This is a genomic window from Janthinobacterium sp. PLB04, from assembly GCF_021165895.1.
GTDB classification, from domain to species: domain Bacteria; phylum Pseudomonadota; class Gammaproteobacteria; order Burkholderiales; family Burkholderiaceae_D; genus Janthinobacterium; species Janthinobacterium lividum.
Window position 1 is genome coordinate 5994062 of record NZ_CP088968.1, and the last position, 57671, is coordinate 6051732.

The following is a 57671-nucleotide window of genomic DNA, read 5'->3' on the forward strand; positions in this document are numbered from 1 at the left end:
GCACCATGCCCGTCACCATCAACAACGGCTACGTGATGCGCGCCTGGTACGACATCCTCGTGAGCGACCTCGTCCGCCGCGAAGATGAAGGCGGCTTGCGCGCCTCGCAGGCACAGGTCGAAGTGCTGATCGCGCGCGAAAAGGCGCGCGGCATTCCCGCCAGCCGCATCATCCTGGCCGGCTTCTCGCAAGGTTGCGCCATGACCTTGCAAACGGGCTTGCGCCACGCGGAACCGCTGGCCGGCCTGATGTGCCTGTCCGGCTATCTGCCGCTGGCCGACAAGACGGCGGCCGAACGCACGCCGGCAAGCCTGCAGACGCCGATCTTCATGGTTCACGGCACGGCCGATCCCGTGGTGCCGATCGCCCGCGCGCAGCAGTCGCGCGACTTGCTGACCGGCATGGGTTACAAGGTGGAATGGCACGAGTACATGATGCAGCACTCGCTGTGCCAGGAAGAGATCGACGCCATCGGTGCGTGGCTGAAAAAAGTGCTGGCATAAAACAAAACAGGCGCGGTATGCGCCGCGCCTGTTGTCTTGCCAAACGCCGGGAACGATCAGTTCGCCGGCGTTTTTTCATTCCAGATTTTCAGCATGTCGGGCGAGGCTTCCGAGCGGATGCCGTTATCCGTCAGTATCGATTCCGTCGCTGCCAGCATGTCCTTGCGGGGCACGACGACCAATTCCGCATCGCGCTGCTGGAAACGGAACGTCAGCAACTCATCCGTCTGGTCGCGCAGCAAGGCCACAAGGTGCGCCAGGCTGCGCACGCGCACGCCATTGACGGAATCGACGACCGAGAAGAAACGGGTGCTGTAGCCATTCATCAGCTTGTGCGGGAAGAACGGCGCGGCGATCACCACCAGCTCTTCGCGCTCGCTATCGGGCGCATCGCCGCGCCGCGTGGCCAGCGGATTGCCGGCAAACGCCATGCCGCCCAAAATCGTTGGGTTGCCATTCGGCGCCGCCATGAATTCCGTGGTGGCGCGCGAAAACACCATGGGACCGAAGATGAAATAGGATGGGTAATTGCCCTGCAGGCCGGCAATGAGCATCGGGTGCGCGGCAGAGACGGGCACCTTGATTTTCAGGGGCGCGCCCTGGCGCACCACCGTCAACGGCAGTTCGCCATCTTTCGCCAGCTGCTGCACCCGGTACTGGAAACGCACGCGGCTGTTGGCATTCAGCTTGACCATGCCCTGGTTATCGATGGGAAAATCGCCGATATGCGTGATGACATCCCACTCCTTGAGCGGATAGGCGGCATCCTTGCTGGCCGGCGACATCACGACGGCACCCTCGACGCCCTTGGCCAGCTTCAGGTAGGTGCGCAGCGCCGGATTTTCCAGCGTTTGCGTCACGTCACGCATGGCCGGCTTGCCCTTGGGCGCGCCACTGTCCTGGTCGCGCAGGAACAGCTCGATTTCCTCGTTGGGGATGATGTAGCCGATGTTTTGCGCATTGAGCATGCCGGCAAAGGCCAGGCCGATCATCTTGTCGCCGGCAATCACGGGGCCGCCGCTATTGCCCGGGTTGATGGCCGCATCGATCTGGATGCGCAGGCCGGAGACAGGAAAGTTGTAGCGCACGAATTCGATACGCGAGACGATGCCCTTGGTGATCGACAAGGACGTGCCGCCCGTCGGATAGCCATACGCCAGCACGGCATCGCGCACGTCCGGCAAGACATTCGCGCGCGGCACCGCTTTGTGGCTGGCGAAAAAACTGTCGTCATCGATTTTCAGCAAGGCCAGGTCCATGCCGCGCGAGATGGCCAGCACGGTCGCCGGGATCTTGTCGCCCGCGCCATTCGCCTGGATCTGCACCTGGCTGGCATAGCCGACCACATGCGCATTGGTGAGGATGCGGCGGCCTTCGATGACGACGCCGGAGCCCGTCACTTCTTGCGGCGCCGCCTTGCTCCACGGTTTATACGGATCGGGCCCGCGCAGGGTGGAAAACACCTTGACGACGGAATTTTCCAGGGCGGAAGCGCTGGCGCTGGCGGCCGTCTCGGCGGCAAGCGCACGCACCGTCATCAAGGGGCAAAAAGAAAGGGCCAGCGCCAGGAAGGCGCGGCCCATCAGGGTAAAGCACGGACGAGTTTTCATTGAGCTTGTTGGCAATGGAAAGGAAGTAAAATTATATATTGAATAATTGCAACTTCATTACACTTTGTCCATCTTTCCCAGAAAAACTCCTCTCATCAGGCGGGCATGGGCGGCACGCCCAATGCCGGCACGGCCGTCTGCGCGCCATTCATCACCATGGCCAGGAAGGTGTAGTAGCCATTGATACCCATCAAGTCGACCACGCCGTGCTCGCCAAACAGCGCCAGCGCCCGCGCATACGTGGCATCGCTGACGCGCTTGTTCTGCTGCAACTCGACGCAGAAGTCGTGCACGGCTTGCTCATCTTCTTTCAGGGCAAGCGGCATGCGCCGCGCGGCAATGGCGTCCACGGCCGCTTGCGCGATGCCGTTCTGCACGGCCAGCGGCGCGTGGATGGCCCATTCGACTTGCTGGTCCCACTGGCGCGCCGTCACCAGGATCGCCAGTTCCGACAGCCGCGTGCCGATGGCGCTGCGGTAGCGCAAATATTCGCCCATGCGCTGCGCCATTTCCATCAGTTCGGGACTGCGGATCAGCGGCACGAAAGGGCCGTACAGCGCACCGCGCGGACCATCGATGATGGCTTGCGCGGCCGCGCGCTGCTGGGCGTCGAGCTGGTTCAGCGGCAGCGGCGGCAAACGGTCGATATCGCTACCGGCCATCAGGCAGTCCAGGCGACCACGTCCTGTTGCTGTTCGCCGAGGCCGGCGATACCCAGGCGCATGCTGTCGCCCTTCTTCAGGAAGCGCTGCGGCTTGCGGCCCTGGCCCACGCCCGGCGGCGTACCCGTGGCGATGACGTCGCCCGGTTCCAGGGTCATGAATTGCGACAGGTAGCTGACGATCTGCGCCACCGTGAAGATCATGGTTTGCGTATTGCCAGTCTGCATGCGCTTGCCGTTGACTTCCAGGTACAGGTCCAGATCTTGCTCGTCGATGACTTCATCGCGCGTCACCAGCCACGGGCCGACGGGGCCGAAGGTGTCGCAGCCCTTGCCCTTGTCCCACTGGCCGCCCCGCTCCAGCTGGAATGAGCGCTCGGAAATGTCGTTGACGACGCAGTAACCGGCCACGTATTTCAGGGCATCCTCTTCGCTCACGTATTGCGCGCGCGTGCCGATGATCACGCCCAGCTCCACTTCCCAATCCGTCTTTTTCGAGCCTTTTGGCAGCACGACATTGTCATCCGGGCCATTCAGGCAAGTAATGGCCTTCATGAAGACGATGGGCTCGGCCGGGATAGCCATGCCGGACTCGGCCGCGTGATCCGCGTAATTGAGGCCGATGCCGATGAACTTGCCGACTTTCGCCAGCGGCACGCCGAAGCGTGGATTGCCGCGCACCAGGGGCAGCGTCTTTTCGTCCAGCTTGGCCAGCTTGCGCAGTGCCTTGTCGGACAGTTGCGCGCCGTCAATATCGGCAATCACGCCGGACAGGTCGCGCAGTTTGCCTTCTTCATCGATCAGGCCCGGTTTTTCCTTGCCTGGACGTCCATAACGAACGAGTTTCATAGTCTTCCTTGGAGTTGATCATTGCCGCTGTGCAGGCTGCCATTTTACCGGATGGTCCGGCACGCCAGCAGCGGTGAATGAAAAACATCGCAAGTCCCGGCAGTTGCAAGGCCGCCAGCACGCCAAACGCCGCCTGGTAAGCCTGCGGCGGATACTGCTGCTGGCTGTTCAGTGGCCAGCAGCCGAGGATCAAGCCAAAGCCCGCCTGCACCAGGAAGGCGCCAGTGAAAATGAGCAGATTGAGACAAGTGGCCGCCCTGCCCGTCAAGCTGGCCGGCATGCTTTGCGCGACGATCGCATACTCGAGCCCTGTCACCGTACCCAGCAAGGTAAACAGCACGGATAGCAAAGGCAGGCTGGGCAGCACATTGCATGCCATCGCCACTTGCACGGCGACAAACAGGACGATACCCACGCCCGCCACCTGCATGGGTGCAATACCGCGCCGCCCCGCCCACTCCGTCAGCATGCCCATGCCGATGGCGCCGAAGATGACGGCCGCCATGCCGAGGTACAACAGATATGCCACGCTGTCATCGGACATGCCGCCCACGTCGGCCAGCCAGCGCCCCACCCACAAGCCTTGCACGCCAAAGAACACCGTGTGCGGCAACAGGATCAGCGCGATGGTGCGGCGAAAGGCCCGGTCACGGTAGACACTCCACACGCTGACCTTGTTCATGGCCGCGGCAGGCAGGGGCATGGCCGGCGACAGCAGGCGGATCAGCAAGCCGATGGCCAGCGCCGCCAGCGCCAGGCCCAGGAACACGCCGCGCCAGTCCGTGTAGTGCAGGGCCAGCTTGACGGGCATGGTGGCCGTGGCCGCGCCCAAGCCACCCACGGCGATCAGGTAGCCATGCACGGAAGGCAGACGCGATGGCGCGATGGCGCACGAGATCGCCTTCACGGCCGCCATGAAACAGCCGCCCAGGCCCGCCCCCATCAGGGCGCGCGCCCACATCAGCTCGGTAAAGCTATGGCCCCGGCTGAACAGCCACACGCCCAGGGCGGCCAGCGCCAGCAGCCACAGTTGCACCGTGCGGGGGCCGTAGCGGTCGAGCGCCATGCCAATTGGCAATTGCACCAGAGCAAAGGCGAGAAAGAAGGCGCTGGTCAGCAGGCCCAGCTGGGCTGGCGTCAGGGCGATGGCGCCCAGTAATTCCGCCGTCAACACGGCATTGACGCCGCGCAACAGGCACGACAGGTAATGCCCGAGCGCGAACGGCAGGAACACGAGGCAAAACACGGCTACGCCGGAACGGGAAGAGCCGCCGGCGCCGTGCATGCTCAGGCGGCCTGCGCCAGGCGGATGATTTTATGCGGCACGTGCGGCACGGGTTCATCCGTTTCAAAGAAGAATTTTTCCTGGCCAAAGGCTGGCTTCAAATCGTCCATCCACGTCGCTTCCGCATCGAACTTGGCATAAAACGGCCGGCGCACCCAGTCCGGGTTGCGCGCCTGCAAAAATTGCAGGGCAAACAGTTTTTCGCCATGGATGGTGACGATGCCGTCGATGACGATCTTGCCGGGAAACGCGCTCATGGACGGTCCGCGCACCGTGCGCGACAGGCCGGACACCATCTGGTAGGCGGCCTGGAAAATCTCGTGCGCCTTCGCCAGGGGCAACTCGAAATAGGCGCGCGGGCCCGTGTCCCGTTCGACAAACATGTAATACGGAATCGCCCCCAGGCGCGTGCCCGTCTGCCACAACTCGGCCCAGCTTGCCGGGTCTTCATTGATGTGGCGAATCAGCGGCCCCTGCATGCGCAAGGTGGCCCCCGTGGAGACGATGCGTTTCACGGCTTGCTGGGCGATGTCCTGGCGCAACTCGACGGCATGGCTGTAATGGCCCATCACGGCCAGGTTCTTGCCCGCCTTGACGATGCGCTCGAACAGGCGCATCAAGTCGTCCGCATCGCGGTCCGAGACAAAGCGCTGCGGCCAATACGCCACCGCCTTGGTGCCGATGCGGATGTTCTGGATATGTTCCAGGCCCGGCGCCAGCAGCGGCTCCAGGTAGGCAGCCAGTTGCCGCGTATTCATGATCATCGGGTCGCCGCCCGTGATCAGCACGTCCGTCACTTCCGGATGCAGTTGCAGGTAGGCGGCCAGCTCATGCGACTCGTGCGCATCAAACTTCATGTCGTCCATGCCGACGAACTGGGGCCAGCGGAAGCAGAAGGTGCAATACGCGTGGCAGGTCTGCCCCGCGCTGGGAAAAAACAGCACCGTTTGCGCATATTTATGCTGCAAGCCGCGCACGGGCGCATCGTTGACCCGGGGCACGTTGTGCGTCATCTGGCCGGCCGGATGGGGATTCATGCCCAGGCGCAAGCCATGCACATAGGCGTCGATGGCCGCCTTGTCGCGCTGCACCAGCACCAGCTCGCGCAAGTGCGCGTACTGCTCGGGCGGCAGCATGTCGCGGTGCGGGAAGACGAGGCGGTAGATGGGGTCGTCCGGGATGTTGTTCCAGTCGATCAACTGATCGAGCACATAGGCATTGGTGCGAAATGGCAAGACGTGCGACACCACTTGCACGGCTTCGCGCTGCTCTTCCGGCAGCCATTCCCACTGCCGCGCCTGTTGAATGGTGTGCCGCGTATACGGCTTGAACTTGGGTGAAAACGGCTCGGTAATGGGTGCGGACACGATCTGCTCCTTGCCTGTAAATAGCGATAACTTTCATGAAACCAGCTCCATATCGGCCAATTCCGGCCTCTTCCCCCATGCCAGGCCAGCTCGGCATGCTGTGAAAGTCATCATAGTTCTTGCTGCTTGGAACCAAATTGCTACATATCAACAAGCAGTCGATACGTTGCATGCTGCCTACAAGCAACACTGTAGTTTGTTCCATCGCAATTTGATGGGACCGCCGGCGACGTAAATTACGACTTGGCAACACATCCCTCGATACCACAAGGAGCTTTCATGAAACGCTTATTCACGGGTAGCCTGCTGTGCCTGGCATTTGCCGGCGGCAGCGTCAGCGCCGCGGTTGAACCAACGGAAAAAGACGCCATCGCCATGGCCGAACGGGGTGCCGCCTTCATGAAGGCGCATGGCAAGGAAGAAATGATGAAGAAAATCACGGCGAAAGACCCGGACTTCGTGCAGGGCTCGCTGTATGTGGACATGCGCGACATCAAGACGGGCATCGTGCTGGCCCACCCCATCAATCCTTCCATCGTGGGCAAGGATTTGACGGATGTCCCTGACGCGAATGGCAAGAAATATCGCCGTGAAATCATCGAGCTGGCGCAAAAGCAGGGCAAGGGCTGGGTCGATTACCAGTACAAGAACCCAACCAGCGGCAAGATCGAACCGAAGACCACGTACATCCTGCGCGTCAACGATGTGGTGCTGGAAGCGGGGATCTACAAGAAATAGGGCAAGGGCGGCGCGCACGAACGCCGCGCGCCGCCTGCGGTTGAAACAGCCATAGCCAGGAGTCAAGCATGCTCAATCGATTACGCATCGGACCAAAATTATTGCTGGCGCCCACCCTGGTCCTGCTGCTGCTGATACTCAGCTCGACCGGCGCCTGGTATGGCATGGTGCGACAAAATGCCTCGCTGGAAAACATGGTACGGGTACGCATCACGCATTTGAAGGCGGCCGCCGACGTACTAGGCGAGGCCAGGCATGTGCACGGCAATATGTACCAGTTGCTGTCGTGGACGAATGGCAGCTTCGCCAAGGCCCGCCTCGATACGCTGGAGCAACAGATCAAGGCGCGCCATGCGGCCATCGGCACCCAGCTGGCCACGCTGCGCGCCACGGCCACGGGCGCCGAACGCACCCTGGTCGATGCGGCCATCACGGCCCTGGCCGGCTATCGCAAGGCGGTGCTGGAAACCATGGAAATGGCGCAGATGGACCAGTCGATCGCCACCAATTCCATGCTCAAGGCGGAAACCCAATTCGTCCAGTTCAATACGCAGCTGACACAACTGTCCGCCCTGGAAACGACGCTCAGCAGCCAGGCCCATGCGACGGCCAGCGCCGAATTCCGCACCTTGGGCTGGAGCCTGCTGTTGACGGTGCTGCTGTCGATCCTCGTCTCCATCGTGGTGACCATGCTGGTGCGGCGCGCCATGCTGGTGGAAATCCGCGGCATTGCCGACGCCGTGCAAGACCTGGCGGCGGGCAAGCTGATGGCCGGCGCGCCCAAGCAAGGCAATGACGAAATCGCCGCCACGTCGCGCGTGCTGGACCAGACCATCGCCCACCTGAACCAGACCTTGCGCACCATCATGGGCGCCGTGCAATCGATCGACACGGCGTCGCGCGAAATTGCCACCGGCAATCTGGATCTGTCGGCGCGCACGGAAATGCAGGCCAGTTCGCTGGAAGAAACGTCGAGCGCCATGGAAACGCTGACGCAAGCCGTGAATGACAACGCCGACAACGCCCAGCTGGCCTGCGAGCTGGCGGGGCAAGCATCGACCCTGGCCGTGCAAGGGGGCGAGTCGATGCAGCAAGCCGTGACGACGATGGCGACAATACGGGCCAATTCGCGCCAGATCGTGGACATTATCGGCGTGATCGATAGTATTTCCTTCCAGACCAATATCCTCGCGCTGAATGCGGCAGTGGAAGCGGCGCGCGCGGGCGAACAGGGCCGCGGCTTTGCCGTAGTGGCGTCCGAAGTACGCACCCTGGCGCAGCGCTCGGCCCAGGCGGCCAAGGAAATCAAGACCCTGATCGCCACCTCGGTCACTACCATCGATGGCGGCAGCGTGGCCGTGCAGCAGGCGGGCGACAGCATGGACGCCATCGTTGCCTCGGTGCAGCAAGTCAACGAGATCATCCAGCGCGTGAAACAGGCCAGCGCGGAACAGGCCTCGGGCATCACGGAAGTGAATCAGGCCGTCGCGCAAATGGATGACGTCACCCAGCAAAATGCGGCCCTGGTGGAACAGGCGGCGGCGGCAGCGGCCAGTTTGCAGGACCAGGCCGTCAAATTGTCGGCGGCCGTGGCCGTGTTCACCCTGGACGAGCTGCCCGCCGCGCCGACAGGCCACACCGAAGACGAGGCATTCCGGCATCCGGCCAGCCCCGTCGCGGGAACGGACCGGCGCGCGCCGCGCAGCCCGCTACGCGGCATACCCGGCCGGCCTGGCGCCAAGGATGCCTCGCGGCGCCAGCGCAGCTAGATGGCGGGCACGCGCATCGGTTTACTCAGATAGCGCGAACCGGCCAGCACGAAACGCCACGGCGTGTCCATCGCCTTGGAAATGCCGATGCGCGAGCCCGCCTGCACCGTCACCTCTTCCTCGCGGGCCAGCAGCATGAACGGCGGGGCATCGAGCGCCAGGCGGTTTTGCAGATGGCTCACGCCGAGCGCCTGGCACACCTTGCCCGGCCCCGAGCACAGCAGCCGCGCATCCTCGACGCCGCGCCGTTCGCGCATGGCATCGAGTCCCGCCACGGGTTCGATGGCGCGGATCAGCACGCCCGCGCCATGCCCCGCTTCGCGGCACACAAAGTTCAGGCACCAGTGGATACCGTATGAGCGGTAGACATAGGCGTGCGCAGGCGGGCCGAACATGGCCGCATTGCGCGGCGTCATGCCCCCATACGTGTGCGAAGCGGGGTCCAGCCGGTCATACGCTTCCGTTTCCACGATACGCCCGCCGATGCCGTCGACCAGCACGGTCACGCCGATCAGCTGGCGCGCCACGCTGCTGGAATCGTCCGCAAAATCGATACCCGCAAGGATTTTTTTCATCCGGCAATTGTACTGCCGCACATCCCGCCGCACGCCTTGCCCCACCTTGAAAACAAATACAACTTGATCTTTTCATCATGAATATCAGGATGGGCAGCGTCGTAAAATGACGAAAATGGCGGCGAGTCCAGGCCAAAACGGGAATTTTTGCGACAATATATTGCAGATATGAACTATTGCCATGCATAAACAGCGATAATCGTCGGGCACTGCGCCAGACGCTCATGAAGCAGGCAGCGGCAGCGCACGACAGAATAAGCACCGGGCACAAAAATGATGATGAAAGCGTGATGATGAGAGCGGCAGCGCAAAAGCAGGTAGAGCAGGAAGATCCGGTTGACGCCTTGATGCGTTCCATCCGCATCCCGCCGCGTCCCAGCCTGCTGGTCGACTTGCAGCGCGAACTGGCGGAGCAAGACCCGTCGCCGCGCCGCATCGCGCGCATCATCGCCGACGATGTCGGCATGTCCGGCGCCCTGCTGAAACTGGCCAATTCGCCCTTCTATGGCGCCGCGCGCAAGGCCAAGTCCGTCGAGCAAGGTATCAACTTTCTCGGCATCAACCAGTGCAGCGCCATGATGACGGGCTTGCTGGCACGCCAGGCGCTGGAAGCGGAAGGCGTGGAACTGACCAACTTCTGGGATGTGTCGGCCAAGCGCGCGCGCGCGCTGGTATTTACCTCGCGCAAGCTGCGCATCGCCCCGCCCGACATCGCCCATACCTTCGGTCTGTTCTGCGATATCGGCGTGCCCCTGCTGATGAACCGCTTCCCCGACTACGTCAACACCTACGCGGCGGCCGCCAACGATGCGCACAATTGTTTTACGACCCTGGAAGACGCGCGCCACCAGACCAACCACGCGGCCATCGGCTGCTTGCTGGCACGCAACTGGGGCTTGTCCTCGGACGTCTCGTGGGCCATCCTGCACCACCACGACTACGCGGTGCTGGCCGACCCGTCCACGGACGATGCCATCCGCTCGCTCGTCGCCCTGTCGCTGCTGGCCGAAAAGGGCATTCAGCGCTACCATGGCAACAGTACCTCGCTGGAGTGGGACAAGGGCGGAGAACTTGCCTGCCAGCATCTCGGCCTGTCGCAGGAAGAAGCCGCCGACCTGCTCGACGAACTGCACGAGATGTTCGATACCGACCATTGATGTATCGGGCGGCCGCGGCCGCCTGTATGATCCGTTCCGGCGCCCGGCAAAGCCCTGGCGCCCGTTTCCGTTTGCCTGACCCGTATTTATTAACCTGTTGATCGCCATGCCCAAAAATAAGCGCCCTGTCCCCCGTAAATCCGCCAACACGCCTGAAGACAAGGACGAGTCCGTCACGCGCATGCTGTGCACGATGGCCCTGAACCTGGCGGAGCAGGAAGACAGCGAATCGCAAGGCACGGTGCTGGCCGAGCAAGCCGTCGAGTTCGGCCGCCTGATCCGCAAGGCCTTGAATCAAAAGAAGGATGAAATCCTGTATGACGCCATCGAGCGCGCCAAGTACGAAGACGTGGGCGCCTACCAGTACCTGCGCAGCCATATCGAAGAAGCGGCGTCCATTTCCGTGATCCGCCGCGAGAATGCCCCGGCCATGGAAATCAACGCCTTTGTCGTGCCCCTGCTGGTGCAAAGCACGGGCGGTTTGAAGGAAGCGGACAGCTTCCAGGACCAGGACGCTTTCGAAGCGCTGGTGAAGAGTTTCCAGCAGGCAGAACTGGAAAGCGCCAAGGCCAAGGTCGTCTTGATGAGCCATGCCTACGACCTCGATGAAATCGACCGCATCACCTATAGCCATTTGCACGAGATGGTGCGCGACGCCTACGCGTCGATGACAGACAAGAAGATCGTCGCCACGCCGGGCCTGGAAAGCAGCATCGTCGGCTGGAGCGAGACGGCCTTCGGCCCGCAGGACACGGCCGTCGAGCTGCGCTTCCTGCTGGGCTTTGCCTTGAAACGCGTGGACGACCCGTTCTATGCGGAACCGAAGGACGAAGCGGCGCTCGATGCCTGGTTCGATGCGCGCATGGCCCGCTACCAGCAATGGACGACGGAAGTGGGTGATCTGGTAAAACGCTGCCTGGCGCCGGCCGGCAACGCCCTGGAAGTGAGTTTCCTCTATCAGGATCTGTTCCACGGCGGCAAGGAACAAGGCATGAGCGAGTATGCGATGCTGCAGATGATGTCCGGCATCAACCATGCATTGGCGGAAAACAACGTCGATGCCGGCGACGTCTCGGTGGTCGTCGGCCCGGCCGATGAACACGGCGAAATGCTATTGCGCGTCAACGTCAGCACGGCGGGCGGCGAGCTGCTGCACAGCGCCGACAAGCCGCTGGACCTGGCCGCCGACCTGCAGGATGAAGTCGACGACATCTGCGACGCGCTGGCCACCATCGGCGTGACCCGCTTGTCCGTGGCGCTGAAATTCGACGCCAAGGGACAGCCGCTGGAAGCGCAGCCGTACGCGCCGGCGTAAGTCCCGTCGCCTCCTCCGTCGCCTGCCATCTTGGCAAGCGGCAATTATCAAGATACCATCTCCGCGAGCGCGCGCCAGCCTGGCGCACCTTCCGGAGATGCGCATGCCCCAGCCGCAACTGATCAATATTGTCACCCATGTGCTGGCCGGCAGCGCCGCCATCGGCCTGGGCCTGCTCCTGCTGACCACGGCCAAGGGCACGCCGCAGCACCGCCGCCGCGGCAGGCTGTTCGCGTGGCTGACCTTGCTGGTCTGCGCCACGGCCGCCATAGGCAATCTGCTGTTTGACTATCGCCCCGTCTTTGCCGTGCTGACGGTGCTGGTGCTGTACCAGCTGCTGAGCGGTTGGCGCGCCGTGTACACGCGCGATGCCGGTCCGCAAGCCGTCGATGGCGCGATGACGGCAGCCGCGCTGGCGGCGGGCGGGATGATCCTGTTGCGCCTGCAGCACGATGCTTCCGGACAGCAAACCATCGTCGTGCTGTCCTCGCTGGGCGGCCTGGCCACCATCCTCGTCTACGACGCCGCGCGCTGGCTCTTTCCCCGCCGCTGGCATGGCATGTTGTGGCGCTATGAACATATCTACAAGCTGCTCGCCTCGCTGTTCGCCATGCTTTCGGCCGCCGCGGGCAACCTGCTGCGCATGGGCCAGCCCTGGACGCAGCTGGCGCCATCCCTGCTGGGTTTGATCTGCATCGCCTGGTTCTGGCGGCGCCAGTACCGGCAGGAACAGGCGCAGCGCCTCATGCACAGGCTTGCCGCCTGACATGCCATCTCACCGGCGCAAAGCCAGCCACGCCTGCAATTTGTGCGCATACGCCAGGGTGTAGGCGGGACTGCTCGACGGCAAGCTGACGATGCGGTAGCGCTGCGCGTGCTCGCCCAGCACCTTGATGCCCAGCTTGGCTGCCGTGCCGCCGTTGAAGGCGATCGTGTCCAATTGCGGCAGGCTGGCGGCCAGGGCCACCAGGTCGTTGTCGTCGCGGGCGCGGATATTGCTATCCAGGCTGCCCGTACGCTGCGCCTGCGCCACCACGTCCCACAGGCCCACGCCGTGCGCCAATAAGGTACTCAAGCGAACTGCGTAAGGCAGGCTGGTCAGATCCACGCCCAGCACCTCGCCCAGCAGCATCCAGAACTTGTTTTGCGGATGCGCATAGTATTGGCTGTGCGCCAGCGATTTTTCTCCGGGCAGGCTGCCCAGTATCAGCAAGCGCGTATCGGCGTCGACGACGGGATCGAAACAGCGCTTGCGCGGGTCGGCGACCACGTCTGGCAAGAAGGCTGGGCTATTCAAATGAGCGGTCCGGAAGGGGAAATGAAGGGCCATTTTACCCGGCCACGCGACGGTGTAGAATTCCCGGACAACTATCCCTAAACAAGAGACCGCCCATGCGCACCATCGACACCCTGCTGGCCCAGTATGGCGAAAGCCACCGCAACCATGTCAATGAATGGGTGCACATCGTGTGCGTGCCGCTGATCGTTTTCAGCCTGCTGGGGCTGCTGTGGAGCATACATCCCAGCGTGGCGCTGCTCGGCAGTATTCTGGCCTTATACTATTATTACAAGCTGTCACGTCCGTTTGCTGCGGGCATGCTGGCGATGCTGGCCGCCATGCTGGGCCTGCTGCTGCTCATGCCGGCGCTGACCATCCTGCCCGTGTCGCTGGCGCTGTTCGTGCTGGCCTGGATAGGCCAGTTCATCGGCCACCAGATCGAAGGCAAGAAACCGTCGTTTCTGGACGACTTGCGCTTTTTACTGGTGGGGCCGCTGTTCGTGCTGGGATTTTTGTACCGGCGCCTGCGGCTGGCGTATTGAGCGGCAAGTGCTCATGTAGTCATGTGGTTACGCTGGGCCGGTAACAGATTTTTACTATTCGCAACTAGTTATCTGAGGCAAGTGTCCTTATGATAAGTCATCATCTGCCGGTCGACGCAATCGGCAACCAACTTTTGTCCAAGGGAGTCCCATATGAAAGCACCAATTATTGCAGTGGCATTGCTCGCCACCCTGGCCGGCTGCGCCGTACAACCGAACTCGGCAAATGTCTACAATGCGCGCCAGGCGCAGAACGAACAATCGGTTCGCATGGGCACGGTTGAATCCGTGCGCCAGGTAACCATCGACAAGGGTGAAACGGGCACGGGCGTGCTGGCCGGCGCGGCGCTGGGCGGCGTGGCTGGCTCGACCGTCGGTGGCGGCAAGGGCGCCATCGCGGCCAGCATCCTCGGCGCTGTCGCGGGCGGCATGGCCGGCAAGAGCATCGAAGCGAATGCCTCGAACAAACCCGGCCTGGAAATCACCGTGCGCCTGGACAATGGCGACATGCGCGCCATCGTGCAAGATGCCGACGAACTGTTCCGCCCGGGCGAGCGCGTGCGCCTGCTGTCCGATGGCCGCAAGACCCGCGTCACGCATTGATCTGCTTGCCGGCGCATGCGCTCAGCCGAATGCGCCGGCAGCGAGCAAGGCGGAAGGGTGCAGCCAGATGGCAAGCACAGCGGTCACGACGACATACACAAGCACGCTCCATATTTTGATCTGCAGTGAGGCTGGCATGGCGTCTCCCCTTTAAAGATGCAATTCAGAAAATATTTACTTGATATTAATGTAAGTATTTTCATAAATTCAACATTTTCCAGAAGCACTGCGCTGGCTCAATCCCGGGTGTCTCCTGACGGCACATTGGGCAAGCTCGGCCGGGACTCGCCATCCCCGCGCGATATCCGTATACTTGCGCGATGTCCTCTCCTCTCCTGTTCATCATTGCCTGCCTGATCTGGGGCTCCACCTTCTGGGCCATCACCTTGCAGCTGGGCGATGTCGCCCCCGCCGTTTCCGTGGTCTACCGCTTCGGCCTCGCGTCCGCCACCCTGTTTGCCTGGTGCGCCTTGCGCGGCGACCGCTTGCGCCTGCCCTGGCGCGCGCAGCAATGGATGCTGCTGCAGGGACTGGCCTCGTTTGCCCTCAGCTATGTGTGCACGTACAGCTCGGAGCAATACCTGGTGTCGGCCCTCGTCAGCGTGCTGTTTGCCCTGATGGTCTTCTGGACGCCATTGCTCAACCGCATCGCCTTCGGCACGCCCATCACCTGGAGTACCTGCTGCGCGGCATTTGTCGCCATCTGCGGCATCGTGCTGCTGTTTTACCAGTCCATCGGCGCGGCGCTGCACGATATTCTGGGCGGCGGGAATGGCCATTTCCTGCTCGGTTTCATGCTGGCCCTGGTGGCCACCGTGTCGAGCACGGTGGGCAATGCCCTCGTCATGAAAGTGCGCGAACATTCCGGCAACGTGATGCTGACCATGGCCTGGACCATGCTGTGGGGCACCTTGATGGTGGCCGTCTGGGCCATCGCCACGGGGCAGCCCTGGCAGTTGCCCGCGCGCCCCAGTTACTGGATGGGATTGTTGTACCTGGCCATCTTCGGCTCGGTGATCGCCTTCAGCGCCTATTTCACGTTAATCGCCCGCATCGGCACGCAAAAGACCGTGTACATCGGCGTCGTCACGCCCGTCATTTCCGTACTGCTGTCGGTGCAGTTCGAACACTACCGGCCCGCCGCCATCGAATGGGCGGGCATGGTGCTGTGCCTGTCCAGTGTGGCCTGGGCCCTGACGTCGGGCGCGCGCAAGACAAGTACCATTGCTTCCCTTTCCACCACTTCACCAACAAAGGCAACATGAGCACCTCTTCCTCCCTCGCCATTCGTCCCGCGACCGCATCCGACGTGGCTGCCATCTTTGGCATGATCCATGAACTGGCCGTGTTTGAAAAACTCGAGCACATGATGATCGCCAGGGAATCCATGCTGCACGACAGCCTGTTCGGCGCCCATCCCGCATGCGAAGCGCTGGTCGGCGAAGAAGATGGTGAAGTGGTGACCTTCGCCCTGTTCTTCCATAATTTTTCCACCTTCCTGTGCCGCAAGGGCCTGTACCTGGAAGACCTGTATGTGAAGCAATCGGTGCGCGGCAAGGGCTATGGCAAGCAGATGCTGGTGGCGCTGGCGCAACTGGCCGTCGAACGCGATTGCGGCCGCTTCGAATGGTCGGTGCTGGACTGGAATGAAAACGCGATCAACTTCTACAAGGGCATGGGTGCGGACGTGATGCCGGACTGGCGCATCTGCCGGGTCGCCGGCGATGCCTTGACGCAATTGTCGGCAGGTACGCCAAAGCCGGCCTGATTGGAGCGGGAACTGCAAGGAGGGGAACTGTAGCGTAAGTTCCAAAAAAATCCCCGCGGGCTAGCGGCACCGCGGGGTGAACCCATTGTCAAGTGGGAGGGGGGAGAATGCAATCAACGGTTATCAATATAAACGCTGCCGCTTGCCAACACGCCGACCTTTACATTTGCTTACCGGGCCTTACATTTGACTTAAATCTGCCAACCAAGTGTCACCGAGTGTCGCTTGAAAGACACTGATTATTTCCGTGGTTCAATCAATGTGCCGTGCAAACCGATATGTTGTTGCGCAACCCCACTGCCACCCTGCGCATTTTTATAGATTTGGTACACTGTCAAACAGGCGATGCAGCCAGCAACCACGGCAAAAATGACCATGCGACGCTCCTTGAGTATGCTTGAGGGAATCAGGGCCTGCGACGACTGATGATGACCAGGCGAGCAGGGAAGATTCAGTGTGGCATCTTAGGTCTGGGGGGCATTGTGCAATGTCAAACGCGCCAATTTGACGAGGTCATGGCATTTGATATGGCGCAAAGTGGCAGCATTCCGCTCACACAAAATGAACGCATCATTACGCACCTGGGAGCCACATCATGAATGTCTCTGCCAAACCGCTCGTCATGAAAATCTACCGCGCCTACCTGCGCTCCCGCCTGGAACGCTATACGCGCGACTTGCAAGCCATCGCCGAACAGCGCGAGAACGATTTCCAGGCTGAACGCATCCTGCACCAGGCCGTCGTCTCGGTGCGCTCCAAACTGCACTCGCTGTAACCGTGATGCCGTCAGTGCTGCCGGCCGGCCACGGCCCAGCGCTCCACCAGCTCGAACAAGCCTTGCGTCAGCAGGGCCAGCACGGCTGCGGGGATCGCGCCGGCCAGCAGCATGTCGTTGTCATTCAGCGCCAGGCCGATGGTGATGCGTTCGCCGTAACCGCCGGCGCCGATGAAGGCGGCGATGGTGGCCGTGCCCACGCTCATCACGGCCGCCGTTTTCACGCCCGCCAGCATCACCGGCAAGGCCAGCGGCAAGTCCACGTGCAGCAGGCGATCGCGCTTGTTCAAACCCAGCGCCAGCGCCGCCATGCGCAAGCCCTGCGGCACCTGCAGGATGCCCGTGCACGTGTTGCGCACGATGGGCAGCAAGGCATACACGAATAGGGCCACCAGCGCAGGTACGGTGCCGATCATGCCCAGCACGGGGATCAATATCGCCAGCAGGGCCAGCGACGGCACCGTCTGCAGCACGCCGACGAAGGCCAGCACCGTTTGCCGCAGCGGCGCCGAAAACGCCGCCAGCACGCCCAGCGGAATGCCGATCACGCACGCCAATGCCACCGACAGCAGTACCAGGGTCAGATGCTGGCGCGTCAGGGTCCACAAGTCGTCGCCGATGATTTTATCGAGCAGATTGCTGCGCGCGGCGGCCGGTTTGCTCGCCTGCGTGCCGGACGCCAGCCACTGCCGCGCCACGTCAGAGAAAGTCTTGCCATCGATTTCCACGGCCGCATTCATGGCGATCATGTCGCCCTCGCTGATGCGTCCCTGCAGCCGCAGCAAAGCCTGCCAAGCGGAGGGAAAACGCTGCGGCACGTCGAGCCGGTACAGGAGCATGGCGTCGTAGCGGGGAAAATACTGCTGCGTGTCGGCCAGCACGCGCAAGCCGTACTGGCGGATCTTCGCGTCCGTCGAATAAATGTCGATCACGTCCACCTGGCGCTGCGCCAGCGCTTCATAGGCGATGCCGTGATCGAGGCCGCGCGGGCGCTGCGGCAAGCCATAGCGCGCGGCCAGGCCCGGCCAGCCATCGACCCGGCCGATGAATTCATGCGACAGGCCGAATGTCAGGGCCGGATGCTGCGCCAGCTGTCCCAGGCTGGCGATGGATTTTTCATCACCGCGCATGGCCAGCGCATACGTATTGTTGAAGCCCAGCGGCACGGCCACGCCCAGCCCCAGCGCCGCCAGTTCGCGCCGCATCTGCGCCAGATCGATGGCCTTGTCGTGCTTGAGGATTTCGCTGGCGATGGTGCCCATGTATTCGGCATATACGTCGATGCTGCCCGCCTGCAGCGCAGCGAGCACGATGGCCGTGTTGCCCAGGCCCTGGCGGTGCTGCGCCCTGACGTGCGGCGCGGCGCTCTGCTGGAGGATTTCGCCGAGAATATACGATTCCGTGAAGCGCTTCGAGCCCACCTTCAAGGTGCCTCCATCCATGGCATGCGCAGGTGCGGCGGCGAAGAGGAGCAACAACAGCAGGTAAAACAGCAAACAAGCAGCACGCACGCGGCGCTCCAGGACGGATGATCAATCCGGCAAGCTTACCACCGGCGCGCGCCAGACACCGCCATGCACCACGCCCGCGCAAGGGTTCAGTCCCAGCGCATACGCCAGGTCGGCCGGGCGCGCGATGCGCCACAGGGCGAAATCGGCGCGCTTGCCCACCACCAGGCTGCCCGTCTGGTCCTGCAAGCCCAGCGCGCGCGCCGCGTGGCAGGTAGCACCAGCCAGCGCTTCCTGCGGCGTGAGACGCCACAGGGTGCACGCCATGTTCATCGCCAGCAGTATTGACGTCATGGGCGAGGTGCCCGGGTTGCAATCGGTGGACACGGCCATCGGCACGCCAGACGCGCGCAATGCCGCAACAGGCGGCGGCTGCGTCTCGCGCAAAAAGTAGTACGCGCCAGGCAGCAGCACGGCCACCGTGCCATGTTGCGCCATGGCGGCAATGCCCTCGTCCGACAGGAATTCCAGGTGGTCGGCCGACAGGCCGCCGTAGCGCGCCACCAGCGCCGCGCCGCCCAGGTCCGACAGCTGCTCGGCATGGAGTTTCACAGGTAGCCCCAGCGCTTTCGCCGCCTCGAACACGAATTCCGTTTGCGCCGGCGTAAAGCCGATGCGCTCGCAAAAGGCGTCGACGGCGTCGACCAGGCCGTCGCCGGCCAGCTGGGGCAGCATCTGCGCGCACAGCAGCTCGATGTAGGCGTCGGCCTGGCCCGCATATTCGGGCGGCAGCGCGTGCGCGCCGAGGAAGGTGGTGCGCACGGACACGGGCAGCTGCTCCCCTATTCTGCGCGCCACGCGCAGCATCTTCGCCTCGCTGTCCGCGTCGAGACCGTAGCCGGACTTGATCTCCAGGGTGGTCACGCCCTCGGCCAGCAGCGCCAGCACGCGGGGCAGGCTTTGCCGCAGCAATTCATCGTCGCTGGCCGCGCGCGTGGCGCGCACGGTGGACATGATGCCGCCGCCGGCGCGGCTGATGTCTTCATAGCTGGCGCCATTCAGGCGCGCCTCGAATTCGTCGCTGCGGTTGCCCGCGTGGACGATGTGCGTATGGCAGTCGATCAGGCCGGGCGTGAGCCAGCAGCCCTGGCCGTCGTGCAGCACGGCGCTACTGGCCGGCAGCTCGTCGCCGGGGCCGAACCACGCGATGCGGCCATCCTTGACGGCAATGGCTGCGTCCAGCAGCTCGCCGTAGCCCTGCTCCATGGTGGCCAAATGGACGTTGTGGATGACCAGATCCCAGTCTTGCATCGCTTCCCTCCCTAGGTAAACAGGTCGACGCACAAAACGGCCGAACGCTGCAAGGCGTCGAGCCGCCATTCCTGCGCATCGTCGGCGTCCAGCAGCAGCGCGTCATGGCGGGCCAGCGCGAACTGCTGCTCGCCACCGCGCGCCAGCACGTGGCCTTCGCCGGCGACAAACAGCAGGGTCGCCGCGCTGCGGCGCGCCAGCTTGCCCGGCACCGTGATCTTTTCCAGCTGGTGGCGGCAGCGGTCGCGCCGCGTCATCACATTGAAATCCGTCGTCGTCCCCTTGACCTGCGCAAGCACGGCCGCTTCGCCGGGAAACCACAGCATCGGTTGCGCAGCGCTCAAGGTCACCTTGCGCGTGCCATCGAGCGTCAGCTGCACGCTGTCGCCATCGACCAGCATCAGGCTGCGGTCGATGCCGGGAAAGCTGGAAAACGGCCCGCTGGCCGTGATCGTCGCCAGGCTGATACGCCAGTCAAATTCCATCAGGCCGGCACCGGGCGGAGAAATGGCGATTTCCATCGTGCTGCCGCCGCCGTTTTTCCACGGCGCGGCGCGCAGGCACTCCTGCGGGATGAAGGTCGCCATCAGAGCGCCCTCAGTTGCGCCAGCGTGCGCTTGTAGGCGGCGGCGATGGCGTTCTGCGCCACGTGGCGCCCGTCGCGCACCTGCCACTGGCCGCCGCACAGCACGTCGCGTACCAGGTTGTCGTTGCCGCAGAAAAGCACGCTGCCCAGCACATTGTCGATGGCCACGCCGCACAGGTTCACATGCGTCTCGTCGAGCACCAGCAAGTCGGCGCGGCAGCCCGGCACCAGCGCACCGAGCTTGCGCCCGGCCGCCTGCGCGCCGCCCTGCAAGGCCGCCTTCCACAGGTAGTCGCCCACATGGCGCTGGTCCGGCGTGGCGGCCACATTGCGCTGCTGGCGCTGCAAGCGCTGGCCATATTCGAGCCAGCGCAATTCCTCGACGGGCGACTGCGATACATGGCTGTCGCTGCCAACGCCGAAACGCCCGCCGGCGGCGATGAATTCGGCCAGCGGGAACAGGCCGTCGCCCAGGTTCGCCTCCGTCGTCGGGCACAGGCCCGCCACGGCGCCGCTCGTAGCCATCAGCGCCACTTCATCTGGCTGCACATGCGTGGCATGCACGAGGCACCAACGCGCATCGACGTCGACCTGGTCGTACAAGTACTGCACCGGACGCCGGCCGCTGTAATCGAGACTCTGGCGCACTTCGCCCTGCTGTTCGGCGATGTGGATGTGGATGGGGCGATCCGCGGGCAGCGCTTGCGCCACTTCGCGGATCTGCGCCACGCCAGCGGCCCGCAGCGAGTGCGGCGCAAAGCCCACCTCCACCTGCCCGCCGCGCTGCGGCGCCAGTGCTTCGACGATGCGCAGCACATCTTGCGCATCGGTGCGGAAGCGCGCCTGTTCCGCGTTCAACGCCTGTTCACCGAAGCCTGCATGGCTGTACAGCACGGGCAGCATGGTCATGCCGATGCCGCTGATGCGCGCCGCGGCCAGCACCCGTTCGGCCGTTTCGGCGGGACGCGCATACAGCGCACCGGCCATATCGCGCTGCAGGTAGTGGAATTCGCACACCGCCGTGTAGCCATGGCGCAGGCATTCGGCAAACAGCTGCGCGGCGATGCTTTCCATCTGCTCCGGCGTGATGTGGCGCGCGAAACGGTACATCAGGTCGCGCCAGGTCCAGAAACTATCCGGCCCATCCCCCGCGACTTCCGTCATGCCGCCCAGCGCCCGCTGGAAGGCATGCGAATGCAGGTTGACCATGCCGGGCAAGACATATTCGGCCACTTCGGCGCCGGCAGGCGGCGCGGCGTTTTCCGCCACCGCCGTCAAATCGCCGGCCGCGTCCCACTCCAGCAGCACGTCGCGGCGCCAGCCCTGCGGCAGCAGCGCGTGGCGCGCGAACAAACACCCGCTCAACGCGCCACCCATGCCACGGCCGCTTCCATCATCTGGCGCAGCAACGGCTGCACCTTTGCCGCCAGGTCGGGCCGGTAGCCAAATGGCGCTGCCTCATCCATGTACAGGCACTGGCACATCTCCAGCTGGATCGCATGCACGCGCTGCGCCGGCTGGCCGTAATGGCGCGTGATATGGCCGCCCTTGAAGCGGCCGTTCAGCGCCACGGTAAATGCCTCCTGCGCGCGCGCGATATCGACCACGGCGGAGGTCAGGCCCGCATCGCAGCTGGCGCCATCGGCCGTGCCGAAGTTCAGGTCGGGCAGCTTGCCGTCAAAGAAGCGCGGCACGCGCGAGGCGATGGAATGGGCATCCCACAGCACCACGGCGCCATGCACGCGCAGCAGACGGTCCAGTTCCGCGCGCAGCTGCGCATGATACGGCGCCCAGTAGCGCTGCAAGCGCTGCCGCACATCCTGCGCATCGGGTTCGCGGCCAGCCAGGTACAGCGGCTCGCGGTGAAAGGTATCGTTGGGCAGCAAGCCCGTCGTATCCTGGCCCGGATACAGATTCGTGTCTTCCTGCGGGCGGTTCAAGTCGATGGTGTAGCGCGACCAGCGCGCCGACAGCACGGATGCATCCATCTCCTGCAAAAAGCCATACAGCTCGCGCAGATGCCAGTCCGTGTCGGCCTTGATCAAGGCCTGCGGCGTCATGCGCGCGGCGATATCGTCCGGTATGTCGGTGCCCACGTGGGGCATCGACACGAGCAGCGGGATGCTGCCTTCGTTGAAGCGAAAATCCATGCTTGTCTCCTTGCTCCCGCTCAGGCGTACAGCGGGGCGAACAAATTCTTGCACGTGCTGCTCAACTCACCCTGCAGCACCATCTGCTTGGCCGCTTCGATATCGGGCGCGAAGAAACGGTCGGCGTCGAAGAACGGCACCTTCTGGCGCAGCTGCTGGTGGACATGCTCGAGGTGCGGCGAGGTTTTCAGCGGACGGTGGAAATCGATGCCCTGCGCGGCGGCCAGCAGCTCGATGCCGACGATGACGGCCGTGTTGTGCGCCATGTCGTCCAGGCGGCGCCCGGCGAACGTGGCCATGCTCACATGGTCTTCCTGGTTGGCGGAAGTCGGCAGGCTGTCGACGCTGGCCGGATGGGCAAGCGACTTGTTTTCCGATGCCAGCGCGGCAGCCGTCACGTGGGCGATCATGAAGCCGGAATTGACGCCCGGGTCGCGCACGAGGAAGGGCGGCAGGCCGGACAGGGTGGCGTCGATCAGCAGCGCGATGCGACGCTCGGCCAGCGCACCGATTTCGGAAATCGCCAGCGCCAGGGTGTCGGCGGCAAAGGCCACCGGCTCGGCGTGGAAGTTCCCGCCCGAGACGATTTCCGCCTGTCCGTTGGGACCATCCTGGAAGATCAGCGGATTGTCCGTGACGGCATTGGCTTCGATCAGCAGGGTGCGGCCGACGTTGACGATCAAATCGAGGCAGGCGCCCATGACTTGCGGCTGGCAGCGCAGGCTGTAAGGGTCCTGCACGCGCTCGTCGCCTTCCAGGTGCGAGGCGCGGATCGCGCTGTGCGCCACCAGCTGGCGGTACATCTGCGCGGCCAGGATCTGGCCCGGCTGCCCGCGCACGGCGTGTACGCGCGCGTCGAACGGCGCATCGCTGCCCTTGGCCGCGTCGAGCGACAGCGCGCCCGTGACCATGGCCGCTTCCAGCAGGCGCTCGGCCATGAACAGGCCATGCAGCGCCAGCGCGTTCGACACTTGCGTGCCGTTGATCAGCGCCAGGCCCTCTTTTGCCGCCAGCACCACGGGCGCGATGCCCGCCTGCGCCAGCGCTTCGGGAGCCGCCATCAATTCACCGTTGACGCGCACGTCGCCCACGCCCAGCATGGCCAGCGTCATGTGCGACAGCGGCGCCAGGTCGCCCGAGGCGCCGACGGAACCCTTGGCGGGGATGGCCGGCATGATGCCCGCGTTGTACAAGGCGATCAGGGTATCGACGATCAGCGGGCGCACGCCGGAAAAACCGCGCGCCAGGCTGCCGATCTTCATCAGCATGATCAGGCGCACGACGGCATCCGACAGCAGTTCTCCCGTGCCGACGGAGTGCGACAGGATCAGGTTGCGCTGCAATTGCTCCAGCTTTTCATCGGGGATGCGCGTCTTGGCGAGCAAGCCGAAACCCGTGTTGATGCCATACGCCGCATCGCCCTTGGCGACGATGGCTTGCACGGCGGCGGCCGACGCTTCGATGACGGGATAGGCCTCGGCGGCGAGGGTCAATTTTGCCTGCGCGGCCCAGACGGCGCGCAGGTCGGCCAGGGTCATCGCGCCGGGTTTTAACGTCCAACTTTTGGAGTGCTGTGTCATAGTCATTCGCGTCTAAGTCTCAAGGAAGCATGGGAAGAATCAGGCCGTTGCGCTTGGCGCAGGCGGCCGCTGTTTCGTAGCCGGCATCGGCATGGCGCATCACGCCAGAGCCGCTGTCGTTGACCAGTACCCTGGCCAGGCGTTTCGCCGCCGCTTCGCTGCCGTCGGCCACGATGACCATGCCCGCATGCTGAGAATACCCCATTCCCACGCCGCCGCCATGGTGCAGCGAAACCCAGGTGGCGCCGCCGGCCGTGTTCAGCATGGCGTTCAGCAGCGGCCAGTCGGAAACGGCGTCTGTGCCGTCCTTCATGCTTTCCGTCTCGCGGTTCGGGCTGGCGACGGAACCCGTGTCCAGGTGGTCGCGGCCGATGACGATGGGCGCCTTCAGCTCGCCCGTGCGCACCATCTCGTTGAAGGCCAGGCCGGCGATGTGGCGCTCGCCCAGTCCCAGCCAGCAGATGCGCGCCGGCAAGCCCTGGAAGGCGATGCGCTCGCGCGCCATGTCCAGCCAGTGGTGCACCTGCTTGTGGTGCGGGAACAGTTCCTTGATCTTCGCATCCGTTTTATAGATGTCTTCCGGGTCGCCCGACAGGGCCACCCAGCGGAATGGGCCGCGGCCCTCGCAGAACTGCGGGCGGATGTAGGCGGGCACGAAGCCGGGGAAATCAAACGCGTTCTTCACGCCCTGGTCGAACGCCACCTGGCGGATATTGTTGCCGTAATCGACGGTATGCACGCCCATGGCGTGGAAATCGAGCATGGCTTGTACGTGGGCGGCGCAGGAATCGGCGGCGGCCACCGTCAGGCGCGCATGGCGCTGCGGGTCCTGCTGCGCCGCCTTCCAGTCCGACACGCTCCAGCCGCGCGGCAGATAGCCGTTGACCAGGTCGTGCGCGGACGTCTGGTCCGTCACCAGGTCCGGCACCAGGCCGCCCGCCTTGGCGCGGCGCACCAGTTCCGGCAGCACTTCGGCCGCGTTGCCCAGCAAGCCGATGGAAATGGCTTCCTTGCGCTCCGTATGGTACTTGACCAGCTCCAGGGCTTCGTCCAGGCTGGCCGCCTGCTTGTCCAGGTAGCGCGTGCGCAAACGGAAATCGATGCTGCTTTGCTGGCATTCGATATTGAGCGAGACGGCGCCCGCCATGGTGGCGGCCAGCGGCTGCGCGCCGCCCATGCCGCCCAGGCCCGCCGTCAGGATCCAGCGCCCGCCCCAGTCGCCGCCGAAATGCTGGCGGCCCGCTTCGGCGAAGGTTTCATACGTGCCCTGCACGATGCCCTGCGTGCCGATATAGATCCAGCTGCCGGCCGTCATCTGGCCGTACATGAACAGGCCCTGGCGATCGAGTTCGTTGAAGTGTTCCCAGTTGGCCCATTTCGGCACCAGGTTGGAGTTCGCGATCAGTACGCGCGGCGCATCCGCATGGGTCTGGAATACGCCCACCGGCTTGCCGGACTGGATCAGCAAGGTCTGGTCGTCTTCCAGCTCGCGCAAGGACGCGAGGATCTGGTCGAAACAGGCCCAGTTGCGGGCCGCGCGACCGATGCCGCCATAGACGACCAGGTGCTGCGGATTTTCCGCCACTTCCGGGTCCAGGTTGTTTTGCAACATGCGGTAGGCCGCCTCGGCCTGCCAACTCTTGCAAGCCATGACCGTGCCGCGCGGGGCGCGGATGGAACGGCTGGCATCAAAGCGTGGATCGGTGTCCATTGTGCTGTTCATGCTGTCTCCTCGTAGGGTGCGAGCGGGCGTACTTGGCCCGCTCTGGTGCTACCAGCATAGGTTGTCTATACAACCAAGTCAACATATTTTTGCAGGCCCAAAGTCGCTATTTTTTCTCGAACACGCGCTTGCCCGCCACCCACGTTTGCAGCACCTGCGTCTTGCCGATGGCCTTGGGTTCGGCCTTGAACAGGTCCTGGTCGACGACGACGAAGTCCGCCCACTTTCCCGCTTCCAGGGTGCCGATGACCTTTTCCTGGTGCGCCGCCCAAGCCGCGTCGAGGGTGAAGCAGCGCAGCGCTTCCGTCACCGTCATCGCTTGCTGCGGGTACCAGCCGCCGGCAGGGAAGCCTTCGCTGTTCTGCCGCGTCACGGCCGCGTGGATGCCCTCGAACGGGTTCGGCGACTCGATGGGGAAATCGGAACCGCAGGCGATGCGCGAGCCCTGCTTGAGGAAGGTGCGCCACGCATACGCGCCCTTGATGCGCTCGTGACCCACGCGCTGCTCCGCCATGTTCTGGTCCGAGGTGGCGTGCGTCGGTTGCATCGACGGCACGATGCCCAGCGCCTTGAAACGGGGGATGTCGGACAACTGCACCACCTGCGCGTGCTCCATGCGGTGGCGCAGGCCCACGCTGCGGTATTGCGCGGTCAAGGCCTGGTAGCCGTCGAGGATTTGATGGTTGCCCGCGTCGCCGATGGCGTGCACATTGACCTGGTAGCCGGCGCGCATGGCTTTTTCCATCTTCGCGCGCATGGCAGCGTCAGGGTAGAACAGCAGGCCGCTAGTAGTCGGATCGTCGCTGTACGGCGCCAGCAAGGCCGCCCCGCGGCTGCCCAGGGCGCCATCGGACAGCAGTTTCACGGCGCGCAAGGCGTACATGTCGCGCGCATAGCTGTTCAGGGGGCCGTTTTTCGCCAGCGCGTCGAAGTCGTCCGTCGTATCCGCGATCATGCCGTACACGCGCACCGTCAGCTTGCCGTGGTCCGCGTAATCGCGGAACAGCCGGTCCTGCATCTGGCCGATGCCCGCATCGTGCACGCTGGTCAGCCCCACCTGAGACAGCTGCGCCAGCGCGCCATCGAGGGCGGCGCGGTTTTCCACGTCGCCCGGCTTGGGCAGCACGGCATCCATCAAGTCCATGGCGTTGTCGACCAGCACTCCAGTGGCATTGCCGTCCGCGTCGCGCTCGATCTTGCCGCCCGCCGGGTCTTGTGTGGCGCGCGTGATGCCGGCCAGCGCCAGCGCGCGGCTGTTGGCCCAGCCCGCGTGGCCATCGACCCGGCGCAGCCACACGGGCCGCGCGCTTTCGGCCGCATCGAGTTCCGCTGCCGTGGGAAAGCGTCCCAGCTTCCAGATTTCCTGGTTCCAGCCATTGCCGACGACCCAGCTGCGCTCGGGATGCGCTTTGGCGAAGTCGCCCACGGCCTGCACGGCGGCCGGCAGCGAGGCAGAACCGTACAGCATCACGCCGCTGGCGATCGTCCCCAGGCCGAACACGTGACCGTGCGCGTCGATCAGGCCTGGCAGCACGGTTTTTCCCTGCACGTCGACGTGCGTGGCGCCCTTGGCCGCCTTGCGTTTCACCTGCGCGGCGCTGCCGACGGCGAGCAGCTTGCCCGCGTCGTCAAACGCCAGCGCCGTGAAACGCACCACCTTGCCGGCTGCGTTGAGCGTGTAGCCGTTGGCATTGTCGATGACGGTATCGGCATGCGCGTGGCCGAGGGCCCCCAGGCAGGCGAGCGTGAGCAAGGTGCGGCGCAGTGGCAAGGTCGGCATTTCCATCTCCAGGTCTGTTAGTCGTTAGCAAAAAGACGAGTGTATAGAAATTGGCAAAATGGTCAATCAGGCAGCGCGGGGCGCTCGTACCATCAGCCAGTAATCGCAGCCCGTGACGGCTTCCGCGTAGCGGCCCGCCGCCACGAAGCCCAGACGGGCATAGAACGGCAGGCTGCGCTCGTTGTAGGTCTCCAGGAAGCACGCGGCACGCGCCGCATCGACGGCCGCTAGGCCCGGCGCCAGCACGGACGCGCCCAGCCCCTGCCCTTGCGCGGCCGGGGCGATGCCGGCGATCGACAGATACCACGCGTCTTGCAGACCATGCTGCGCCAGCGCATGCTCCATGTTCGCGACGATGGCCGTGAAATGCGCGAAGCCCTGCTCCCCCAGCAGCGCGCGCAAGGCGGCTTCGCGCTGCCCATACGCCGCCTGGCGCTGGGCTGCCGGCGTATCCGTGGTCCAGATGGCGGCGCCATTGCCCGCGTCATCCGCCAGATCGACGCGCCCCGCCTGGCGGCCTTCTTCCAGCGCCAGCGCGAAGTAGGCTTCCAGCATGGCCAGCCGCGCCGTCTCGTCGTCGCCGCACGCCACCGTGACGGTGCGGTAGAACGGATCGCCGGTCAGGGCGGCGGCCAGGCTACGGGCGGTGCGGGAGGATTCGGCGTGGGAAACTGCGATGCTGGATGGGCTGGACATGGTTCTCTTTCTGTTCATTGAAACGCCCGGCATCTTAACGCAAGCGCGCAGGCCTTGCGCCCGGTCAATACCCGCATGGCGGCGCGGGCCTACGCTGGCGTTTTATCGCGGAGTCCCCATGGCCAGGCACCATGTCATCAGCACCACCGCGTGCGACGTTCGTCAAGCTCGTGGCGCACCAGAAGAGCAGCCTGGGCGCACGCTTCGACAGCATGATCGTCACCTTCAGCGCCGACGGCCAGCCCGTGCTGGGCGCCACCCTGCGCAACGCGACAAGCGGCTGCGAACTGCACCGCCTGGCCGGCCAGCCCGACGAATGCTGGTGCTGCGGCTATGACGAGCAGCTGGAATTCGTCTCGCAAGCCAACGCACCGCTGGCGCACGCCGACTACCGCCTCACCTTGAGCAACGGTGAAACGTGGACGGGGACGACGGATGCGAAGGGGCGCACGGGGCGCGTCGCCAGCAAGCGGGAGGAGCAGATAACGATGGTGGAATTTTTCCCACAAGAAGATAGCCTTCCCTGCTGCTTCGCTGCACCTGTCCCGGTGGCGCCGACGGCGATCATACTGGAACTACAAGACGTAAAAACTACCGACAAGGATATCGACACATCAGTCAAACAGGTAAAAATCGATAGCATGGCTCGCCCACTTACCCAGGCTGAAATAAACATGGCATGGATGATCTTTGAAGATGCCGTCGACTATAGCAAAGTCAAAATTCACAAGAGGCCTTATCTATGGCTGCTCCAACCAAAAAACACTGCCATGACACCCAATGGGGAAATGTATTTCCATGAGTCGAGATTTCTGGACGATTTTTCCAATGCAGATAACACCGAGCGTCATTGGTTCATTCATGAAATGGTCCATATTTGGCAATATCAACTGAAATATCCGGTGGCCATGCGTGGAGCATTCAGAATAGGACTGGACTACAAGTACGTATTGTCGTCCGAAAGAAAATTAGCCGACTACAACATGGAGGCACAGGGAGACTTGTTAGCCGACTACTACGCATTGAAATACTTAAAGGATTCTTCCGCAATGCGCCAAGAGCAATATGCTAACGACCAAGCAGTTTATGAAGAGGTACTCAATGATTTTTTCATCAACAGAAAAAGTGAAAAGAATTTACCTGGCGGGAATATCGAGCGCACTCCTCTCGTCGACATACCTTGATGCGGGTGCAACATCGCGCATCGCCGATGCTGAAATCAATTCAGTCAATGGCACGCCATGCTTCACAATCTCACAAACGGAAGAGAACCGTAACGGTCAGCCACTCCTGGGGGCACTCAGTATTTCAGACCTGTCAGTAAAACCGGCCACCAAAGTATGGAGCTATGTGATGAGCGGAGGAAGAAAAATTCCGCTTTCATCAAAAAGCTGCCTGCTCTATGGCGATATTCCACAGGGCGCAAATGGCATGCCCGCTCCTGAACTGCAAACCGGGCGGGTTTACAGCATCTTCTTGAATGGACGTCCAGATGATCCTTCCGACCCTACCTATGGCTATAGAGGAAAATTCTGCATCGCTGCCACCTCCGCAGATGAACGAAAAATCATCGCCATTGGCAGCGGCACGCCAGCGTGGAAACATGACAATTGCCCAGTACATTCGCTCGTCCCATAATGCAACAATCGCCATGCCATGGCGTCACACACTGCTATTCCTGCTTGCGGCGCTGACGAGTGTCGATGTCTCGGCGTGGTCGCGCATGGGCCGCGCCGCCGTCATGACAGAGGCAGGCCTTCCCTGCTTCAAGATTGCCAATGAAGAGGAAAGATCAAGGGGTCCTGTCAGCCTGAAGATGCTGACGATCAGCACACCTGAGCCGAATGGCTGGAAAGATGTATGGACGGTCATGTTCCCCAATGCCTCGTTTGGCGATCCCTCCTATCAACTGCCAAACAGGGGATGCGTGCGCTACGGGAAGGCTCCCGAGGGGGCCGAGAGCAGCGATGCAACGCCACTGGTTGCGGGGAAAGTGTATGGCGTATCCTTCCTGGGAAGGCCGCCATCCGCGTCAGATCCCACTTCACGCTACTCGGCAGATTTTTGCCTGCTCACGGCCCCAGCCGGGGGCTTCCAAGTGGTTCAGCTGACAAATGGCAATAATACTTGCGCTTCCGAGAAAAAACCAAGATAGCTCGTATGATTTCGTCTATCACGAACAGACCACTTCCGGCGTTCAAGGGGTGGGCGGAACCACCTCACTCGATTCCTCCCCCCGCTTCGCCGGCGCCCTGAACCACTGCTCCGGCGGCACCACATGCGACTCTTTCGGGTCATCGATGTAGTGCGGCGAGGTGATCTGCACGTCGAATTCGTTGAAGACGTCGATGATGTTCTGGTGCAAGCGGTTCAGCACTTCGGCGCGCTGGCGGGGGACTTCGGCGCTGGCGTAGGCGACGAGGCGGTATTGCACGTAGTAATCTTGCAGGGCCAGCTGCATCACGTACGGTTTCGGCGTGGTGGACAGTTCCGTCGTGCGCGAGGCGGCCAGTTCCAGCATGGCGTGCACTTGCCGCCATGGCGTGGCATAGCCGATGGTGACGGTGGAATCGAGCACGAAGCCGCCGCCGGGCTGGGCGCGCGAATAGTTCTTTGTCGTTTGCGACATCACCCAGGCGTTTGGCAAGGCCACCTCTTCCCCGAGGCCCGTGCGCAGCCGCGTTTCGAACATGCCCACGTCGACCACCGTGCCTTCGCTGTCGCCCACGCGCACATATTCTCCCTTGCGCAGGGCCCGCGTGTACATCAGGATCAGGCCGCTGGCGCCCTGGCCCACGATGCTCGACGCGCCGATCGACACCATCAGGCCCACCAGCACGGACAGTCCCTGGAAGGCGGCCGTATGCGAGCCGGGCAGATACGGATACGCCATGGCCAGCGCAAACAGCCAGATCACCACGCTGGCGATGCGGCGCGTCGGCAGGGCCGTATCCTTGTCCAGCCAGCCGATTTGCAGTTCCCCGCTTTCCACGCGCTTGAACAGCGAGGCGGCCGTGGCGGCGATCAGGCGCGCGATGGCGAAGATCACGCAGACCAGCACCAGCCCCGGCAAGGCGCCGATGATGGCGTGGAAGACGTCGGCGGCCACGTCGAACAAATAGCCGCTCAGGCTTTCGCCCCAGGAACGCGTGTAGGGCAGGCGGCCCAGCACGAAGGCGGCCCACAGATAGGTGGCCATCAGGCGCAAGCCCCACAGCACGGCGCTCAGCAGCTGATACGCGAAGGCGATGTAGTGTTCGGCATCGAGCACGCGCACATTCTTCAGGCGCACGTCGCGCAGGCGCGAGGCCAGCAGGATGCCGCTGCGGCGCTTGGCCCAGTGGTACAAACGCGTCAAGCCCATCCACACCAGCCAGAACACGAGGGTGGCGGCCGCGCACACGGCGGCCGCGATCGACAGGTAGCGCCAGCTGCCCTGTTCGCGGTAATCGAGCACGGCCTTGCTCAACTCGCCGGCAGCCGTTTTCGCCACGCTTTCCGTCGTGTCGCCGGCCAGCTGGTTGACATCGCCAGGCACGACGACGAACAGCTGCACGCCATCGAGCAGCACTTGCGTGCCTTCGGGAATCATCCGCGTGCTCGTCTGCAAGGGGCCATTCTTGGCCAGCACGCCTTCCAGCCGGCGCTGCGCGCCCGTGGCTCGCTCATCGGGCGGATAGCCGGCCAGCGCGGCGCGAAAGACAAACACTTTGCGGTTGGCAAACATCAGCGGCGCCGTCCTGGCCGCCGCGGCCTGCGACGGCGCCACGACGGACGCGGCCTCCGCAACGAGCGCCGGCACGCCGTCGTCCGCATGGGCTGCGGGCAGCAGGAAAATGGTCAACAGGCACAACAGGCGGAGCAGCGCGGACATGGCAGAAATGAAAGAGTGACAAGAAGCAGCCATCATGCCATGTAATCCTGGAAACTCAAGCGCCGCAGCTAGTCTTCAGCTCGCATCATGAAAAATGATGCCCAGGGTGTGACGCAAGCCCGAACGCAGGCGCGACACGCCGTGGCGCATGTTGACGCGGTAGCTGCCGCGCGTGCCGTTGACGGGGCGCTGCGCAACAGGAAAGAGCACGGCGTCACCCTGCGCCAACGGCACCACTTCGGCGCGCGACTGCATGCGCGGGCGCTGCTCCGTCAGCACGAACTCGCCGCCCGTGAAATCCTCGTGCGGGCGCGACAGCAGCACGGCCAGTTGCAGCGGAAACACGTGCTCGCCATACAAGTCCTGGTGCAGGCAGTTGTAATCGCCCTCGCGGTAGCGCAGCAGCAAGGGCGTGGGCCGGGTTTGTCCCGCCGCATGGCAGCGCGCCAGGAAATCTCCGTGCGCCACAGGAAAGCGGCTGTCGATGCCCATGCTGGCGTGCCAGCGGTTGGCAATGGCCGCCAGCGGCGGATACAAGGCAGCGCGCAGCTCGGCGACCGGCTGCGGCAGCGGATAGGCCCAATACTGGTACTCGCCCTGGCCAAAACCATGGCGCTGCATCACCACCCTGCTGCGAAAACGCGCTGATTCTTCGTACTGGGCAGCCAGCGCCGCGCAGGCATCCGCGGCCAGCAAGCCCGGCACGACGGCACAGCCGTATTGATTCAGCTCATCCTCGATCTGCTGCCAGTCCAGCGCCCTCACCGTTCACCCTCGCGCTCGAGCAGCGCCTGCTTGCGCTCCACGCCCCAGCGGTAGCCGGACAGCGCGCCATCGTTGCGCACCACGCGGTGGCAGGGGATGGCGACGGCCAGGGCATTCGCGGCGCAGGCACCGGCCACGGCGCGCGCGCCTTGCGGGGCGCCGATGCGGCGCGCCAGCTCCGCATAACTGACCGTGCTGCCGGCGGGAATCTCGCGCAAGGCTTGCCACACGCGCTGCTGGAACACCGTGCCGCGCACGTCGAGCGGCAAATCCAGGCCCAGGCCCGGCGCTTCGACCAGGCCGACGACTTGCGCCACCGTCTGCTCGTACTCGGGCTCGGCGCCGCGCAGCTCGGCGCGGGGAAAGCGGTCCTGCAAGTCGCGCAGCAGCACTTCCGGGTCGTCATCGATCAAGATCGCGCAGATGCCCTTGTCCGTGCTGGCCACGAGGATGGCGCCCAGCGAGCAGGCGCCGATGGCGAAACGGATCACGGCGCCGCTGCCGCCGTCGCGGAACGCGCCCGGCGTCATGCCCAGCAAGCCTGGCGTGGCGGCATACAGGCGGCCGCTGGAATTGAAGCCGGCCGCGTATAACGTTTCCGTGACATTGCCCGCGCCCTGCAAGCCAGCCTTGAGGCGCTCGCCGCGCCGCGCCGCCGCATATGCTTTCGGCGTGATGCCCGTATGCGCCTTGAAGACGCGGTGAAAGTGAAAGCGGCTCATGCCGGCGGCCCTGGCAAGGCTGTCCAGGTCAGGCAGCTCGTCGCTGGCGTCGATCAGGCGGCAGATGTCGGCCACGATGGCCGCCTGGCGCTGGGCCAGCGGCGGCAGATTCGGCTTGCAGCGCAGGCAGGGACGAAAGCCGGCCGCCTCCGCCTGCTCGCAACTGGCGTGGAAAGCCACGTTGCGGCGCAAGGCAGGGCGCGCCGCGCAAGATGGCCGGCAATACACACCGGTCGTGCGCACCGAATAATAAAAGACCCCATCGGCGTCGGGCGCGCGCCGCTGCAGGGCATCCCAGCGTTCATCGTCAGTCAGGTAAGCGTGTTCCATGGCGAACTCCGTGCAAGTCTATAGTAAGAGCCTATCCCAGTAGATGAATACATCCCCTGCTGGCGCCCCTCAGAAGCGGGGACGGCGTTGCTCGTCGTCGCGTGGCTCGCCACGCGTCCTCCTCACGCCTTGTCCGCGCTCCTGATGAACTGCCAGCAGAAGACGCTCCCTACTGGGATAGGCTCCAAGTCACCAGCATAGCCAGCGCCCATGCGCGCCGCACTCCGGCGCTTGCTTTTGAATTCAAAAAAAGGCTGGCGGCAGGCATCGTTCTCGGTGCTAAAATCGGCCATCGCGCCTCCAACCGGCGGCGCGCCCTGCCCGTGCCCCGGAGAAACCGCATTGGACGACCACAATACACAAGAAAATACGCCCATTTTCCAGCGCATCAAGGATTTTCTGCTGGCGGGCATCGCTGCCGGACGCTGGAAGGAAGGCGACGTGATTCCCTCCGAGCAAGCGCTGGTGAAGCAATTCGGCGTCTCGCGCATGACGGTCAACCGCGCCGTGCGCGAACTGACCAGCGAGCAGGTGCTGACGCGGCGCCAGGGATCCGGCACCTATGTGGCGCAGCAAAAGTACCAGGCGACCTTGTTGGAAATCAAGAGTATCGCCGATGAAGTGCGCGCGCGCGGACATATCCACCGCAGCAGCTTGCAATTGCTGGAACGCACCAAGGCGTCCGACCTGCTGGCCAAGCAATTTGGATTGCCGCCGGAACACCCGCTGTTTCATTCGCTGATCGTGCATTTTGAAAACGGCGTGCCGATCCAGGTGGAAGACCGCTGGGTCAATCCCGAGTGCGCGCCCGACTACATGACGCAGGATTTTTCCAGCATCACGCCGAACGAATACCTGATGGCCGCCGCGCCCCTGCAAGGCGCCACCTACAGCATCGAAGCGCTGTCGGCGCCGCGCGACATCGCCGAAATGCTGGCCATCGACACCAAACAGCCTTGCCTGGTGCTGCGCCGCCAGACCCGTTCGGGCGGCAAGATCGCCTCGATCGCCACCATGTGGCATCCCGGACACCGCTATCAGTTCGCCGGTAGTTTTAGCTGAGGCTATCGCCTCGATTGAGTAGCACGATTTCGCGCCAACTTTCTCACGAATTCTCACCAAATCGCGAAAAAAACAGCCATTTCGGGGTGAAAAAAATCCCGTTTTGGCCGTTTCTGAAACTAAATACTCCGAGTAAATATTCGATGCTATAGTTGCCGCCAGAAAGCGCCGCAGGCGTTTATTTGAGCGCGCCTCATGTACTGCCAGCCTAGTCCAATCACGCCCCAGAAAGGGATGCATTTGTCGTATTGCAGCCACACGAGTTTCAGCGCACCACGCCCTCGGCGCCCTGCGCTGCGCCGGCTCGCTCATACGATGCTGGCGGCAGGCATGGCGCTTTCGCTGCCGGTGCAGGCGGCGGCGCCCGGCATGGCGCCGGCATTGCTGTGGCCGTATGCTGCCGCCAGTGCCACCGCCCTGGCGGGACTGGCTTGCTGGCAAGCCTGGCGCTTGCGCCAGCAGTTGCGCCGCCAGCCCCAGCCCGCGCATGCCCAGGCTGAGCAGGATGCCATGCAAGCCTTGCGCGGCGCCACCATGGCCGGCTGGACCTGGCGGCGCCAGTCCGACCGTCTGCAGTTCGCGCCCCAATACCAGGACGTCCTGGGCGACAAGCATGCCCAGCTCGAGCATGCACTGGCCGACTGGCTGGCCGAAGTCCACCGCGATGACCGCGCGCGCCTGAGCCTGGCCTTTCGCCAGCATCTGGACGGCCAGACACCCGGCACCTTCAATTGCGAATTCCGTTTGCGTCACAGCGACGGCCACTGGCGCTGGCTGCTGGCGCGCGGCGCCGTCCTGTCGCGCGCCTCGGATGGCGCCGCCACGCAGGCCAGCGGCATCGTCTGCGATATCAGCGAGCGCAAGCAGGACGAGCAATCGCGCATGCGCTCGATGCTGGAAGCGGCACCCGAAGCCATGCTGGTGGCCGACGTCGAGGGCAAGGTGCATTATGCCAACCAGATCGGCGCGCGCTGCTTCGGCTATCCGCTGGCCGAATTGACGGGCATGTCGCTGGAGCAATTGGTACCGGAAAGCACGCCCAGCCAATCCGTGGGCGACCCGCAAGGACGGCACAGCCTGCCGGGCCGGGTGATGATGGCGCGCCGCCGCGACGGCACGCACTTCCCCGCCAAGGTCAGCCTGTCGCCGCTGCGCATGGCGGGCCAGGTGTTTTCCATCGTCTCGCTGCGCGACATGACGCAGCGGCAACGCGCCGAGGAAGCGCTGCACGCCAGTTCGGAACGCTACCGCCTGATCGTGCAGACGGCCGCCGAAGGCATCTGGATGACGGATGCGAACGGCAAGACCACGTTCGTCAACCCGAAGATGGCGCACATGCTGGGCTACACGGTGCAGGAAATGCTGGGCCGTCCCCTGCTCGACTTCATGGACCGCGACAGCCAGTTGCTGATGCAGCGCCGCCTGGCCAGCCATGGCAGCTTCGCCAGCCAGCCGGACCAGGTCGATTTCCGCTTCTTCCGCAAGGATCAGTCCAGCCTGTGGGGCTTGCTGTCGAGTACCAGCATCCAGTCGGACAATGGCGAACCGGGCGGCACCCTGGCGATGATTACCGACATCACGGAGCGCCGCCAGGCATCGATCGCGCTGTCGAACTCGAGCCAGCGCATGGCGTCCGTGTTCGGCGCCGTGACGAATGGCCTGGTGGTGCAGGACAGCCACGGCCACATATTGGAAAGCAACGCCGCCGCCGAACGCATGCTGGCGGCCAGTCCGGCCGGCAACAGCCTGTGGCAAGCCATCCGCGAAGACGGTTCCGCCTTCGACCAGCGCAGCCATCCCGTGCACATCACCCTGTCGACGGGCGAGGCCATGCGCGACGTGCTGATGGGCGTGCAGCAGCCCGACGGCAGCCTGTCGTGGCTATCCGTGAATACCGAGGCCATCCGCGATGAATACGGCAAGGTGGGCATGGTCGTGGCCAGCCTGACGGACATCACGTATCACAAGCGCAGCGAAAGTGCCTTGCGTGAACTCAATGAACATCTGGAAGAGCGCGTGGCGCAGCGCACGGAGCAGCTGGACCAGGCCAAGCAGGTGGCCGAAGAAGCGAGCCTGGCGAAGGGACAATTCCTGGCCAACATGAGCCATGAAATCCGCACGCCGATGAATGGCGTGATCGGCATGGCGTATCTCGCCCTGAAGACGGACCTGGAACCGCGCCAGCGCGACTACCTGGAAAAAATCCGCTTCGCCGGAGAACACTTGCTGGGCATCATCGACGATATCCTCGACATCTCGAAGATCGAGGCAGGCAAGCTGGAAATCGAACGCGTCAACTTCAGTTTCGACCATGTGGTGCAAACGCTGATGACGGTGGTCGCGCCACGCGCCGCCGGCAAGAACCTGGAACTGCTGTTCGAGATCGACCCGCAATTGCCCGCCGTGCTGGTGGGCGACCCGCTGCGCCTGGGGCAGGTGCTGATCAACTACGCCAATAACGCCATCAAGTTCAGCGAACAGGGCAGCATTACCGTGAAAGTGCGCAGGGTGGTGGCGGACGCGAAACACTGCCTCGTGCGCTTTGAAGTGTGCGACCACGGCATCGGCCTGTCGCAGGATGAAATGAGCAAGCTCTTCCAGTCCTTCCAGCAGGCCGACACCTCCACCACGCGCGAATATGGCGGCACGGGCCTGGGCCTGGCCATCTGCAAGCAGCTGGCACAGCTGATGGGTGGCGACGTGGGCGTCGACAGCCGTCCCGGCGCCGGCAGCACCTTCTGGTTCACGGCCAACCTGGGCATTTCCGACCAGGCCGCGCCCGCCATGCTTGACAGCATGGTGCAGACGGCGGCCGCCATGCGCGCCAGCGCCGACGCGGCCCTGGTGATGCGCACGCTCAAGCATGCGCGCATCCTGCTGGTGGAAGACAATACGTTCAACCAGCAAGTGGCGCTGGAATTGCTGGAGGAAGCGGGCGCCTCCGTCTGCCTGGCCAACAATGGCGAAGAGGCGCTCGACCTGCTGCGCCAGACGCAGTTCGATTGCGTGCTGATGGACGTGCAGATGCCGCTGATGGATGGCTTGCAGGCAACGCGCCACATCCGCGCCGACCCGCAGCTGGCGCACCTGCGCGTGCTGGCCATGACGGCCACGGCCACCAGCGAAGACCGCGTGCGCTGCCTGGAAGCGGGCATGGACGATTTCATTTCCAAGCCCATCCAGCCGGCCATGATGTACCAGACCATCGCCAGCTGGCTGCCGGCGCACGAAACGCCGCCGCCACCGGCGCGCAGCCGCGCCGCGCCCGCCTTCAAGACCACCCTGGCCGGCGACCCGCAAGTGATCGACCTGTCCATCCTGGCCAAATTGCTGGGCTACAACCCGGAAAAGGTGCGCAAGTTCGCCTTCAAGTTCCTGCAGACCACGCAGGATGGCTTTGGCGACATCGATGCGGCCCTGGCGCGCGGCGACGTGCAGCAGGTGCGCGAACTGGGACACCGCATCAAGTCGTCGGCGCGCACCGTGGGCGCCCTGGGGCTGGCCGAACTGTGCCACAACCTGGAAACCCTGGCGCCGGGCGAACCGGCCGACGAGGCAGAGCGGGCACGGCGCATCGTCACGCGCCTGTGGCCCCTGCTGGAACAGATTACCGAACAAATCATGAATAACACCAGCTTTGCCAATGACGATTAGCTATCGCCAAATTGGGTTGCGGCAAGGTATCGGCATCGACAGCGATGCATATCAATAGAAAGACATGACGATGAATACTGTATCAAACCAAGCAAGCCAGGAACACAACGAAGCGGGCCTGGCGCCATTGCGCGTGCTGCTGCTGGACGACGACGTTTTCATGCTCGACGTGCTCAGCGACATGCTCGAACAGATGGGCCAGTTCGACATCCGCTGCGAGTCGCACAGCGATCAGGCGCTGGCCACCCTCAAGCAGCACCAGCCCGACCTGCTGATCTGCGACCTGTCCATGCCCGACATCGACGGCATCGAATTCTTGCGCATGGCGGCGGAAAACGGCTTCCGCGGCGGCGTGGTCCTGCTGTCGGGCCTGCATTCGGCCGTACGCCTGGCGGCCGAGCGCCTGGCCATGGCGAATGGCCTGCATATCCTGGGCACCTTCCGCAAGCCGATGGAAAGCGCGGAATTGCAGCTCATGGTGAACTTGCAACTGCAGCACACGGCGCGTCTGGCCAACCTACAAGCCTGATCGAGGGGCCGGCCGGGAGGGCAGGCACGGCGCTGCAGGCCAGCAGGCATGCGGCTTTGCCGCCCTGCGGCCACGCACAGGAGGGATATGCTGGCGATATGCCTCAAGTTTTTCTGCAATAATCGCCACGCTTTGAAAAAATGGGTTATTATTTCAGCCATCCCCGCCTGCATACCTCTGGTCGCACCTTCCAAGACATTGAAGTCGTGCCCATTGTCCCCATCTTCTCACTGCATTCCAGGAAGCATGGATGGCGAACCAGCGTATGGTTAATTCCAGGCATTATTGATCCCACCCTCATTTGAGGAAAATATGAGCGAAAATATCAAACACATTAGCGATGCATCTTTTGAAGCAGACGTCCTGAAATCCGAGTTGCCAGTACTGGTCGACTTCTGGGCAGAATGGTGCGGTCCCTGCAAGGCCATCGCCCCGATCCTGGAAGAAGTGGCCAAGGAATACGCCGGCCGCATCCAGATCGCCAAGATGGACGTGGACGCCAACCAGGCAGTGCCTGCCAAGTTCGGCATCCGCGGCATCCCGACCCTGATCCTGTTCAAGGATGGTGTTGCAGCTGCTCAAAAAGTGGGCGCCATGGCCAAGGGCCAGTTGACCGCTTTCGTCGACAGCAACATTTAATGTATGATGGGCAGCGCTGCGCCCGCAGCGCCGCCTGACTGGAACCACCGGGAAGCGGCTTTGCCTCATTCGTGCACAGCCTTCCCGAATAATTAATCAACGCCACGCAGTCCCCTCCCCTACCTTTACATCCCGTCTCGGGACACTCAACACATATGCATTTATCCGAACTAAAGGCCCTACACGTATCCGCCCTGCTTGAGATGGCGATCGGTCTTGACATTGACAACGCAGCCCGCTTGCGCAAACAGGAGCTGATGTTCGCTATCCTGAAAAAACGCGCCAAGTCCGGCGAACAGATTTTTGGCGATGGCGCCCTGGAAGTGCTGCCTGACGGCTTCGGCTTCCTGCGCTCGCCCGACGCCAGCTACATGGCGTCCACCGACGACATTTACATCTCCCCTTCGCAAATCCGCCGCTTCAATCTGCACACCGGCGATTCGATCGAAGGCGAGGTACGGACCCCGAAAGATGGCGAACGCTATTTCGCATTGGTCAAAGTCGACAAGGTCAACGGCGAATCGCCGGAGATGTCGAAACACCGCATCCTGTTTGAAAACCTGACGCCGCTGCACCCGAACGAGCCGCTGCGCCTGGAACGTGAAATGAATGGCCAGGAAAACATCACCGGCCGCATCATCGACCTGATCGCCCCGATCGGCAAAGGCCAGCGCGGCTTGCTGGTGGCATCGCCGAAATCCGGTAAATCCGTGATCCTGCAGCACATCGCCCATGCGATCACGGCAAATCATCCGGACATCACCCTGATCGTGCTGCTGATCGACGAACGTCCGGAAGAAGTTACCGAAATGCAACGTTCGGTCCGCGGCGAAGTCGTCGCCTCGACCTTCGACGAGCCAGCCACGCGCCACGTGCAAGTGGCCGAGATGGTGCTGGAAAAAGCCAAGCGCCTGGTCGAAATGAAAAAAGACGTGGTCATCCTGCTCGACTCGATCACCCGTCTGGCGCGTGCCTACAACACCGTCATCCCTGCCTCGGGCAAGGTGCTGACCGGTGGTGTCGACGCGAATGCGCTGCAACGTCCAAAACGCTTCTTCGGCGCCGCGCGCAATATCGAAGAAGGCGGCTCGCTGACCATCATCGCCACGGCGCTGATCGAAACGGGTTCGCGCATGGATGACGTGATCTTTGAAGAATTCAAGGGTACCGGCAACATGGAAGTGCATCTGGAACGCCGTCTGGCCGAAAAACGCGTCTACCCGGCAATCAACCTGAACAAATCGGGTACCCGCCGCGAAGAACTGCTGATCAAGCCGAACGAGCTGCAAAAAATCTGGATTTTGCGCAAGTTGCTGTACTCGATGGACGAGATCGAGGCGATGGAGTTCATTCTGGATAAAATGAAGGCAACAAAAAACAACGCAGAGTTTTTTGACATGATGCGCCGCGGCGGATAAACCAGCCGAGATTCATGCGAAAGCCGCTCCCTGAGCGGCTTTTTTATTGCCGTCCGCCGAAAAGCGCTATATAATCGACGGTTGCATTATTTTAAACCCTGGCAAGTGATCGGCAATCGGGTCAAGAAGCTGGACGACCGACGAAGTGCTGTTTGGCTACCAAACTAGAGAGAAGACCATGAAAGTCGATACCCATCCAGAATACCGCGAAGTTGTTTTCCACGATCTGTCGTGCGATTTCAAATTCGTTACCCGCTCGACCATCCAAACCCGCGAAAAAATCACCCACGACGGTAAAGAATACCCACTGGTGAAGATCGAGGTTTCGGCTGAATCGCACCCATTCTTCACGGGCAAGCACAAAATCGTCGATACCGCTGGTCGCGTCGAGAAGTTCCGTCAGAAGTTCGGTTCGGTTGGTTCGAAAACCGCAGTCGCAGCAGGCTAATTTTTGCCGCTCTGCGGCAAAAAAGGGCAGCTTCGGCTACCAAGAAAAAGGCAGCCACGGCTGCCTTTTTTGTCTTTGGCCGCTTTACTTTATACTCGCGCATACCCGACGCCATTCGTCGCGTCTTGCCATTTTTTTCTGATACCGACTATCGATGAAGCCAGTCCGCCTTCCCGCCGCTGCCACACTCGCGCTGCCACGATGGGCCTTGTTTGCGCTCGGCCTGCTGTACATCCTGCCTGGCCTGATCGGCCGCGAACCGTGGAAGAACGATGACGCCGCCAGTTTCGGCATCATGTGGACCATGGCGCATGGCGGCCTGAACGACTGGTTGTGGCCCAACGTGGCCGGCCTGTCGCTGCCCGATGAAGGCCCGCTGGCCTTCTGGCTAGGCGCCATCTTCATCAAGCTGTTCGGCTGGATCGACGGCGACGTCTTTGGCGCGCGCATGTCGACCATCGGCATCTTCGTCGTCAGCACCCTGTCCGTCTGGTACACCGCCTTCAACCTGGGCCGCCGCAACGATGCCCAGCCGCTGCGCCTGGCCTTCGGCGGCCAGCCCGAGCCGGACGATTTCGGCCGCACCCTGGCCGATGCCGCCGTCCTCATCTACCTGGGCTGCCTGGGACTGCTGCAGCACAGCCACGACATCACGGCCGAAGCACTGTATGTGTCCCTGATGGCCTATTTGCTGTACCGCGCCGTGCGCTACATGGAAGGCCCATCCGTGCGCAATGCGGCCCTGCTGGGCCTGGCGATGGGCGGCCTGACCCTCGCGCGCGGCTGGATCACGCCGGCAGCGCTGAGCATTGCCCTGCTGCTGTGCACCGTCTTCCTGCGCCTGCCGCTGCTGCGCAGCGTGCGCCACCTGGCGCTGGCCATCCTGATCGGCGCCGCGCTGACCCTCGTCTGGCTGCTGCCGGGCGAATGGCTGCAACCGTATGGCCACTCGCCGCTGCACGCGTGGATGGAATGGAATTGCCGCCAGTTCAGCGCCCCGAGCCTGAAAAGCCTGCAGTATTTCTTGCGTGTCGGCATCTGGTTCTTCTGGCCAGCATGGCCGTTCGCCGCCTGGGCCGTGTATGCCTGGCGCCGCCAGCACCACGTGCTGCACATCGTCGTGCCGCTGACCTTTGTCGCCATGCTGGCCATCCTGGGCCTGTGCCATCCCGATCCCGACCCGAGCCAGCTGCTGCCGCTGCTGCCGCCGCTGGCCGTGATGGCCGCGTTCGGCTTGCTGACCATGAAACGGGGCGCCATCAACGCCATCGACTGGTTCTCCGTGATGGTGCTGACCATTTGCGCCCTTGCGCTGTGGCTGTTCTGGTTCGCCATCCTGACGGGCTGGCCGCCGAAACTGTCGCATAATGCCCTGAAACTGATGCCAGGCTTCAAGCCCGAACTCGACTTGCTGGCCTTTTTCGTGGCCGCCTGCGCCAGCGCGGGCTGGGTGGCGCTGGTGCACTGGCGCATCTCGCGCCAGCCGGCCGTACTGTGGCGCGCCGTGGTCCTGTCGTCCGGTGGCCTGATCCTGATCTGGGTGCTGATCATGACCTTGTTCCTGCCGCCGTTGAACTACAGCAAGAGCTACGCCAGCGTGGCGCACCAGATTTCCGTCCACCTGCCGCCAGGCAGCAAGTGCATCAACAGCAACGTCGGCGCCGCACAGCGCGCCTCGTTCGCCTACTTCGGCCACCTGCCGTTTGCCAGCGTGGGGCAGCAGCAATGCGATGTGTTCCTGTTGCAAGACAGCATCAAGGTGCCTGACAGCAAGGAACAACTGCCCGAGCACCATGGCGCGGACTGGATCAAGCTGTGGGAGGGGCGCCGTCCCACGGATGACGTAGAACGTTTCCGCCTGTACCAGCGCGTCAGGTAAGCAGCAAAAAACCGGGCCAGCCCCGGTTTTTTTATGTCCGCAAAACAATCACTATCGACAGGAAAAGTGTTGCTTTTAAATATAGTTAATTACCTAAATTGAACTAGAATTGTTTTTTAGATTATAATGATGGCCTGCGCGATGGCGGTGTCTTGCTTTCCCGCCCTATTCGTCCCCCAATTCACTATGAGATTGTCCATGAAATTATTTACTGCCCGTACCTTGCCGCTCATCAGCGCCGCCCTGTTCGCCTTCTCTTTCAGCGCTTCGGCCCAGGCAACCGTGATTGACCTCGGCGTCGCCAATGGCTACTCGGCCTTCATCTTCGGCAACATCGGCAGCAGCGGCGCCAGCGGCTTCACCAGCGTCGGTGGCAGCATCGCCGCCGGCGGCAATATCTATCTGGACAACTACAACGTCGGCACGAACAAAAAGCCAGGCAGCGCGGCCAACGCGATCGTTGCTGGCGGCAACCTGAACACGGGCTGGGGCACCATCGGTGGTTCCGCCGTGTATGGCGTCAGCAATCCCAACGCCACCTTGACAGCGCCACAATGGTTCCCAACCGGCAGCATCAGCAAAGGCAACGCTTCTACCCTGGACTTCGCGGGTACCAAGCAACAACTGACGACCCTGTCGGGCGACGTGGCCAAGCTGCAATCGAACGGCACCGTGCTTTCGCAAAACAATGGTTTCAAGCTGGTGGGCGACATCAACGCCGACGTGAATATTTTCAACATCGATGCGTCGAACCTGCATAACCTGACCCTGGACCTGTCCTCGCTGAAAAGCACGGCCAGCATCATCATCAACGGCACGGCCACCAACATCACCTTGAGCGGCGGCTTCGACAATTTCGGCAGCTTCGCCGACCGCACGCTGCTGAACTTCGCCAATGCCACCACCACCAGCCTGAACAACGTCGGCATCAACGGCAGCATCCTGGCGCCGAACAGCGCGTTTTCCGGTTCGGGCAGCATGAACGGCACCCTGGTCGCCAATTCGGTCAGCTCGATCAATTACGGCCACGTGTCGATGAACGGCTCCGGCTTCAACACGGTCAGCGTGTCGGCCGTGCCGGAACCAGGCACCTACGCCATGCTGCTGGCCGGCCTGGGCTTGCTCGCCTTTGTACGCCGCCGCACGCCAGCGCGCGCACCGCAAGCCGCGATGGCCTGAGCTTTACGCTGAATCAATAAAAAACACCGGGCCGCGCGAGCGTCCCGGTGTTTTTTTATGGGCTGGCGAAAAACTTAGTCCACGCCCAGCCCCAGATCCGTCGCCACCTGCTTGCGCAGCAGGTATTTCTGGATCTTGCCCGTCACCGTCATGGGGAATTCCTCGACGAAACGCACGTAGCGGGGAATCTTGTAATAGGCGATCTGCCCATCGCAAAAGGCGCGGATGTCGTCGCTGGTGGCCTGCGTGCCCGGACGCAGGATGATGCAGGCGCACAACTCTTCACCATACTTGGCGTCCGGCACGCCCACGCACTGCACGTCGAGCACGCTAGGGTGGCGGTACAGGAACTCCTCGACTTCGCGCGGATAGATGTTTTCGCCGCCACGGATGACCATGTCCTTCGAGCGGCCGACGATGCTGCAAAAGCCGTTGTCGTCGATCACGGCCAGGTCGCCCGTGTGCATCCAGCGCGCCGCATCGATGGCCTCACTGGTTTTTTCAGGGTCGCCCCAGTAGCCCTGCATCACGGAATAGCCGCGCGTGAGCAATTCGCCCTTTTCGCCACGTGGCACGATACGCCCTTCCGCATCGATGATTTTCACTTCCAGGTGCGGGTGAACCCTGCCGATGGACGACACGCGCATTTCGCGCGGGTCTTCGATGGCCGTCTGGAAACTGACGGGCGACGTTTCCGTCATGCCATATGCAATCGTGATCTCCGCCATGTGCATCAGCTCGATGACCCGCGTCATGACTTCCATCGGGCACGGCGAACCGGCCATGATGCCGGTGCGCAAATTCGACAGATCGTATTGCTTGAAATCAGGATGGTCGAGGATGGCGATGAACATGGTCGGCACGCCGTGCAGCCCCGTGCAGCGCTCGGCCTGCACGGTTTCCAGCACGGCTTTCGGATCGAACCCTTCGCCGGGAAACACCATGGCCGCGCCATGCGTGACGCAAGCCAAGTTGCCCAGCACCATGCCGAAGCAGTGGTACAGGGGCACGGGAATGCACAAGCGGTCCTGTTGCGTCAGGCGCATGGCTTCGCCGATGAAAAAGCCGTTGTTGAGGATATTGTGGTGCGTCAGGGTGGCGCCCTTCGGCGCGCCCGTGGTGCCGGACGTGAACTGAATGTTCACGGCATCGTCAAACTGCAAGGTAGCGCTCACTTCGTCCAGGTGCGCCAGGTCGGCGTCGGCAATGCCCTCCATCAGGGCGTCGAAGTTATGCATTCCGGGTGTCGCGGCCGTGCCCAGGCGGATCACGTGGCGCAATTGCGGCAGGCGCGGCGACTGCAGGGCACCGGCGCGCGAACGGGCGATGTCCGGCACCACGTCCTGCACGATGGCCAGGTAATCGCTGGACTTGAAGCTGGGCGACAGGATCAGCGCGCTGCATTGCACCTTGTCGAGCACGTATTCGAGTTCCGAACGCCGGTAGGCGGGGTTGATGTTGACCATGATCAAGCCGGCTTTCGCCGTGGCAAACTGGGTCAGCACCCATTCGGCACAGTTTTGCGACCAGATGCCGACCCGGTCGCCCGGCTGCAAGCCCAGCTTCAGCAAGCCGGCGGCCAGGCGATGCACGCGCTGCTGGAATTCCAGATACGTCCAGCGCACGTTCTGGTGCGCCACGATCAGGGCATCCTGCTGGCCATGGCGGGCGGCGATGCCGTCCAGGTAGGCGCCTATCGTTTCGCCGATCAACGGCGTCTCGTGGGCGCCGTGTACATAACTGATTGCTTGCATGCTGTCTCCAGGGTGTGTGGCGCGGCGCGCTCTTGTTATCGTCTTCGATGCGGAAAATTATAGCCGCAACCGCCCCCGCCCTGCGTCAGCTTGCTGTAATGTGCAGGCCAGCACATCCGACACTCACGGCACCATGACAGGCAATACGCAGCATCCGCCCGAACAGGGCTTCATCCTGACCCGCCACTGGCGCGATACCAGCGCCGGCACGGAAGTCGATTTCTGGCTGGCAACAAATGCCGGGCCCCGCCACGTGCGCCTGCCCGTGCAGACGGCCGTCGCCTTCCTTCCCATGGAACAGCAGGAACAGGCGCAACAGCTGTTGCGTGGCGAGCGCCATGCGGAGCTGCGTCCCCTGTCGCTGTGCGATTTTCATCACCGTCCCGTGCTGGGGCTGTACTGCAAGCAATACCGGCATTTGCTGAAGCTGGAAAAGCAGCTGCGCGCGCACGGCATCGATGTGTACGAAGCCGACATCCGCCCGCCCGAGCGCTATCTGATGGAACGCTTCATCACGGCGCCGGTAATATTCAGCGGAGAAACACTGCAGGAAGTGCAGCTGAAACCGGCACCCGGCTACCGTCCCGCATTAAAACTGGTATCGCTCGATATCGAGACGACGGCCCATGGCGAGCTGTATTCGCTGGCGCTGGAAGGCTGCGGCCAGCGCCAGGTCTACATGCTGGGGCCGCCAAACGGCGGCGATGACGCCGTGGACTTCGACCTCGAATACTGCGACAGCCGCGCACAGATACTCGAGCGGCTGAACACATGGATGGAGCGCCACGATCCGGACGCCATCATCGGCTGGAACCTGGTGCAGTTCGATTTGCGCGTGCTGCGCCAGCACGCCGAACGCTACCAGGTGCCCCTGAAACTGGGACGGGGCGGCACCGTGATGGAATGGCGCGAACATGGCGGCAAGCAAGAGCACTATTTTGCGGCCGCGGCGGGCCGTTTGATCATCGACGGCATCGAAGCCCTGAAGTCGGCGACGTGGAATTTTTCCTCGTTCAGCCTGGAAAACGTGGCGCAGACGCTCTTGGGCGAAGGCAAGTCCATCGACAATCCCTACCAGCGCATGGCCGAGATCGACCGGCGTTTCCGCGAAGATAAACCGGCGCTGGCCCGCTACAACCTCAAGGATTGCGAGCTGGTCACGCGCATCTTCGCCAAGACTGAGCTGCTGACCTTCCTGCTGGAACGGGCCAGCGTGACGGGCCTGGCGGCCGACCGCAGCGGTGGCTCCGTGGCCGCGTTCGAACACCTGTACTTGCCGCTGATGCACCGGCAAGGTTACGTGGCGCCCAACCTGGGCGACGTGTCCGGCGACAACAGTCCGGGCGGCTTCGTCATGGATTCCCAATCGGGGCTGTACGACTCCGTGCTGGTGCTCGACTATAAAAGCCTGTACCCGTCCATCATCCGCACGTTCCTGATCGACCCCGTGGGCCTGGTGGTGGGCACCAGCGGCGACGAGGCCGATACCGTGCCCGGCTACCGTGGCGCGCAGTTTTCAAGGGTCAAACATTGCCTGCCCGCCATCGTGCAACAGGTGTGGCAAGGGCGCGAGACGGCCAAGCGCGAGCGCAACGCGCCATTATCGCAAGCGTTAAAGATCATCATGAACGCGTTCTATGGCGTATTGGGCTCGAGCGGCTGCCGCTTTTTCGACCCGCGCCTGGCCTCCTCGATCACCTTGCGCGGCCACGACATCATGCACCGCACGCGCGAGCTGATCACGGAACAGGGCTACCAGGTCATCTATGGCGACACGGATTCCACCTTCGTGTGGCTGAAAACGGCGCATACGGATGAAGAAGCGGGCAAGATCGGCCGCGCCCTAGTGGCGCACGTGAATGCGTGGTGGGATGCCCACTTGCGCGACGAGTTCGGCCTGGAGAATGCGCTGGAACTGGAATTCGAGACACATTACCGGCGCTTCCTGATGCCCACCATCAGGGGCTCGGAAGAAGGCAGCAAGAAGCGCTATGCGGGCCTGGTGGGCAAGCCCGACGGCAGCGAACAGATGGTCTACAAGGGCCTGGAAACCGTGCGCAGCGACTGGACGCCGCTGGCGCAGCAATTCCAGCAAGCCCTGTACCTGCGCATCTTCCAGCGCGCCGCCTACCAGGATTATGTGCGCGACTACGTGGCGCGCACCGTGCGCGGCGAATTCGACGCTCTATTGGTCTACCGCAAGCGCCTGCGCCGCCCGCTCGACGACTACCAGCGCAACGTGCCGCCCCATGTGCGCGCGGCACGCACGGCCGACGCCTATAACCTGGCGCAGGGCCGGCCGCTGCAATACCAGAACGGCGGCTGGATCAGCTATGTCATCACGGTGGCCGGTCCGGAACCGCTGGAAACACAGCGCTCGCCCATCGACTACCACCATTACCTGACGCGCCAGCTGCAGCCGGTGGCCGACGCGATCCTGCCCTTCCTGGGCGACGATTTTTCGCGCCTTGTATCGGGCCAGCAGGATTTGTTTTAAATCAATTTTACTGACCGGCATGACCAAGCTGAGGTAATATCGGCGCCTGCCGGGCTTATCTGCCCCTGTTTGCAGGCGCTGTGCGCCGCGGCAGCGTAAAATACGCCATGGCGAAAGAATAAGAGCTGTACCCAAGAAGAAGATGCCGCTCCAGACGAGAATCGTTCGCAAGAAGATTGTCGCCACTGAAAGGGCGCATAATTTATCACTATGTTGAACCAGTACGCCGGACTGCCCATCGTCCGCGGCTAATTTTTGAATGAATTGATACCATGACCGAGATCACGTCCTTAAGAGACATCCCGCAAAAAAATATCTTCCGCAAGGGCGACACCTTTGTGCTGTTCGGCGAGCTGTTCGGCCGCGGCTATGTAAATGGCTTGCTGGACGAAGCGCGCAAGGCGGGCATGAATATCGTCGGCATGACGGTCGGCCGCCGCGATGAAAACATGGCGCTGCGTCCGTTGAACGCGGAAGAGCTGGCGGAAGCCGAAGCCAATCTGGGCGGCCGCATCATCAATGTGCCGCTGATGGCCGGTTTCGACCTCGACGCGCCAGCGGGCGAGCCGACGCCGACAGCCCTGCTGGCCGACATGACCCTGAAAAGCTGGCAAGAAGACAAGCTGGACTGGGCGCAGATCGAACGCTGCCGCGAAGCCGGCATCGCCCGCTTCAGCGCTTCCGTGGCAAAAGCCATGGCCGAGCTGGACAGCCTGATTCCTGACGGCAGCAATGTATATTTCGCCCACACCATGGCTGGCGGCATTCCGAAAGTCAAGGTCTTCCTGGCCATCGCCAACCGCATCTATAAAGGCCGCGGCGAGCGCTTCATGTCCTCGCGCGCCCTGCTCGACAGCGACCTGGGCAAGCTGATCCTGATGAACTTCGACGAAGTCACGGCCAACACCCTGCAGCACCTGATCGACGGCAGCGCCGCCATCCGCGCCCGCATCGAGCAAACGGGCGGCCAGGTGCGCTACAGCGCCTACGGCTACCACGGCACGGAGATCTTGATCGACGGCAAGTACCAGTGGCAAACCTACAGCAACTACACCCAGGGTCTGGCCAAGATGCGCCTGGAAAACGTGGCCAAGGCCGCGTGGGACAAAGGCATCAGGGCCACCGTCTTCAACTGCCCGGAAATCCGCACGAACTCGTCCGACATTTTCGTCGGCGTGGAACTGTCCCTGTTCCCCCTGCTCGACGCGCTGAAAAAAGAAGGCGGCAGCGCCTGGGCCGAAGAGCAGTGGAAAATCTGCCAGGGCTTGCTGGAAGACGGCGTCTCGCTGCAAGACTTGCTCGACCGTATCGCCGCCTACAATGGCGACGCTACCAGCGTGCAGTTCCGCAACTTCGCCGCCTGGCCGATGGACAACACGCCAGAGCTGGCCGACGTCATGATCGGCACCTCGGACGACATCACCAAGCTGCACAAGGACCGTAAGGAACTGATCACAGACCACCTGAGCTCGCTGGTACTGGAAGGCACAGGCCCGCTGATGTTCCACGCCATGTCGGAACCGCAAGCGCCCGTCGTCTGGCTCAACCACGACATCATCGCGCGCCAGCTGAACTCGGTTCACAACTGAGCTTGATGTAGCGCAAGCTGCAAGACACCGACGGCCCGGCTCCTCCCCGGGCCGTCGGCGTTTCTACGGCCACCATGCGCTACGGGATCGTTATGCGCGCACGATGGACACGCCGCCATCGGCCAGCAAGGCCGTGCCAGTGCTAAAGCTCGATGCATCGGACGCCGGGGCCTTCGTCAAGCCGATCACGCCCGCCGTGCTGGCCGCATGCGCCTCCATGCCGGACATGCCCTGCGTATGGCCGACGAAGGTCGAGGTAAAGATCAGCGAGCCGCCGCCACGCGCCGCCGCATGCCCGATACCGGAGCTGGCGCCCGTGATGATGGCGACCTTGTTTTCCAGTTGCAACATTTCATTCCCTTTCAAGTACTTGAAAGGGAAAAGATAGGCCGGCGAGCCAGACGCTGCGCGCCGCTTCTTGCGCTGGAACCGGCGCCGTCAAGGACTCTCCATACTTGTGCAAAACACCCGCCAAGCATAAAACTTGCCAGATTGTGACAAATCAGTGATAATGCGTCTCGCGTTGCCGGGATGGCGGAATAGGTAGACGCACGGGACTCAAAATCCCGCGCTGGAAACAGCGTGCCGGTTCGATTCCGGCTCCCGGCACCACAGAACACATCAAAGAAGTACCGATAGAGCCATTAAATCCAATAAAATCAAGGATTTAGTGGCTTTTTTCTTGCCCAGACGATCCGAACTTTCGCAATAAAAACTACGATGCGTTAGCAGGAAACGGGACAGTCAGTACCACGGCGGAAGCACAATATGCCGCCCCGAAGGCAGCGGCACGCGAAGCACGCCAGACGTCGGGGCAACGCGACCGATATGCTGGTTGAGCCGGAGTGGAGCGATCAAGTTGCTGCCATCGAGTCACACAGCGGCTTTCAATTTGTACCCTTCGGATCGAGAGATAGTCAACGCATGCATAAGAAATCACATATGCTTGCTAGAAATTGCCTTGAACTATCAAGTACAGTAAGCTCCTCGGCACGCCACACTAGCATGCATTTTTACGACCACGCCTGCAAGTAGTCCACCCTTCCCATATCCTGGATTGAATTTTGAAGAAAATTACTGAATTAACAGGCCTGAGATGCCTGGCCGTCATGATGGTTGTGATAGGTCATGCTCAACAAACAATCCAAGGAGGATATACTGGATAGTTGTCACCATTAAAACCATTCTCCAATGGGTATCAGGGGGTCTTGATATTTTTTTTCTTGAGCGGCTTCTTGATTACAAACATATTAAAATCAGAATATGCATTAGCCGGAAAAATTAATTATGCAAAGTTTTATTACCGCAGGGCATTAAGGATATGGCCCGCATCTTATGCCGTTATTCTGGTCATTGTCTTGTTTTCAGCGATTGGATTAATTAATGTCGCATGGCAGCAATCAATATTTGCAGCCCTTCACTTATGGAACTATTCTGGCCCATTAGGTTTGAAAGAAATCCATGCATCGCATCCAGACGGCGTTTGGTATTTCGGCCACCTCTGGAGCCTTGCACTGGAAGAGCAGTTCTATTGGGTCTGGCCTCCCTTGCTCATCTTTTTGCTGCGCCGTAAGGATGATCGAACTTTACCTGCGCTCATCATCTCAATCCCGATCGTGCGCATGGCAACCTATGTATTTTTTCCAGGCCTGCGTGACTATTTGGGCATGATGTTGCACACCAGCGTAGATGCCATGCTAATTTGCTGCTATATTGCATTAAAAAAAGACAAAATATACAGCATCATGAATTCTTCAAAATATACTTCCACGATCTGCACCGTATCAATTTTCATCTTGCTGTTTGCTATTCCACCGATTGCAAACAATTATGGCGGCTATTGGAATGCGACTTATGGCAGAACAATCGAAGCCATACTTGCAGGTATACTGATGTTATCAGTGATTAACATTAAAGATTTTTGGCTATCGAAGATCCTGAGGACCCGTATATTCATATTTATTGGGACAATCTCCTTCAGCCTATACCTTTGGCAACAAATTTTTCTTGGCATTAACTCACCGTTTGCCTTTAAATTCCCATTCAATATAATGCAAGCCATTGCTGCGGCAAGTCTGAGCCATTGGCTGATAGAAATGCCATTCCTGAGAATAAAAAAATAAAATGAAATCGGAAAACTACAAGGCCAATACAGACCTATCCCTGCAGAGTGAATTGAAGACCCAAGAAAAAGCCACCTGACATGGTGAGGTGAGCGCCCCTGATAACGATCGCTCACCCTCCATTGCGGCTAAAATAGAGCGGAGGATTCAATCCTGTTATCACGGTAATAAACAGTGGCTTCCTGCGACATTCCCATGAGTCCAGGCCTTCCGCCACGCCCCCCAGCCATCGCAGCACCTGCGCGGCCGACGCAAAACAGCATATTTCATGCTGTCAAGAAAATCTTGCATTGCAATAAAATGTGTGGCGTAAAATAAATTAATTTAAAGCCAATATTTTATTTTGCATCTGTAAACTGCATACTGACGCTTCAGGTGATCGCCTACTTTACGGCTTGCGCCTGAATACAAGCTGCCACCCTGCCTTTCCATGCAGGATGCATTTTTCAACGTCATGTTTTTTTCGATTTTACCCTCCGGTGCTTATGAATTTCCTATCTGAACTTGCGTCCGCCACGAAGCAAAATGACTTTGCCTATTTTCGTGAACTCAATGCGCGGCTGGGAACCCTCAAGGCGGCCAACTATGACGTAGCGTCAAAATGCAATTTGCGTTGCGAGGGCTGCCTCTTCTTCGAAGGCGAGGAAAACGAAGGACACGAAGACAGCCGTTCGCTTGCCGAATGGGATGCCCTGTTTGCCGCCGATGCGGCGCGTGGCGTCACGCTGGCCTACATGGCGGGCGCGGAACCGAGCCTGGTGCCCGACAGGCTGCGCGCGGCCCAAAAATACATCCCGCATGGCATTGTGTTTACCAATGGCACGATACGCTTGCCGGACGATATCTTTTATCGCATCCATATCTCTTCCTGGGGGGTCGATGAAATCGGCAGTTCATTGCGCGCCGGCGATGTGCTGACCAAGGCGATGAACAATTACCGCGACGACCCGCGTGCCGTTTGCGTGTTTACCATTACCTCCCTGAATATCAATCAGATCTTGATCATGGCAGAGCTTGCCAACAGTCACGGCTTGCCGCTCACATTCAGCTACTTCAGTCCCACCACCCGCTATCTGGACAAGCTGGAAAACAAGGCCGAAAACGACAAGGCGTATTTCCGCATCAGCAGTGCCACGCAAAGCCTGACCCTGACGCAAGCCGATTTTGCCCATGCACGCGCGGAAATTGTGCGCGCCATGGTGGCCTATCCGGAAACGGTGCAATACTCCCTGCATTATGACGACTGGGTTACGGGCGACAAGCTCTACGACATCGACCCCGTCACCAAGATCGCCAGGAACTGCGGCTTTCGCATCACCAAGCAAGTGCATGTGCATGTCGATCATCAACCGGGCAAGGGCAAGTGCTGCAGTTCGAATATCGATTGCAGCAACTGCCGCGCTTATGCCATGGGACAGTCGACCTATCTGTCGCGTATCCGCGAAGCCGTCAGAAAACCGGACGAACTCGCCAAATGGCTGGAAGTGCGAGAAATCTGGGCCAAGCTGTTTTTGAACGCCAACAACTCGGCCAAGCCCCCCCTGTAATACGATGAGTTTCACCTCTTACTGGTTTGCCTTCGCCTTCCTGCCCCTGTCTGCGTATGGCTATCGCCAATTGCTGTCAACAAGCCATTTCAAGCTGCTGCTGCCGCTGCTGATTTCGCTGGCTTTTTATTACCTCAACGATGCGCACAACCTGCTGCTGTTTTGTGCGTCGATGGGCGCCAACTGGCTACTTGCGGGTGTCATCAGCAGGAACCGCGGGAAAACCCGCTACCTGGCGCTGGCCATTGCGGGCAATTTATGTTTTCTCGCGTTTTATAAATATGCGACATTCTTCACCGTGCCCGGTACGGCGATTCCCGCTTTGCCACTGGGCATCTCGTATTTTACATTTACGCAAATCGCCTTCCTGGTCGATACGGCGCGGGGACAGGCCCGCTGCACCAATCCGCTCGAATACGCGCTTTTCGTGGCCTGGTTTCCTCATCTTCCTTCCGGCCCCCTGCTGTCGCACAAGGACATGCTGCCCCAATTCCTCTCCACGCCGGGAACATCGTCCGCCTTGCGTCCGGCGCCGCGCGACTACGCCATCGGCCTCACCCTGTTTGCCATGGGCCTGTTTAAAAAATCCTGTATCGCACCCATTTTTCACCATGCCCAGGGCGACGTTTTTCTGCGCGCGGGGCAAGGCGACCCCATCGGCCTCGTCGAGACCTGGATCGCCTGCCTGGGTTTCCTGTTTGAAACGTACTATGATTTTTGCGGCTATTCGGAAATGGCCATGGGCATCAGCCGCATGTTCGGCATTCACCTGCCCGTCAATTTCCATGCGCCGTTCAAGTCGTCCAGCCCGGTCGAATTCTGGACCCGCTGGCATGTGACCCTGGGCGCTTTCATGCGCGACTACCTGTATCGCCCCCTGACAAAAAAACGCCAGGTATGGCGCCATTACGCTGCCCTGTTCGTGGTGATGATGGCGGTCGCCATCTGGCATGGCGCCACCATTCCGCTGCTGATCTTTGGCATTTATCAAGGGCTGCTCGTCACGGGCAATCACGCCTTGCGGCGCTGGAATCTCGTCTCGCGCAAAGGCGGCAGGCTGCAGCACTGGGCCGGCAGAGTTTTTACGCTGGCCGCCATCGCCTTTTCCGTCAGCCTGTGGGCCACGCCAGACTGGCAGGAGGCCAGGCACGTCATTCTCGGCTTGCTGGGTGCCGGGCAGGCAAGCGCCTGGCCTGGAGGTTTTTTCGGCATCACCGCCATCCTCGCCGCCATTGCCTTCAACTGGTCTGCCCCGTCCCTGATCGACCTGGTGGCAAAGGAGCTCCCCGCCTGGAGCGTACAGTTGAAAAAGACCGCTGCCAGCAAGCTGGTCTGGAAACCCAGCCTGCCATGGGCGACAGCCGTAGCCCTGGGTCTTGGCCTGGCGCTCATCAATTTGTCCGGTGTCAAAGAGTTCAAATATGCAGGGTTTTAATCAAGAAATCCCCATCACGCGCTTTTTCGCCTGCGTTTTTTTTATTGCGGTCGGATTACTGCTCCTGACTGCCGGAATCGTATTTATCGTGGATCCGTATGCCATCTGGCGGCAGGAAAGCCACAAGATCAATGTTATCAAACTGGAGCCCCCATCTGCCAGCCAGCGAGGAGCGGCTGTATTGCGCAGCATGCTGCGCGCACCGGACGTGCTGATTCTTGGCTCCTCGCGGGTGCGGCGCGGTTTCAACGAAAGTCTCGCCTCCCGCTTATACCGCAGCAACGTCCAGGTCGTTGGCGTCGATGCCTTGCCGCTGTCGAATGCAAAGGATCTGTTTTTCGCCATCAGCCAACAGGCCCGAATTAAAAGGCTGTATCTGGAAGTCAGTTACCTGACATCCAATGCCTGCGAAGCGAAAAATGACAATGTGACAGAGAAAAACACGCTCTCCTGGCCATTCGATTATCTGTCGCCCAAGGATGCCGTCAAACAAAGCTTAAAGACGCTGAAAACAAATCTGTTGTACGTGAGCTCTTACGATAGCTATTTTGATGCGCAAGGACGTTTCCATGACCAGGTCACGGAAGGGACTACGCGTGCCGGAGGCGTGGAAAGAGATGAGTCGCGCTACAACCGCATCATTCAGACGAGGATAGGCGCTTGCAAAGGTCGTGCGGCCAATGCCGCCGACATCAAGGACTTGACAGACATGTTTCAGCGGGCAAAAGCAGAAGAAACGGAAGTCATTTTGCTAATTTTACCTGTCACGGCAAGATGGCAGGCACGCATCCTGCAGGTGGGGCTATCGCCAAGGGCAGTGCAATGGAAAGCAGAGATAACCGGGCTCGCATCACAATTTCAGGTGCAGGTACTCGACTATGAACAGCGTAGCGACTTGAACACCCTCGCTGAAAACAGCAACTCTGCCATGCCCATGTTTTGGGATGAAATCCATTTCTCCAACCGCCTGGGCGACCATATTTTGAACGACATGGCATACGCCAGCCATGTCGCCAGGTTCCCCCGCACGCGCTAGGACATCAAGGTGACACTCATGGTCCGCAACTGTCCATCAGCGGCCGCCTGCATGAACAGCCAGCTTACCGATTGCCCATTGTCAACGTTCTTCGCGATAGTAATCGCAACCCTCGAACGTAGTGCGCAGCGCCTGCTGGAGCTGGGCATAGCGCTCGGGCGTCAAGTTAAAACGCACGTCGATCTGGCCGTCGTCATCCATCTGCATGGCAGCCTCGGCATCCATCTGCACGGACAGGCGGTTCGGATGCAGGATCACGGCGTGCATGTGGCCATACCAGGCAAACTCCTGGCCGCAGTATTCGATATACGGCTCGTCCATGCCCATGGCCACGTCCTGCTCGTCGTATTCATCGGCGCGCTGCAGCATCAGGTAGACGGGCTCGCCTTTGCCGGCTGGCGCGGCCAGGGTGGTGATCAGGGCGTCGTCTTCATTGATGACGGACAACTCGGTGGCGGTAAATCCTGCGGACATGGCGTACTTTCAACAATTCAAGGGATGCCGCCACCATAGCGCAAAAGCGGCATGGGCAACATAGCGCGCGGCGAAAAAAGCCTGCCGTCACGAAAATCCATCGCCGCCTATAATTGCCGCTCCAAACTATTTCTACAGGAGACCGCCTTGACCGCAGCATCGCCCTACACCATCCGCCTGGCCATTCCTGCCAGCGCCACCTACCAGCACCTGCGCGTCGCCGCCGGCCTGAGCGCGAAAACCACGGAGGCGGCCGCCAGGGGCTTGCCGAATTCCCTGTTTGCCGTGCAAGTGCTGCATGGCGACGAGGTGGTGGGCATGGGCCGCATCATCGGCGATGGCGGCTGCTTCTTCCAGGTGGTCGATATCGCCGTGCTGCCGGCCCACCAGGGCAAGGGCTTGGGCAAACTGATCATGCGCGAAATCCGCCAGTTCATCGATAGCGACGTGCCGGAAAGCGCGTATGTCAGCCTGATCGCCGATGGCCAGGCGCAAGACCTGTACGCGCAATTCGGTTTCAAGCACACGGCGCCCGCCTCGGTCGGCATGGCGCTGAAGCGCTAAGCACCCGATGCCGGCCTGGCTCGTATGCACCATGGCATTCGCGCTGCTGTTGAGCGCTGCCGCCTGGCAGGCCGAGCGCCTGC

53 protein-coding genes and 1 tRNA gene (2 of these 54 running past the window's edge) are annotated in these 57671 nt (G+C 61.9%); 31 read left to right on the plus strand and 23 right to left on the minus strand.

Translation table 11 applies throughout. The annotated features are described in order from the left end of the window. On the plus strand, positions 1-503 hold the 3' portion of the coding sequence (locus LSO07_RS26490) for an alpha/beta hydrolase (RefSeq protein ID WP_151097135.1). Its footprint begins 166 nt before the window's first position; the window shows 503 of its 669 coding nt (coding positions 167-669); its start codon lies off the left edge, out of view; its stop codon occupies positions 501-503. A 56-nt stretch (positions 504-559) separates the two neighbouring features. Here the strand turns inward: LSO07_RS26490 and LSO07_RS26495 are convergent, their stop codons facing one another. From LSO07_RS26495 to LSO07_RS26515, 5 genes are all read right to left on the minus strand, one after another. Further along, on the minus strand, positions 560-2113 hold the full coding sequence (locus LSO07_RS26495; protein WP_225317427.1) for a S1C family serine protease: 1554 nt from the start codon (positions 2111-2113) through the stop codon (positions 560-562). A 95-nt stretch (positions 2114-2208) separates the two neighbouring features. Next, positions 2209-2775, minus strand: a complete 567-nt coding sequence (locus LSO07_RS26500; RefSeq protein WP_151097137.1) for a carboxymuconolactone decarboxylase family protein — start codon at positions 2773-2775, stop codon at positions 2209-2211. Next, positions 2775-3623 (minus strand): fumarylacetoacetate hydrolase family protein, encoded by an 849-nt coding sequence (locus LSO07_RS26505; protein ID WP_034746323.1) that lies wholly within the window; start codon positions 3621-3623, stop codon positions 2775-2777. Before LSO07_RS26505 ends, LSO07_RS26500 begins: the two co-directional genes overlap by 1 nt. Then, complete coding sequence (locus LSO07_RS26510) at positions 3568-4908, minus strand: MFS transporter (protein ID WP_191909768.1); 1341 nt, start codon at positions 4906-4908, stop codon at positions 3568-3570. Before LSO07_RS26510 ends, LSO07_RS26505 begins: the two co-directional genes overlap by 56 nt. A gap of 2 nt (positions 4909-4910) precedes the next feature. Continuing rightward, a complete protein-coding gene (locus LSO07_RS26515; protein WP_225317428.1) occupies positions 4911-6275 on the minus strand; it encodes a KamA family radical SAM protein in 1365 nt (454 codons plus the stop codon). 279 nt (positions 6276-6554) lie between these two features. Here LSO07_RS26515 and LSO07_RS26520 point away from each other — a divergent pair, with 279 nt between their 5' ends. Both LSO07_RS26520 and LSO07_RS26525 read left to right on the plus strand, forming a co-directional pair. Further along, positions 6555-7013 carry a cache domain-containing protein gene (locus LSO07_RS26520; RefSeq protein WP_034780434.1) on the plus strand — a complete coding sequence of 153 codons (459 nt, stop codon included), beginning with the start codon at positions 6555-6557 and terminating at the stop codon, positions 7011-7013. 68 nt (positions 7014-7081) lie between these two features. Then, entirely contained in the window at positions 7082-8782 is a 1701-nt protein-coding gene (locus LSO07_RS26525) for a methyl-accepting chemotaxis protein (RefSeq protein WP_151097141.1), read from the plus strand. Here LSO07_RS26525 and LSO07_RS26530 read toward each other — a convergent pair. Next, a complete protein-coding gene (locus LSO07_RS26530) occupies positions 8779-9357 on the minus strand; it encodes a DNA-3-methyladenine glycosylase (RefSeq protein ID WP_151097143.1) in 579 nt (192 codons plus the stop codon). The two genes, LSO07_RS26525 and LSO07_RS26530, sit on opposite strands and share 4 nt — an antisense overlap. A gap of 290 nt (positions 9358-9647) precedes the next feature. On the opposite strand from LSO07_RS26530, the gene LSO07_RS26535 reads away from it, so the two are divergent. The 3 genes from LSO07_RS26535 (at position 9648) to LSO07_RS26545 (ending at position 12595) form a co-directional block, all read left to right on the plus strand. Then, positions 9648-10514, plus strand: coding sequence for an HDOD domain-containing protein (locus LSO07_RS26535; RefSeq protein WP_151097145.1), 867 nt, complete (start codon positions 9648-9650; stop codon positions 10512-10514). 106 nt (positions 10515-10620) lie between these two features. After that, positions 10621-11829 carry a hypothetical protein gene (locus LSO07_RS26540; protein ID WP_092608634.1) on the plus strand — a complete coding sequence of 403 codons (1209 nt, stop codon included), beginning with the start codon at positions 10621-10623 and terminating at the stop codon, positions 11827-11829. 103 nt (positions 11830-11932) lie between these two features. Continuing rightward, a complete protein-coding gene (locus tag LSO07_RS26545; RefSeq protein WP_151097147.1) occupies positions 11933-12595 on the plus strand; it encodes a hypothetical protein in 663 nt (220 codons plus the stop codon). Between the two features lie 9 nt (positions 12596-12604). Here the strand turns inward: LSO07_RS26545 and LSO07_RS26550 are convergent, their stop codons facing one another. Next, complete coding sequence (locus tag LSO07_RS26550; protein WP_151097149.1) at positions 12605-13126, minus strand: DNA-deoxyinosine glycosylase; 522 nt, start codon at positions 13124-13126, stop codon at positions 12605-12607. Between the two features lie 95 nt (positions 13127-13221). Between LSO07_RS26550 and LSO07_RS26555 the strand changes: the two genes are divergently transcribed. From LSO07_RS26555 to LSO07_RS26570, 4 genes are all read left to right on the plus strand, one after another. Continuing rightward, positions 13222-13650 carry an Mpo1 family 2-hydroxy fatty acid dioxygenase gene (locus tag LSO07_RS26555; RefSeq protein WP_034780447.1) on the plus strand — a complete coding sequence of 143 codons (429 nt, stop codon included), beginning with the start codon at positions 13222-13224 and terminating at the stop codon, positions 13648-13650. Between the two features lie 153 nt (positions 13651-13803). Beyond that, entirely contained in the window at positions 13804-14253 is a 450-nt protein-coding gene (locus LSO07_RS26560; protein ID WP_034780449.1) for a glycine zipper 2TM domain-containing protein, read from the plus strand. A gap of 320 nt (positions 14254-14573) precedes the next feature. Further along, the gene (locus LSO07_RS26565; protein ID WP_151097151.1) at positions 14574-15518 is read left to right on the plus strand and encodes a DMT family transporter; all 945 of its coding nucleotides are present in this window, start codon (positions 14574-14576) and stop codon (positions 15516-15518) included. Beyond that, positions 15515-16021, plus strand: coding sequence for a GNAT family N-acetyltransferase (locus tag LSO07_RS26570; RefSeq protein ID WP_151097153.1), 507 nt, complete (start codon positions 15515-15517; stop codon positions 16019-16021). Before LSO07_RS26565 ends, LSO07_RS26570 begins: the two co-directional genes overlap by 4 nt. A 239-nt stretch (positions 16022-16260) precedes the next feature. On the opposite strand, the gene LSO07_RS26575 is transcribed toward LSO07_RS26570, so the two are convergent. Continuing rightward, complete coding sequence (locus LSO07_RS26575; RefSeq protein ID WP_157751284.1) at positions 16261-16398, minus strand: hypothetical protein; 138 nt, start codon at positions 16396-16398, stop codon at positions 16261-16263. Between the two features lie 218 nt (positions 16399-16616). Here LSO07_RS26575 and LSO07_RS26580 point away from each other — a divergent pair, with 218 nt between their 5' ends. Further along, positions 16617-16796, plus strand: a complete 180-nt coding sequence (locus LSO07_RS26580) for a hypothetical protein (RefSeq protein ID WP_034746290.1) — start codon at positions 16617-16619, stop codon at positions 16794-16796. Positions 16797-16807: 11 nt separating this feature from the next. On the opposite strand, the gene LSO07_RS26585 is transcribed toward LSO07_RS26580, so the two are convergent. The 9 genes from LSO07_RS26585 to LSO07_RS26625 form a co-directional block, all read right to left on the minus strand. Next, positions 16808-18238 carry a glycine betaine ABC transporter substrate-binding protein gene (locus tag LSO07_RS26585; protein WP_191909800.1) on the minus strand — a complete coding sequence of 477 codons (1431 nt, stop codon included), beginning with the start codon at positions 18236-18238 and terminating at the stop codon, positions 16808-16810. Positions 18239-18328: 90 nt separating this feature from the next. Then, positions 18329-19555 carry an imidazolonepropionase gene (gene hutI, locus LSO07_RS26590; RefSeq protein WP_151097155.1) on the minus strand — a complete coding sequence of 409 codons (1227 nt, stop codon included), beginning with the start codon at positions 19553-19555 and terminating at the stop codon, positions 18329-18331. Between the two features lie 11 nt (positions 19556-19566). Further along, on the minus strand, positions 19567-20142 hold the full coding sequence (locus tag LSO07_RS26595) for a HutD/Ves family protein (RefSeq protein WP_151097157.1): 576 nt from the start codon (positions 20140-20142) through the stop codon (positions 19567-19569). Then, entirely contained in the window at positions 20142-21518 is a 1377-nt protein-coding gene (locus LSO07_RS26600) for a formimidoylglutamate deiminase (protein ID WP_151097159.1), read from the minus strand. Before LSO07_RS26600 ends, LSO07_RS26595 begins: the two co-directional genes overlap by 1 nt. Continuing rightward, positions 21503-22291, minus strand: a complete 789-nt coding sequence (hutG, locus tag LSO07_RS26605) for an N-formylglutamate deformylase (protein WP_151097161.1) — start codon at positions 22289-22291, stop codon at positions 21503-21505. The genes LSO07_RS26600 and hutG overlap by 16 nt, the downstream gene beginning before the upstream one ends. Before the next feature lie 20 nt (positions 22292-22311). Beyond that, the gene (gene hutH / locus LSO07_RS26610; RefSeq protein ID WP_151097163.1) at positions 22312-23871 is read right to left on the minus strand and encodes a histidine ammonia-lyase; all 1560 of its coding nucleotides are present in this window, start codon (positions 23869-23871) and stop codon (positions 22312-22314) included. Positions 23872-23890: 19 nt separating this feature from the next. Beyond that, positions 23891-25594 carry a urocanate hydratase gene (gene hutU / locus LSO07_RS26615; protein ID WP_151097165.1) on the minus strand — a complete coding sequence of 568 codons (1704 nt, stop codon included), beginning with the start codon at positions 25592-25594 and terminating at the stop codon, positions 23891-23893. A gap of 106 nt (positions 25595-25700) precedes the next feature. Then, complete coding sequence (locus tag LSO07_RS26620) at positions 25701-27374, minus strand: amidohydrolase (protein WP_151097167.1); 1674 nt, start codon at positions 27372-27374, stop codon at positions 25701-25703. A gap of 66 nt (positions 27375-27440) precedes the next feature. Continuing rightward, positions 27441-28070, minus strand: a complete 630-nt coding sequence (locus LSO07_RS26625) for a GNAT family N-acetyltransferase (protein WP_151097170.1) — start codon at positions 28068-28070, stop codon at positions 27441-27443. Positions 28071-28201: 131 nt separating this feature from the next. Between LSO07_RS26625 and LSO07_RS26630 the strand changes: the two genes are divergently transcribed. From LSO07_RS26630 to LSO07_RS26640, 3 genes are read left to right on the plus strand one after another with little or no spacing between them, the layout of a single operon-like run. After that, positions 28202-29254 (plus strand): hypothetical protein, encoded by a 1053-nt coding sequence (locus LSO07_RS26630; protein WP_151097172.1) that lies wholly within the window; start codon positions 28202-28204, stop codon positions 29252-29254. Further along, a complete protein-coding gene (locus LSO07_RS26635) occupies positions 29172-29708 on the plus strand; it encodes a hypothetical protein (RefSeq protein WP_151097174.1) in 537 nt (178 codons plus the stop codon). The genes LSO07_RS26630 and LSO07_RS26635 overlap by 83 nt, the downstream gene beginning before the upstream one ends. Then, on the plus strand, positions 29674-30225 hold the full coding sequence (locus LSO07_RS26640) for a hypothetical protein (RefSeq protein ID WP_151097176.1): 552 nt from the start codon (positions 29674-29676) through the stop codon (positions 30223-30225). Before LSO07_RS26635 ends, LSO07_RS26640 begins: the two co-directional genes overlap by 35 nt. Before the next feature lie 42 nt (positions 30226-30267). Here LSO07_RS26640 and LSO07_RS26645 read toward each other — a convergent pair whose 3' ends face one another. The 3 genes from LSO07_RS26645 to ada all read right to left on the minus strand — a co-directional run bounded on the left by LSO07_RS26645 (position 30268) and on the right by ada (position 33761). Then, the gene (locus LSO07_RS26645; RefSeq protein ID WP_070254612.1) at positions 30268-31944 is read right to left on the minus strand and encodes a mechanosensitive ion channel family protein; all 1677 of its coding nucleotides are present in this window, start codon (positions 31942-31944) and stop codon (positions 30268-30270) included. A 75-nt stretch (positions 31945-32019) separates the two neighbouring features. Then, on the minus strand, positions 32020-32709 hold the full coding sequence (locus tag LSO07_RS26650; RefSeq protein ID WP_151097178.1) for a 2OG-Fe(II) oxygenase: 690 nt from the start codon (positions 32707-32709) through the stop codon (positions 32020-32022). After that, positions 32706-33761, minus strand: coding sequence for a bifunctional DNA-binding transcriptional regulator/O6-methylguanine-DNA methyltransferase Ada (gene ada, locus LSO07_RS26655; protein ID WP_034780498.1), 1056 nt, complete (start codon positions 33759-33761; stop codon positions 32706-32708). The genes LSO07_RS26650 and ada overlap by 4 nt, the downstream gene beginning before the upstream one ends. A gap of 342 nt (positions 33762-34103) precedes the next feature. Here ada and hutC point away from each other — a divergent pair, with 342 nt between their 5' ends. The 8 genes from hutC (at position 34104) to LSO07_RS26695 (ending at position 44569) form a co-directional block, all read left to right on the plus strand. Beyond that, the gene (gene hutC / locus LSO07_RS26660; RefSeq protein WP_070254615.1) at positions 34104-34823 is read left to right on the plus strand and encodes a histidine utilization repressor; all 720 of its coding nucleotides are present in this window, start codon (positions 34104-34106) and stop codon (positions 34821-34823) included. Between the two features lie 330 nt (positions 34824-35153). Then, positions 35154-38477 carry a PAS domain-containing hybrid sensor histidine kinase/response regulator gene (locus LSO07_RS26665; RefSeq protein ID WP_034780814.1) on the plus strand — a complete coding sequence of 1108 codons (3324 nt, stop codon included), beginning with the start codon at positions 35154-35156 and terminating at the stop codon, positions 38475-38477. A gap of 70 nt (positions 38478-38547) precedes the next feature. Further along, entirely contained in the window at positions 38548-39006 is a 459-nt protein-coding gene (locus tag LSO07_RS26670) for a response regulator (RefSeq protein WP_151097182.1), read from the plus strand. A gap of 312 nt (positions 39007-39318) precedes the next feature. Continuing rightward, on the plus strand, positions 39319-39645 hold the full coding sequence (trxA, locus tag LSO07_RS26675) for a thioredoxin TrxA (RefSeq protein ID WP_034780502.1): 327 nt from the start codon (positions 39319-39321) through the stop codon (positions 39643-39645). 155 nt (positions 39646-39800) lie between these two features. Next, positions 39801-41063, plus strand: a complete 1263-nt coding sequence (gene rho, locus LSO07_RS26680) for a transcription termination factor Rho (protein WP_034746249.1) — start codon at positions 39801-39803, stop codon at positions 41061-41063. A 178-nt stretch (positions 41064-41241) separates the two neighbouring features. Beyond that, positions 41242-41511, plus strand: coding sequence for a type B 50S ribosomal protein L31 (locus LSO07_RS26685; RefSeq protein ID WP_034746247.1), 270 nt, complete (start codon positions 41242-41244; stop codon positions 41509-41511). 154 nt (positions 41512-41665) lie between these two features. Continuing rightward, a complete protein-coding gene (locus LSO07_RS26690; RefSeq protein ID WP_034780504.1) occupies positions 41666-43390 on the plus strand; it encodes an ArnT family glycosyltransferase in 1725 nt (574 codons plus the stop codon). A gap of 198 nt (positions 43391-43588) precedes the next feature. Next, positions 43589-44569, plus strand: coding sequence for a choice-of-anchor A family protein (locus LSO07_RS26695; RefSeq protein WP_070281654.1), 981 nt, complete (start codon positions 43589-43591; stop codon positions 44567-44569). Between the two features lie 74 nt (positions 44570-44643). Here the strand turns inward: LSO07_RS26695 and LSO07_RS26700 are convergent, their stop codons facing one another. Beyond that, the gene (locus LSO07_RS26700; protein ID WP_151097184.1) at positions 44644-46323 is read right to left on the minus strand and encodes an AMP-binding protein; all 1680 of its coding nucleotides are present in this window, start codon (positions 46321-46323) and stop codon (positions 44644-44646) included. Between the two features lie 133 nt (positions 46324-46456). Here LSO07_RS26700 and LSO07_RS26705 point away from each other — a divergent pair, with 133 nt between their 5' ends. Beyond that, positions 46457-48820 carry a DNA polymerase II gene (locus LSO07_RS26705; RefSeq protein ID WP_151097186.1) on the plus strand — a complete coding sequence of 788 codons (2364 nt, stop codon included), beginning with the start codon at positions 46457-46459 and terminating at the stop codon, positions 48818-48820. Positions 48821-49092: 272 nt separating this feature from the next. After that, positions 49093-50409, plus strand: coding sequence for an enoyl ACP reductase FabMG family protein (locus LSO07_RS26710; protein WP_151097188.1), 1317 nt, complete (start codon positions 49093-49095; stop codon positions 50407-50409). A gap of 90 nt (positions 50410-50499) precedes the next feature. On the opposite strand, the gene LSO07_RS26715 is transcribed toward LSO07_RS26710, so the two are convergent. Then, complete coding sequence (locus LSO07_RS26715; protein ID WP_404811512.1) at positions 50500-50760, minus strand: hypothetical protein; 261 nt, start codon at positions 50758-50760, stop codon at positions 50500-50502. A 174-nt stretch (positions 50761-50934) separates the two neighbouring features. Here LSO07_RS26715 and LSO07_RS26720 point away from each other — a divergent pair. From LSO07_RS26720 to LSO07_RS26740, 5 genes are all read left to right on the plus strand, one after another. After that, positions 50935-51021: transfer RNA gene (locus LSO07_RS26720), tRNA-Leu, on the plus strand. A gap of 554 nt (positions 51022-51575) precedes the next feature. Further along, the gene (locus tag LSO07_RS26725) at positions 51576-52532 is read left to right on the plus strand and encodes an acyltransferase family protein (RefSeq protein ID WP_151097190.1); all 957 of its coding nucleotides are present in this window, start codon (positions 51576-51578) and stop codon (positions 52530-52532) included. Positions 52533-53017: 485 nt separating this feature from the next. Continuing rightward, positions 53018-54079 carry a radical SAM protein gene (locus LSO07_RS26730; protein ID WP_151097192.1) on the plus strand — a complete coding sequence of 354 codons (1062 nt, stop codon included), beginning with the start codon at positions 53018-53020 and terminating at the stop codon, positions 54077-54079. Between the two features lie 4 nt (positions 54080-54083). Further along, positions 54084-55514, plus strand: a complete 1431-nt coding sequence (locus LSO07_RS26735; protein ID WP_151097194.1) for an MBOAT family O-acyltransferase — start codon at positions 54084-54086, stop codon at positions 55512-55514. After that, a complete protein-coding gene (locus LSO07_RS26740) occupies positions 55501-56550 on the plus strand; it encodes a hypothetical protein (protein ID WP_151097196.1) in 1050 nt (349 codons plus the stop codon). Before LSO07_RS26735 ends, LSO07_RS26740 begins: the two co-directional genes overlap by 14 nt. Before the next feature lie 81 nt (positions 56551-56631). Here the strand turns inward: LSO07_RS26740 and LSO07_RS26745 are convergent, their stop codons facing one another. After that, the gene (locus LSO07_RS26745) at positions 56632-57024 is read right to left on the minus strand and encodes an Imm10 family immunity protein (protein WP_052140012.1); all 393 of its coding nucleotides are present in this window, start codon (positions 57022-57024) and stop codon (positions 56632-56634) included. Between the two features lie 147 nt (positions 57025-57171). Here LSO07_RS26745 and LSO07_RS26750 point away from each other — a divergent pair, with 147 nt between their 5' ends. Both LSO07_RS26750 and LSO07_RS26755 read left to right on the plus strand, forming a co-directional pair. Continuing rightward, a complete protein-coding gene (locus LSO07_RS26750; protein WP_034780821.1) occupies positions 57172-57588 on the plus strand; it encodes a GNAT family N-acetyltransferase in 417 nt (138 codons plus the stop codon). A 31-nt stretch (positions 57589-57619) separates the two neighbouring features. Next, positions 57620-57671: the start of a M56 family metallopeptidase gene (locus tag LSO07_RS26755; protein WP_191909770.1), read on the plus strand. The gene runs 671 nt beyond the window's last position; only the first 52 of its 723 coding nucleotides appear in the window; it begins with the start codon at positions 57620-57622; the stop codon falls past the right edge of the window.

Coding starts and splice junctions, on each gene's coding strand:
- LSO07_RS26495 (WP_225317427.1), bottom strand. CDS start 2,113: ATGAAAACTCGTCCGTGCTTTACCCTGATGGGCCGCGCCTTCCTGGCG.
- LSO07_RS26500 (WP_151097137.1), bottom strand. CDS start 2,775: ATGGCCGGTAGCGATATCGACCGTTTGCCGCCGCTGCCGCTGAACCAG.
- LSO07_RS26505 (WP_034746323.1), bottom strand. CDS start 3,623: ATGAAACTCGTTCGTTATGGACGTCCAGGCAAGGAAAAACCGGGCCTG.
- LSO07_RS26510 (WP_191909768.1), bottom strand. CDS start 4,908: ATGCACGGCGCCGGCGGCTCTTCCCGTTCCGGCGTAGCCGTGTTTTGC.
- LSO07_RS26520 (WP_034780434.1), top strand. CDS start 6,555: ATGAAACGCTTATTCACGGGTAGCCTGCTGTGCCTGGCATTTGCCGGC.
- LSO07_RS26525 (WP_151097141.1), top strand. CDS start 7,082: ATGCTCAATCGATTACGCATCGGACCAAAATTATTGCTGGCGCCCACC.
- LSO07_RS26530 (WP_151097143.1), bottom strand. CDS start 9,357: ATGAAAAAAATCCTTGCGGGTATCGATTTTGCGGACGATTCCAGCAGC.
- LSO07_RS26535 (WP_151097145.1), top strand. CDS start 9,648: ATGATGAGAGCGGCAGCGCAAAAGCAGGTAGAGCAGGAAGATCCGGTT.
- LSO07_RS26540 (WP_092608634.1), top strand. CDS start 10,621: ATGCCCAAAAATAAGCGCCCTGTCCCCCGTAAATCCGCCAACACGCCT.
- LSO07_RS26545 (WP_151097147.1), top strand. CDS start 11,933: ATGCCCCAGCCGCAACTGATCAATATTGTCACCCATGTGCTGGCCGGC.
- LSO07_RS26555 (WP_034780447.1), top strand. CDS start 13,222: ATGCGCACCATCGACACCCTGCTGGCCCAGTATGGCGAAAGCCACCGC.
- LSO07_RS26560 (WP_034780449.1), top strand. CDS start 13,804: ATGAAAGCACCAATTATTGCAGTGGCATTGCTCGCCACCCTGGCCGGC.
- LSO07_RS26565 (WP_151097151.1), top strand. CDS start 14,574: ATGTCCTCTCCTCTCCTGTTCATCATTGCCTGCCTGATCTGGGGCTCC.
- LSO07_RS26570 (WP_151097153.1), top strand. CDS start 15,515: ATGAGCACCTCTTCCTCCCTCGCCATTCGTCCCGCGACCGCATCCGAC.
- LSO07_RS26575 (WP_157751284.1), bottom strand. CDS start 16,398: ATGGTCATTTTTGCCGTGGTTGCTGGCTGCATCGCCTGTTTGACAGTG.
- LSO07_RS26580 (WP_034746290.1), top strand. CDS start 16,617: ATGAATGTCTCTGCCAAACCGCTCGTCATGAAAATCTACCGCGCCTAC.
- LSO07_RS26585 (WP_191909800.1), bottom strand. CDS start 18,238: ATGGATGGAGGCACCTTGAAGGTGGGCTCGAAGCGCTTCACGGAATCG.
- hutI (WP_151097155.1), bottom strand. CDS start 19,555: ATGCAAGACTGGGATCTGGTCATCCACAACGTCCATTTGGCCACCATG.
- LSO07_RS26595 (WP_151097157.1), bottom strand. CDS start 20,142: ATGGCGACCTTCATCCCGCAGGAGTGCCTGCGCGCCGCGCCGTGGAAA.
- LSO07_RS26600 (WP_151097159.1), bottom strand. CDS start 21,518: ATGGGTGGCGCGTTGAGCGGGTGTTTGTTCGCGCGCCACGCGCTGCTG.
- hutG (WP_151097161.1), bottom strand. CDS start 22,291: ATGGATTTTCGCTTCAACGAAGGCAGCATCCCGCTGCTCGTGTCGATG.
- hutH (WP_151097163.1), bottom strand. CDS start 23,871: ATGACACAGCACTCCAAAAGTTGGACGTTAAAACCCGGCGCGATGACC.
- hutU (WP_151097165.1), bottom strand. CDS start 25,594: ATGAACAGCACAATGGACACCGATCCACGCTTTGATGCCAGCCGTTCC.
- LSO07_RS26620 (WP_151097167.1), bottom strand. CDS start 27,374: ATGCCGACCTTGCCACTGCGCCGCACCTTGCTCACGCTCGCCTGCCTG.
- LSO07_RS26625 (WP_151097170.1), bottom strand. CDS start 28,070: ATGTCCAGCCCATCCAGCATCGCAGTTTCCCACGCCGAATCCTCCCGC.
- LSO07_RS26630 (WP_151097172.1), top strand. CDS start 28,202: ATGTCATCAGCACCACCGCGTGCGACGTTCGTCAAGCTCGTGGCGCAC.
- LSO07_RS26635 (WP_151097174.1), top strand. CDS start 29,172: ATGATTTTTTCATCAACAGAAAAAGTGAAAAGAATTTACCTGGCGGGA.
- LSO07_RS26640 (WP_151097176.1), top strand. CDS start 29,674: ATGACAATTGCCCAGTACATTCGCTCGTCCCATAATGCAACAATCGCC.
- LSO07_RS26645 (WP_070254612.1), bottom strand. CDS start 31,944: ATGTCCGCGCTGCTCCGCCTGTTGTGCCTGTTGACCATTTTCCTGCTG.
- ada (WP_034780498.1), bottom strand. CDS start 33,761: ATGGAACACGCTTACCTGACTGACGATGAACGCTGGGATGCCCTGCAG.
- LSO07_RS26665 (WP_034780814.1), top strand. CDS start 35,154: ATGGCGCTTTCGCTGCCGGTGCAGGCGGCGGCGCCCGGCATGGCGCCG.
- LSO07_RS26670 (WP_151097182.1), top strand. CDS start 38,548: ATGAATACTGTATCAAACCAAGCAAGCCAGGAACACAACGAAGCGGGC.
- trxA (WP_034780502.1), top strand. CDS start 39,319: ATGAGCGAAAATATCAAACACATTAGCGATGCATCTTTTGAAGCAGAC.
- rho (WP_034746249.1), top strand. CDS start 39,801: ATGCATTTATCCGAACTAAAGGCCCTACACGTATCCGCCCTGCTTGAG.
- LSO07_RS26685 (WP_034746247.1), top strand. CDS start 41,242: ATGAAAGTCGATACCCATCCAGAATACCGCGAAGTTGTTTTCCACGAT.
- LSO07_RS26690 (WP_034780504.1), top strand. CDS start 41,666: ATGAAGCCAGTCCGCCTTCCCGCCGCTGCCACACTCGCGCTGCCACGA.
- LSO07_RS26695 (WP_070281654.1), top strand. CDS start 43,589: ATGAAATTATTTACTGCCCGTACCTTGCCGCTCATCAGCGCCGCCCTG.
- LSO07_RS26700 (WP_151097184.1), bottom strand. CDS start 46,323: ATGCAAGCAATCAGTTATGTACACGGCGCCCACGAGACGCCGTTGATC.
- LSO07_RS26705 (WP_151097186.1), top strand. CDS start 46,457: ATGACAGGCAATACGCAGCATCCGCCCGAACAGGGCTTCATCCTGACC.
- LSO07_RS26710 (WP_151097188.1), top strand. CDS start 49,093: ATGACCGAGATCACGTCCTTAAGAGACATCCCGCAAAAAAATATCTTC.
- LSO07_RS26715 (WP_404811512.1), bottom strand. CDS start 50,760: ATGTTGCAACTGGAAAACAAGGTCGCCATCATCACGGGCGCCAGCTCC.
- LSO07_RS26730 (WP_151097192.1), top strand. CDS start 53,018: ATGAATTTCCTATCTGAACTTGCGTCCGCCACGAAGCAAAATGACTTT.
- LSO07_RS26735 (WP_151097194.1), top strand. CDS start 54,084: ATGAGTTTCACCTCTTACTGGTTTGCCTTCGCCTTCCTGCCCCTGTCT.
- LSO07_RS26740 (WP_151097196.1), top strand. CDS start 55,501: ATGCAGGGTTTTAATCAAGAAATCCCCATCACGCGCTTTTTCGCCTGC.
- LSO07_RS26745 (WP_052140012.1), bottom strand. CDS start 57,024: ATGTCCGCAGGATTTACCGCCACCGAGTTGTCCGTCATCAATGAAGAC.